This is a genomic window from Billgrantia aerodenitrificans (genome assembly GCF_021404405.1).
Classification (GTDB): Bacteria; Pseudomonadota; Gammaproteobacteria; order Pseudomonadales; family Halomonadaceae; genus Halomonas; species Halomonas aerodenitrificans.
The window spans coordinates 223794-279865 of sequence record NZ_JABFTV010000003.1; the positions used below are offsets into that span (position 1 = coordinate 223794).

Genomic DNA, 56072 nt, shown 5'->3' on the forward strand with positions numbered 1-56072 from the left:
GTGGGAAAGCCGGAGCGTAGGTGGATGTCGGCGATCACGTAGCGGCCCTCGTAGGCCTCGCCGTGCAGCGCCAGGCCGAACGCCTTGCGCACCACGCTACGCGCACCGTCGGCGGCCAGCAGGTAATCGCACTCGAGGCGATAATCGCCCTCCGGGGTGGACACCTCGAGGGTCACGCCGCTCTCGTCCTGACTCACGTCGGTCACCGCGCTCTGCCAGCGCAGCTCGACAAGCTCGCTCTCGCCGGCCTTGTCGATCAGGAACTGCTCGATGTACTGCTGCTGCAGGTTGATCATCGGCAGGAAGCGCTCCTGCTCGGAGTGGGGCATCTCGAAGCGGAAGATCTCGCGGTCGCGAAAGTAGGTACGGCCCCGGGTCCAGCCCAGGCCCTTCGCCACGAAGGGGGTGTCGACGCCGAGCTGCTGCAGGATCTCCAGGCTGTGACGGGAGATGCAGATCGCCCGCGAGCCGTCGTTGACAGTGGCCTTGTCGTCGAGCACCACGCTCTCGATGCCGTGGCGCGCCAACTCCAGCGCCGCGGTGACGCCCACCGGACCGGCACCGACGATGGCCACCCGATGGCGCACCGCCCGGCCATCCAGCTCGGCGGGACGAACGAAGGGAAAGTGGGGATAATCGAAATAGAGCGAGTCGGTCTCGGCGCGTCCGGCGGGTCGCATGGGCGGCTCCTGTTGGCGTTGTGGCTAATGACAGCCTACCCCGGGAGCGACCCGGCTGGTGTCCCGCAAAAGCCGGGACAGCCGTTACATGCACCGGTGAGCGGCATAAGCGGCGGAAAGCCTCGTGGCAGCTCGACGAAGCCCTCTTGAAAGCACCGCTTCGTCGACGTCTTGAGCGCCGGAGAAGTAGACCAGGCTGAGGCAGGCCGATACTTCGCTCCCCACACGGATGGGCACTGCAATGGCGTCGTGGGCGGCCTCCCGCCCCGAGGCCATGAATCGCTCCCCCGGGACACGGCGCGAATGACCAAGCCCATCCGCTTCGGCCAGCAGCCCCCTCAGAAAACTCCGGTTACTGGCCAGTTCGGCCACGGGCCCGCCCAGGGCAAGCAGCTTTCTCAGTAGACGTTCGCGCTGCGCCTCATCACAGCTCGCCAGGTAAGCGCGACCCACTGCAGAACGCAGCAGGCATGGCGTGAAGTCCAACACGTTGCAGTGCATTACACGCCCACCGAGAGAGCGTGAGCTTTCGATCACCCGCATGGCCGCCCCCTCTTGGATGCACAGGTCAGAGGGCCAGCCGAAGACATCATGCAGCTCCCGTAGGGTGGGCAGGGCCAGCTCGGCCATCAGCTCCACCGTCGTCTGACGCTCCCCTAGCGCCGTCATGCGACGGGCCAAGCGGTAGCGTCTATCCGCCAGACCCTGAGTGACCCAGCCCCGTTCGCTCAGGGTCGCCAGTATCCGCAGCAGGGTACTCTTCTCGAGTCCGGTCATTTGGTGCAGCGCTGCGAGACCAAGCGGTTCATCTGCCTGACCGATGGCGGTCAACACCCTGAGTCCTCGGTCTAGGGCACGGATCGTCTTGGGCATACCATCCTCATCTGCGCGAAACAGTTTGTATGAATAACTGAAGCGAAATAACTGGGGCGGAATAAAAAAGTGCCAATGTACCCATTGGCACTAAGCATGCGAGCTAGTGATAAGAGCGAGCTATGTCGTTTCCATTCAAGAGTCGTTCAGAACTGGAATTGCACGCTGGCCTGGATACGACTGGCATCATCGGATTCGCCGTTGACCCGCTTGATATCGGAGTGCTGATATTCGATACCGGTGGAGAGGCGCTGATTGACGTCCCAGATCAGATTGACGAAGGAGTACTGGATGCGATCCGCATGACCTTGGAAGCCGGCAATGTCGTCGGGCAGGCTCTGGCTGACCCGTGAGGTGCCGATACCGCTGGACCAGTTGCTGGTCCAGTTGTGCTCCAGGGAGACCCCGAAAGCACGCAGGTCCACGGTCTCCAGAGAGCCGTTGGCATCGAGATAAGCGTCCGGAGTGCGCGCAGCGACCGGTGCCGCCGGCGCCATGCTGAGATAGCGACCCAGCCCGCTGCCAACGGTGGCATTGGCCTTGAAGCTGGTGGCGCTGCCCAGCGGTAGGGCCAACTGGGCGGCCACGCCATAGCCGGTGGCGCTCTCATCTACGCCGGTAGTGGCCTCATTGGTGGAGAACTGACGCACCACCCCGGAAATGCCGAAGGTCTGACCGTACTGGTAGCGTGCGGTCAGGTGCGGCAGCTCGGTCTCGGACTCCACTCCACCGATCGGCGAGATCAGGCTCGAGGGCTCCTCAAGGGAAATCGAGAAGGCATTGGGCCCGGCGCGGTGAGTGTAGCGCACTTGGTTGACCAAGCCAGTTGCGTAGCCAATGGGCCCGCCCAGCTTGAGAATCCGCGGCGTGCCGTGGAAGTGCATGAAGTTGGTCCAGCTCTTGCCGGCCAGCACACCCATGTACTCACCGTAGGCATGCCGCAGGTTGAAAGAGCCCCCCGGCAGGAAGTGTCCCTCGACGAAAGTGGTCACAGTACCACGGTCGGTACGGGTATGGGTGCGGAAGTTGAGCCGCGACTCGTTAGCGGTGAAGCTGGTCCGCCCATCGGTCTCGTTGGCCGGATTGAGCAGATTGAGCGGCTCGGTCACCTCCCCGAGGTCCGCATCGAAGTCGTAGAAGGCATCGAACTTCGCATAGCCGCCGAAGGCCAAGTCGGTATTGGTACCGGGAATATTGAAGGTCGAGCGGTGGTTCCAAGGCGGACCCACACGGCTCGGTTCGCCGGTGACGACCGGCTGTCCGGCAGGCACCACATCGAAAGCCTGGGAAGTTGCGACAGCAGTCAGCCCCACCGGCAGCATCGCCGCCAGTGCAATTACCTTGTTATATTTCATTTTTTAGTTCCTCTTGGATAAGAACAAAGCGTTTTTATAATTCGGGACAAGTCGATGTTTGCGGGCTGGACACCTCCTGTTAGTCGAGTTCAAGACACGATCTCCCCAACCCACCGAGCCAGTGGTCGGTGAGTGGCGTCACGCTGTTACGGCAAGACGAATCAGGTCGTCAGTAGAGCTTCTTCTGGGGCGGTCCCGAGAACTTGAGTTCGCCGACACTGAGCATGTCCACCTCCACCAATGCCGGGCCGGGATGACCCACCGCCTCGGTCAGCACCGCGCCGAAGTCATCGCCGTGGCTTACCTTCCAGCGCCGGATGCCCATGGCATCGGCCAGCTGCTGAAAATCGGGGGTGTGCAGCTCGTTGTAGTACTGGCGCCCCTCGAAGTACTTCTCTTGGATGCCGCGCATCACCCCGTAGCCGCCGTCGTTCATCACGACCAAGGTCATGTCGAGCTTTTCCTGAGCCATGGTTGCCAGCTCGCCGAGCCCCAGCGCCAGGCCGCCATCGCCGACCAGAGTGACTACCTTGCGCTGGGGCTGGGCCACGGCGCAGCCGATGCCGTGGGCCAGGCCCAGGCCGATGGCTCCCGCCAGGGAGTGGATATTGGTCAGCGGACGCTGGATGGGCAGCAGCCGACTGCCCCAGGTGCTGCCGGAGACAGTGATGTCACGTACGAAGATGCCGTCCTCGGGCAGGGCGGCACGCACCGCGTCGCTGAGCTTGGCGTACTCGCCCACCTGGTCACGCAGGGCCTGCTCGGCCTCGGTCACCGCCTTGACCACCGTCGTGTCGTAAGTGGCGTCCGGCTCGCGGCCCGCCAGGCGGTCAGCGAGACGGCTCAGCACGTCGGCACAGTCGCCGCACAGGAAATCATCGGCCCGGTAGTTGCGATGGGCGGCGGCGGGATCGATATCGATCTGCACCAGAGGGCGCGGCAGTTCGACTGAGTAGGTCTTGGTCTCGTTGCTGCGCAGCCTTGAGCCGGCAACGATCATGAGGTCACTCTCGGCGAACAGCGCCTCCACCGAGGCAGCATTGTGGAAGGCGCGCAGGCTGCGCGGGTGACCGTCGGGCAGCACTCCCCGGGCATGAGTGCTGGAAACCACAGGGATGCCCGCATCCGCCAAGCGCTTCACCGCCTTGCCCGCCTCCAGGGTGCCGCCACCGATCCACAGCATGGGGCGCTTGGCTGCCTCGACCCGTGCGGCCAGGGCATCGATCTCAGCATCGCTCACCGCCGCCGGGGTGGGCGGCGCTACCGGAGCGGTTTCCACCCACGCTACCTGAGCGGCCTGGATGTCGATGGGAATCTCTAGGCTCACCGGCCCCCGCGGCAGGGTCAGCGCCTCGCGGATGGCACGGTGCAGCAGGGGCACCGCCTGCTCGGGGGTACAGACCCGGTAGGCAGCCTTGCCACTGGCCTTGAGGAAGGTGAGCTGATCCTTGGTCTCGTGGATGAAACCGGCATCCCGATCCAGGTAGGCCTTCTCCACCTGACCGGTGATGTGAAGCATGGGCGTGCCGGCGTTGAGAGCCTCGAGCAGAGCACCAATAGCGTTGCCGGCGCCAGCTCCGGTGCTGGTCAGCGCCACGCCCAGGCTGCCCACCCGGGTATGAGCATCGGCCATGGTCACCGAACCGGCTTCGCCGCGGGCGGGCACGAAGCGGATCTTGTCGCGGCGGCCAATGGCGTCGGCAATCGGCAGGTTGTGGATGGAAATGACGCCATAGACGGCGGAGACCGCATAAGCTTCGAGGGTACGGGCGATCGCTTCGCCGACGGTAATGGTACTCATGGTGAATTCCTTTGTTGTGATTGCCGGCGCGGCGTCAGTTGGCCCAGCTCATGGGCTCGCTTTCCAGCCCCAGATAGAGGCTCTTCTGCTGCATGTAGGCCTGGATGCCCTGACGGCCCTTCTCGCGTCCCAGGCCGCTCTCCTTGTAGCCACCGAAGGGGGTGGAGATGGCGAACTTCTTGTAGGTGTTGATCCACACCGTGCCCGCCTCCAATCGCGCGGCCAGGCGCAGGGCGCGGCGGTAGTCGGCAGTCCAGATACCGGCGGCCAGACCGAAGACGTTGTCGTTGGCCAGTCCCACCAATTGCTCCTCGTCGTCGTAGGGCAGTGCCACCAGCACCGGGCCGAAGATCTCCTCCTGACACACCGCGCTGTCATGAGGTAACCCCTCGATGATGGTGGGCAGGTAGTAGCTGCCCCGAGCCAGCTCGGCATTCTGTGGCGCCTCGCCACCGCACAGTATCCGCCCCCCCTCGGCACAGGCCTGGTCGACGTAGGCGGCCACGCTGTCGCGGTGGGCCTCGTTGATCAGCGGCCCAAGATGGGTGCCCACAGCCTCGGGATGACCCACGCGCAAGCCGCGGGTGATCTCGAGCAGGCGGCTCATCACCTCGTCGTAGCGGCCACGCGGTACGAAGAGCCGCGAGCCGGCGATGCAGGCCTGGCCGGCAGAGCTGAAGATGCCATAGGCGATGCCCTGGGCGGCCTCCTCCAGGTCGGCGTCCTCACAGACGATGGTGGGCGACTTGCCCCCCAGCTCCAGCGAGGTGCCAATCAGCTTGTCGGCGGCGATATGGGCCAAGTGACGACCGGTTCGCGTGCCACCGGTGAAAGAGATCTTGCGCACTTTGGGGTGGCGCACGAGGGCCTCTCCGATCACGCTGCCACGCCCCGGCAGCACGCTGAGCAGCCCCTTTGGCAGGCCTGCTTCCTCGAACAGTTCGGCTAGCTTCAGCGCCATCAGCGGCGTGGCCTCGGCGGGCTTGAGCACCACAGCGTTGCCGGCGGCCAGTGCCGGGGCGACCTTCTGCATCTCACTGGCGATGGGCGAATTCCAGGGGGTTATCGCTGCGATCACGCCGAGCGGTTCATAGGTACTCAGCGTCATCAGATCGGCGCTGCGCGGCGTGGGCAGCTCGCCCTCCAGGGTCTCGCAGGCCGCCGCGAAGTAGCGGGCGGTGCCGGCGGCGCTTGTCACCAGGGCACGGGTCTCGGCCAGGGGCTTGCCGTTGTCGCGAGTCTGCAGGGCCGCCAGCTCTTCGAGACGCGACTCGATCAGTTGGCTAACCCGGTAGAGGATGGTGGCCCGCTGGTGAGGCACCAGGTCGCGCCATTCGGGGCGGCGCCAGGCAGCGTCGGCCGCCTCGATGGCCTCTTCCACATCCTCCAGGCTGGCAGCCTTGAGCCGGGCGTTCACCGAGCCGTCGGCGGGAAAGATCGAGGCCAGGGGGTCGCCGCGGCCGACACGCCACTCACCGGCAATGAAGATCGGTTGCGTCATCGTCTTGCTCCTTTCACTCACACCGTCACCGGGTCCAGCACCTGGCGACAGGCGCGAACCACCGACAGGGCGGCGAGCATCGAAGTCTTGGGGTTGTGTTCCAGGGGGCGGCCGTTGAGCTCGATGCGAAACTCGCCGAAGCGCCCCTTGACGTGGATACGGTGGGTATTGCGGGTCGCCGCCGGGTCGGCGGTGAGACGTACGGTAGTGGCCTGCATGCCGATGCCGGCCAGGGCGATGGTCGCCGCCACGTTTGCGTTGGCCGGGAAGAGGCGCGCCGCCTCGCCGGCAGTACCCTCGTAGAAGACCGTCGCCTCGCGGAGGGCGTCGAGGTCCACCAGTTGCTCGGCGTGGCTGCCTTTCCAACTGCGCGGTGCCTTGCAGGCCTCATAGGTGACGCTCTCCAGCCCGCCCTCACGGGCGGCGGCCAGGCCGTCCATACCTGCCACGGCACCGGAGAGCACCAGCATGCGCCCGCTGCCCGCCTCGGCGGCCTGACGCAGGCGGCCGTAGAGCCCCTCGTCGGCCAAGGCACCAGTGGCCACGATGGCCAGGGTCAAGCCGCGGGCAAGCACCGCTTCACCGTGCTCGGCGAGGCCTGGCTGGCCGGCGCACTCCACCACCAGCTCGGGGCGCTCCTCGCACTGGGCAACCGAGGTCAACACCTCGACACCTGCATCCAGCCGCTCGCGAGTGAGGGTCACCTGGGACTCGGGCACCACCACCCAGGCCAGCTCCAGGCCCGCCGGCAGCAGGCGGTGCACTTCCTGGGCCATGGCCCCATAGCCGATGATCATCAAGCGTTTGGTCGTCATTGCGGAGGTGTCCTCGGGGGTCAGAGGTGGTGATTGAAGCCGCCGGACACATCCAGAGCGGCGCCGGTGGTGAAAGAAGCCATGGGCGAGGCCAGGAACACCAGCGCACGGGCCGGCTCCTCGGGGCGCCCCAGGCGCTTCATCGGTATGCCGCGCTTGACGGCAATACCGGCGACCCACTCCTCCCAGCCCAGCGACTTGTCGTCGCGAGCCTCGAAGCGCCGCCGCCACTGACCCGACTCCACCATGCCGAGCAAAATGGAGTTGACCCGGATGCCCTCGTCGATCAGCTCGTGGGCGAGCGAATGGGTCATGTTGAGCAGGGCCGCGCGTGCCGCCGAGGTGGCGATCATGTGGGGCTCCGGCTGCAGCGCCAGCAAGGAGTTGACGCAGGTCAGCGAGCCGATATCGGAGGCGGCGAGCTGGGTACGGAATGCGTTCAGCGGATTGATCACCCCGAACAGCTTGAGGTTGGCTTCGGCCAGCCAGGCCTCTCGGGGGGTGTCGTCGTAGTGCGCCACGTAGCCCTGACCAGCGTTGGCGATGAGCATGTCGGCGCCACCGAAGCGCTCGGCCACCGCGACGGCGAAGTCAGCGCAGGAAGCCTCGTCGAGCACGTCGCACGCTTTGGTCAGCAGCTCGGCTGCGGGAAACGCTTCTCGCAGCTCAGCCTCGGCGGCGGCCAGGCGCTCGCCATTGCGACCGCAGAAGGCCACCCGTGCCCCTTCGGCCAGCAGCAGGCGCACGGTCTCCAGGCCGATGCCCGAGGAACCGCCGGTGACGACGGCGACACGTCGTTCGATCAGAAAGCTCATGGCAATCTCCTAAGGGGTCTCTGACGCGTCGGCGGCGCCGAGCAACGAGCGAGAGAAGTCGTCCAGGGCCCGGGCGAAGGCCTCGGGGGCGTCGATATAGCTGGCGTGACCGGCCCGCGGGATGCCGCCATAGGGCGCCCCCAAGCGGACGGCCAGGGCGTGGGCATCCTCGGGCGGAGTGATACGATCCTCGTCGCCACATACCACCAGGGTCGGTACCTCCGGTGTCGCCGGCAGGTAGCGGGCCAGGGTGTCATTGGCAAGCATCCAGCCGGCCTGGGCGAAGCCCGCCACATGGAGCTTTTGCATCTCCGCCTCGACCCGGGCGATGTCCGTCGTGTCGGCGCCCTCGCGCAGCAGCCGCGGCGCCCTGGCCCGGGCGTAGGCGGCATGGCCCTGAGCCTCAAGCTGGGTCCAGCGGCTGCGATAGACCTCGTCGCGCTTGGCCGCCTCGGCATCGCCGTAGCCCTGGGCCGGATCGGCCAGCACCACCCCGGCCAAGCGCCCCGGATGGGCAGCCAGGTAGGCGGAGGCCATCATGGCGCCCAGGGAGTGACCCACCAGCACGCAACGCTCGATGCCAAGCGCTGCCAGCCAGGTTTCCAGGCGTGCGGCATAGTCGGCAGCGGTGGGAGCCTCACCCGCCAGGGGCTGGCTGTCGCCATAGCCCGGGGCATCCCAGGCCAGCAGACGATAGCCAGGCAGCTGCTCGGCGAGCTTCGCCCAGGAGCCGGCGCCGGAGCTGATACCGTGCAGCAGCACCAGCGTCGGGGCCTTGCCCGACGCCCCATGGCTCCGCTCCAGGTAGCACTGCACAGCGCCGTCCAACTGCAGGCGTTTGGCATCCACGGCCGACCTCCTTAGTTGCGTTTGACCTTGGACAGAGGATGATCCTCCGGGTAGGTGGGGATCTGCGGCTTGTGCGTACCCAGCATCACGCACATCAGCGCCTCTTCCTCACCATGATTGAACAAGCCCCGGTAGATGCGCGGCGGAATGGAAATCACATCGCGCTCCTCGAGCACGGTTTCCATATAGTCGTCGCCATCCTTGAGAAAGAGAGTGATGGTGCCCTTGAGCACGAAGAAGACTTCTTCCACGTCGTCGTGCACGTGTAGAGGCCCTTCGCACTTGGCGGGCAATACCATGGTCGAGAAGGTAAAGTGCTCGGCGGGAATGGTATTGGTATCATCCTTGACCCCGGTGGCACCGGTGCCGATATAGCGCATCTGGGCACGGCGATACTTGGGGTCGTAATCGGCCTGGAACTTCAGTGCATCCCAGTCGTACTTGCGCCCTTTGAAACGCGCAATACGCGTCTGCATCCACTCTTCGAAAGTGGTGCCTTCAGGCTTTTTCCATGTTTCCAGCATGACGTTCATCGTGATTTCCTCTCTTCTTGGTCGCATTCCAGCTGCATCACAAGCGCTTTAAACTGCGCTTTCTGGGCAAATCGAGACAAGGCGATCCCTGGACGCCGGTTTTGGGCATCTCGTGGGCACTTTTCCTTCGGTATCGAACTCGCTTAAACGAACTCGTTAAACGGGAGGTGTCGTCGCGTTTATCTCAGACTTTATTATCTCTGTTTTCCTCTTGGCGATCGTTCAGGCGATGTTTTATCGCCCCGGGTCATGCCTCGGCTTTCTTTTGCCGACGAGTCTCGGCATCGATTCCACCTTCCACGGCCCACTCGGTGAAAGATTCCAGCGAGTGCTGCATCTCACGCGGCTCCCAAGCTTCGGTGAGGTAGTCCTCATTGGTGTAGTACTCGAAGGCTCCACCCAGGGGGCTATTGACGTACCAGAAATAGGCCGAGGAGATCGGGTGCCGCCCCGGCCCCAGGAACGTGCTCCACTGCTTGCGGTTCATGGCCAGACCGCCGCCGATCACCTCGTGAATGTCGCGCACGGTGAAGGCCACATGATTGAGGCCGGCGCCACGGTGGGGCAGCTTGAGCAGGAAGAGATTGTGATGCCCGCCGCGGGCCTGCATACGCAGAAAGACGGCACGGTCGGTGTAGCGATCGGAGACGGCGAAGCCCAACCTGTCACGGTAGAACGCCTCAGTGGCCTCGAGATCGTCGACGAAGAACACCGCATGACCGATGCCAACCGGGGTCGCCCGCTCGTAGACCGGACTCGGTTGGTCGACACGGCGCATGTCGCCGTACTGGTTGATCGGGGTAACGTCGAGCTCGACCTCACGCAGGGAGTCGACGCGGATGGCCACTGTCATTCCATTGGGATCCTGACACTCGATATGATCGCCGCGATCCACGAAGCCGGGCTGGTCGGCGAGCCGTGTCTTCAGTGCCTCCAAGGCCGCAGAGTCGGCGGCTCCCCAGGTCATGCGGCGCAGGGTCGATCCCGACTCGAAGGCCGGCGGCAGCGCAGGGTCGTCAATCGGCGCCAGGTTCAGGCGTGCGCCATTGAGGGTTTCAAAAGCCGTATCGCTCACCTGCGACAATCCGAAATCGGTCACGAACCGCTTGCCGACCTCCAGATCCTCGACGCCGAAATCCAGGGCTTCGATACCAACGATGCTCATGTCTCACTCCTGCGTCTACGGGACGCCGTTGTCTGCTGCTGGGCCCACACAGAAAGGCGGGGGCATGCCTGCCGGCAGTGCCGGCTTTAACCAGGGCTAGGTGCCCTGGCGCTCGGTGGTGCTGCGGTAGCCAAGCAGCCCGGAGATCGTCTCTGCCGCGCCCTCCACCGAACTGCGTAACCGTTCACGCTCATCGGCCGGGATCTCATGCACCGGCACCATGATGCTCACTACCGCATCGATATCCCCATCGGCGTTGTAGATGGGGTACACGATGGAGGAGATGCCAAGCTGGAAGAAGGATTCGGCGATCACATAGCCACGGCTACGATCCTCCTGAACCAGTCTCCACAATGCCTCCCGGCTGGCCGGTGCCCCCGGTTGGGTATCGGGCAACGCCTCGTCGGGATAGAGCTCCTCGAACTCCGCTCGGCTCAGGCCGGTCAGCAGCATGCGCCCCAGGGAGGTACGGTGCACCGGCAGTCGGGTGCCGACGCTGACGCGTCGAATGGTGGCGTTGGCGGCACTGACCCTGGCCACATAGATGACGTCCTGGCCATCGCGAATGGCGATATGGCTAGAGCAGCCGGTGGCATCGCGCAGCGACTCGATCACCGGCTGGCCCACCTGGACTACGTCCAGGGAGGCGACGTACTCGAAACCCAAACGCAACACGTTGACCCCCAGGGAGTAGAGCCCCGTGGTGGGATGACGCCGCAGAAACCCCATGTACTCGAGGGTCTGGATCGCCCGGTAGGCAGTGGCCTTGGGAATGTCCACTCGCTTGGCGATCTCGGCGAAGCTCATCTCGCGATGGCTACGGCTCAGCTCCATCAAGATGGTCAGGCCGCGCTCCAGGCCGGGAATCAGATATTTACGTGCATCTTTGTCATTCATAGGGCGTCCTCTCCGGTGTGGGTCGTTCCAGGCTTCAGCATACCCCTGCCTATGCCCATCAGCATTCCATCGCGATTGTCAGGGCTCGACCCTGGGAGAGCAATGCTTCTCTTTTAATATATGAAACTAGATTTCTTATTTGATACGATCAAGATAGGCACTCCTCCAGAGCTTGTCAAGGACCTATTTCTCTCTGAAGAAACAAACCTAACTTACTGATATTTAATAATTAAAAAGTAAGGAAAATGCGATGAGTCCGGCACCATTCAAGCGCGTGCGGTCGCCACCAGGCTGCGGTCGCGCAGGGCAACGAGCCGTTGTCCCAGGCGATGCTGCAACTCGAGTCTGGTCTCGCGGCAAACCGGGTCGTCCCAACGGTTGTCGAGTTCGTCGGGATCGGTCTCGAGATCGTAGAGCTCGCCACCCTCATGCCCCTCGAAGAGGCTCAGCCGCCAGCGCTCGGTGACTAGGCTGACGATGCTGGAACACGCCTCGCTATCGCGAAATACCTGAATGCCGGGGTCTTCCACCAGAACGTCCGCCGCCGGCATCGTGCCGAACAGGTCCTGGCCTTGCATGCCGATCGGGACACGCAAACCAGCCCGCTGCAGCAACGTCGGCGCCAGATCGATGGCACTGCCCAGACGCGTGGAGACACCCCGCCTCTTCGCATCCTGTGGGTCGTGCCAGATCAACGGCACCCGCAGCACGCTCTGAAAGTGAAGGCCCATCTTCAGCATGTAGCCGTGATCGCCCATGTAATCGCCGTGATCGGAAGTGAAGGCCACCACGGTGTCGTCGGCGAGGCCCTGTGCCGCCAGAGCGGCCAGCACCTCACCCACGGCATCGTCGACCATGCTGATGCTGCCGTAGTTCAGGGCGATGATCTCCCGCGCCTGGCGCTCGCTCACCGCGAAAGGCCAGTGGCTCTCGGGATCCTCACTGCCCCAGCGATAAGCCTCCAGGGCCGGAGCGGGGATGCCTCGTATCGCCTTCACCGGATGATGGAAGGAATTCGGCAGCTCGACTTCGTCGGGGTCGTACAAGGACCAGTAACGCCCCGGCGGGGTAAAGGGGTGATGGGGGTCGGGAAAGGAGACCACCAGCACGAAGGGGGTCTGGGCGTCCTGCGCGGCCAGGAAGTCGCAAGCCTGCACTTTCACGTATGTGGTCGGATAGAGCGCCTCGGGCACTGCCGTGCGCCAGCACTGGGGCGCCGTAACGCTAGACGGCAGAGCATTGGCAGGCCCTCGCAGCGACGCTGGGTCAGGATGTCGCTCGCGAAGCCAGGCGGTGTAGTGACCGTCCACCAGATCACCATGGCCGATACACAACCGCACGTGCTCGAAGCCATAGTAGGGCGTCGGGAGAGATAGGCCGGGCTGCTCAACCCAGCGGCGACGCACCTCCCAGCCATAGTCGGGTCCTTCGCGCTGGTGGCGTCGAGCCAGGGTCGTTTCCGCCGGCGGTGCCTCGCCCACTCCTCCCAGGGTACGGGGCGGCGCCGGGATGTCCGTGACGTTCTGGAAGTGAGCCTTGCCGACATAACCGGTACGGTAACCGGCCTGACGCAGCACCTCGGCGAAGGTGAGGCTGTCGAGCCCCAGGGGGATGCCGTTCTGGCGCACCCCGTTGACCGAAGGCATCTGCCCGGTGACCAGCGCCGCCCGGTTGGGCTGGCATATTGGCGTGGCCACGTGGAAGCGGGTGAAGTGCACCCCACGTGACGACAGGGCGTCGAGATGCGGCGTTCGCAGCGTCGGGTTACCGTAGCAGCCTAGATGGTCGGCACGCTGCTGGTCGGTGATGAAGAGCACGAAATTGGGACGTCGCATGACAATTCCTCTCCTGGGCATTTAGCCGAACATCCAGCTCACCGGCCCGGTGACGATCTGCGGGAAGGCGAAGATGATGCCGATTGCCAGGAAGTCGCAAATCAGGAAGGGAATGGCGGCCTTGTAGATGCTGCCCATGGTGGTGCCCTCCGGCGCCACCGCCTTCATCACGAACAGCGCCGCGCCCAGCGGAGGCGAGGTGGAGCCGGTCTCGATGGCGAGCAGGAAGAGCACTGCGAACCAGATTGTGTCGAAGCCGAGTTGATCCACTACCGGCACGAAGATCGGCAGCGTAATCAGCATGATCGGCAGCGGCCCCATGAACATGCCGAGCAGCACCACGGTGAAGACCATGGCCAGCACGATCATGTGGTCGTTGACCGGCAGGTTCATCACCGCATCCATCAACCCGAAGGTGGTACCGGTAAAGGCCAGCAGTTGGCTGAAAGCCACCGCGCCGGCAACGATCAGCAGTACCATCACCGAGATGTTGGCGCTCTCGAACATCGAGCGGGAGAAGTTATCCACCGTCAGGCGGCGCTTGAACAGGGCCAGCAGGATGGTGGCCACCGCCCCGGAGGCGGCTGCCTCGGTGGGCGTGGCCAGGCCGAGGAAGATCACCCCGACCACGGCAAAGACGATGAACCCGATGGGCAAGATATTACGGATACCCGCGGTGACCTTGGCCTTGAGAGGCGTAGGCGCCACGTCGAAGGAGGGCGCCACGTCGGGCTGGAGGGTGCAGCGCGCCCAGATATAGACAGCATAGAGCACTGCCATCAGCAGCCCGGGAACGATGATGGCGATCAGCAGTCGGCCGATCGATATCTCCGCCACCACGCCCAAGACCACCGCCAGCGCGCTGGGTGGAATCATGATGGCCAGCCCCGCAGAGCCAATGATGGGTCCCAGTGACATGGCCTTCTTGTAGCCGCGCTTTTCCATTTCCGGGGTCAGGCTAGAGCCCAGCAGCGCGATGGAACCCATGCTGTTGCCGGTGAGGGTGGAGAAGAGCACGCCGCCACCCACCGCCATGTAGGCCAGCCGACCGCGCAGCCGACCGAACCACTTGTCAAGGGTATCCATCAGGTCGTTGGCGATGCCGGAGCGAAACATCACTTCACCCATGATCATGAACATGGCGATGGGGACCAGGGTGAAGCTGGTCAGCGCATCGGTGGTATTGATCACCAGCTGTTCTATACCCGAAGTGCCGCCGAGAAACAGATAGGCCCCCACCAGGTTGACCGCCAAGAAGGAAAAGGCCACCGGCAAGCCCAGCATCATCAACGTCAGCAGGGCACCGAGAATGAGCGATAGCGTCAGCCACCATTCCATAACTATCTCCAGAGTGGGGCGAGGTCAGCGCTTCAGGCAGGCCAGCGCCTGGGCCACGAACTGAATGGCGACCAGGAACATGCCGAGCGGAAAGACCCAGGTGAGCAGATAACTGTGGGGCGCCAGAACGGTGGTCTCGCGGGTACCGAACTGATACTGGTCGAGCGTCACTGCCAGTCCGTACCAAGTCGCGTAGAAGCAGACCGCTGCACCCAACAGCGACATCGCGCACCCGAGCGGTACCCGCCAGCGCGGGTGCAGGTTCTCGGTGACGATGTCGATGGCCACATGGCGGTTCTTCTCCAGCAGGTAGGGCGCCCCGAGGAAGGTCATGTAGAGCAGCGCATAGCCACTTAGCTCCACCACCCAGAGCAACGACTTGCCGAACAACAGGCGCGACATGATCTCGGCGAAGACGGCGCCGGTAGCAGCCACCAGCACCACTGCGCTGATGACCGCCAGCAGGAAGTTCAGGCGGCTCAGGCCCCGCATCAGAAGGATAAGCAGGGACTTGCCGAGAGAATGTGGTTGGCGCATATCGAACCACCTGAGAGTAAGGAAGTGCGTTGGATACGGCTTGTCTTGGGGATATGACCGTTGCATGGCGTATCGTCCGGAGGGGAGAGGCTCGATGCGCCCCGGCCCCGGGGCGCACTACCATGGAGAACGGTTCAGTCGACCAGCATGGCCCGCAGTTCGGCGGTCAGCTCATCGTTACCGATCTGGCCTGCCATATGCTCCCAGGCGGTGTCGATGGCCAGTTGCAGATAGCGGTCGGCTTCTTCGCTCTCCAGAGCGATCTCCTCGAAGCCGGCAGCTTCCACCTCGGCATAACCGGCGGCGATGACATCGCCCCAACTGCGATCAAGCTCGGGGCCAAGGGTATGGCGCACGTAATCGGACAGCTCTTCACGCAGATCATCGGAAAGGCGCCCCAGGGCGCGGTCGCTGACCAGGATGCTGAAGCCGGCACGGTAGAAGGACGGGGTGAGGTAATAGTTGACCACGTCTTCGTACTGCTCGGCCCAGCCGAGGTTGCCCTGCATGAAACCGTCGATGGCGCCGCGCTCAATGGCGGTATAGATCTCCCCGATGGGCAGTACCAGGCCATTGGCACCCAGTGCCTCGATAAACGGCAGGCCGGTGGGGAAGACCCGGATGCGCTTGCCGCGCAGATCATCCAGGCCATCGATACGGTTCTTGAAGAACAGGAAGAACTGCACGTCGGAGGCGGGAATCTCACCCAAATAGTTGAGGCCGCGCTCGGCGTGGATCTCAGTCATGCGGTCATAGAAGCCGCTCTCGAGAATCTCTTCGTAGTTCTTGAACGACAGGTTGGAGGTGGTGGAAGACGGTACCAGCCCGGAATAGTAGCTGGGGCTGAGCAGCGCCATGTCGATGGAGTTGTTGCGCACCGCATCGGCCAGACGGAATGGCGGCATCACTTCGGGGCCACCGCGCCAGTCAAGGAAGAGCCGCCCCTCGAATTCCTCGTTGACCGCGGCGATGAACTTCTCGAAGCCGGCGGAGACCGCCGCGGTCTTGGGAGTGAAAGTCACCACGTTGAAGCGAACTTCATCGGCAGCAACGGAGAGAGAGAGACCGGCCAGCATCAGGCCAGCGGCAAGCTTCGTCAGGGTAAAGGTTTTCATGGCTGTTAAGCTCTTGTGGTTGTGATGGAGATCATTGATGGCGAAGGAAGGGTCAGTCCAGGGCTACGCCCCAGGCATCGTAGCCGTAGACCCAGTCGGCATTGCCTTCGCCCTTCAGCCAGTCGTTGGCACGGGAGCCGCGCTGCACCTTGGCGGTACGCTCCTTGCGGGCATTTTCGTAGCGGGTCAGGGCCACCGGTATCCGCTCGGGATCGGCGTCGGCCAAGCAGCGCGACAGCACCACGGCATCCTCGATGGCCATACAGGCCCCTTGGGCCATGAAAGGCACCATGGGGTGGGCGGCATCGCCGAGGATGGTCACTTGTCCCTGGGACCACTGCGTCATGGGCTCACGTACGTAGAGCGCCGACTTGGTGACGCTATCGCAGGCGGCCAGCAGCGCACGGACGTCGGGATGGAAGCCCTTGTAGACCTCGCGCAGCTCCTCGACATCGCCGGGCAGGGTCCAGGACTCCTCACGCCAACCTTCCTGGGGCGTGGTGGCGAAGATGAAAACCTCCTCGCCGCGGGTCAGGGGGAAGACCACCACCTGGCTGTCGGCAGTGGCACCCCACCATTTGGTGAAGGCATCGAGGTTCTCCACCTCGGGTACCGCCGAGCGCGGCACCACCGCCCGGTAGGAGACCAGGCCGGTGAACTCGGGGCGGTCCTCGCCGAACAGCGAGCGTCGCACTGCGGAATGAATGCCATCGGCACCGATCACCACGTCGACGCTCTCCTGGCTACCGTCCTCGAAATGAATGACAGGGCGCTTCCCCTCGGCTTCCACACGGGCCACCTTGCTGCCCAGGCGAATTGCCGCTTCCGGCAGCTTCGCTTCCAGGGCCTTGAGCAGATCGCCGCGGTGAATGGTCAGTTGGGGCGCGCCATAGCGGGCCTCGGCGGCATCGCTCATGGGCAGCTTCGAGGTGACTTCACCGCTGTCCCAGGTCCGACTCAGGCGATGCGTGGGGCGCGCTGCCGTCTCGCGCAGGACGTCGCCCACGCCCAGCCGGTCAAGGGCCCGCACCGCGTTGGGCGTCAGATTGACGTCAGCCCCGATACGTAGAAATTGCCGGGCCTGCTCGAAGACGATCGCCTCATGGCCGGCCTCGCGCAACGCGATGGCGGCACACAGGCCACCGACGCCACCACCACAGATACCTATCGTTAGTTTTGTCATACCCCACCCGACTCTTGGCTCTTGCTGTTTTAACATATGAAACAGAGTTTATTATTTGATATCTAGACTCTAGGCCCACCTTTTCAGTTTGTCAAACCCAACGTGAGTCCAACGTTCACTCCTCCTTTCTGCGGCAAGAAGAGGCTTGGGCCATCCGTGAGCGACAAAGCCGGATGCCGTGGAGACGGCCGCAATCTTCAGTGACGAATCAACTTCTCGGCCAGGCGCAGCACCAGCGGTCGACCAATGGTGATGAGGGAGAAAGCGATGGGCCATGAAATCAGGAAGGCCTTGGCCCAGCGCACGAGAAAGCCGCTGTCGAAACCGGTATTGACCAAGGTTATGGCCAGCGTCATCAGGCCTGCCATGTAGGTGGTCATCAGTACCGAGACCACCAGGGAAGAGTAGCGGGATGGAAACAGCATGAGCGGCTCCAAGCGGGCTGCAGACCCCGAGGTTACGCTAGTGAAGCCCCGCAGCTTGACCACGAAGGGGCGATGCCGGGCATCGCCCCTGCCTCAACGCAGCGTCATCAGGTTGAAGGCGGGATCGGCCAGCTGAGCCGGCTCCAACGCCCGCTGGGTAGCGATCCAGCGCTTGCCCAGCTTGATCGCCCGGGGCTGGTCGAAGGCCACCATCTGCACCAGCCGGCTCGCCTCGTCCAGATAACAGAACACCGGCCCCTGCTGCTCGTGGCGAACCACTGCCTGCAGCCCGGGGCGCGGAACGCCGAGGATCTGAATATTCACGCCGTGCTGATCGGACCACAGCCAGGCGGGCTCGTCGTAGTGAGCTTCCAGGCCCAGCATCGTCTCAGCGACCACCCGTGCCTGATTCTGGGCATAGGACCAAGACTGCAAACAGAGCCCCAGCTGAGGGTGCTGGGCCACATCACCGGCGGCGAAGATATAGGGGTCGGAGGTACGACCGCCGGCATCCACCACGATGCCCTGCTCGATGGCCAGACCGGCCTCCCGTGCCAGCTCCAGATTGAAGCTCACCCCGGTGCCCACCACTACCAGATCGAACGGCTCGAAGGCGTTGCCGTCGGCCTCTATCGCCACCCGGCCATCGGTCTGCTCGAATAGCGCCAGCTGCTGGCAACCCAGCTGCAAGTCGACACCATGGCCGTGATGCAGCTCGGCCAGACCGGTCGAAACCTCGGCACCCACACTGCGCTCGCAGAGCCGCTGCTGACGCTCGAAGACCACCACCTCGAGACCCAGCTTGCGGGCGCTTGAGGCGACCTCCAGACCGATCCACCCACCACCGATCACTCCCAGGCGGCGACTCGTCTCGAGCCTGGCCTTGAGCCGCTGGGCGTCCTCCCAGGAGCGCAGCGTCATGACCCCGGGGATTTCGCCCCACTCGGGCACCGGCAGTCGTGGCCGGCTGCCGGTGGCGATCAGCAAGCGGTCATAGGGCAGACGCTGGTCGTCGCTGAGCAGCACTTCACGGGCCTGACGGTCGATGGCCGTGGCCCGCTTGGGGCGTTGCCACTCGATCGCCATGGCGGCCAGGCTCTCCTCGGAGAAGAGCCGCGGCAGCGGCTCACCTCCGGTGACCACCCCCTTGGACAGCGGCGGTCGTTCGTAGAAGTCGTGGGGTTCGTCGGCCACTACCGTCAGGCGTCCGCTATAGCCTTCGCTGCGCAGCGCCTTGCAGGCATAACCGCCGGCCTGACCACCGCCGATCACCACAATATGGGAGATCTCCTCGCTGGACATGATGACTCCCCCTAGTTGAAGACAAAACCGCCGTTGACCGGGATCAGTTGACCGGTGACGAAGTTCGACCAGTCCGAGAGCAGGTAGAGCACGGTGCCATCGACATCCTCTGGCTGCTGCTCCTCCTTGAGGGCACGACCTGCCGCATAGTGGGCGTAACGCTCCTTGGGCACGTACTCGGTGGCCTCACCGCGGGTCAGGCCCGGTGCGATGACGTTGACGCAAACGCCACGTTCGCCCAGCTCACGCGCCATGGCCCGGGTCATCGCGATCACGGCCCCTTTGCTGGCCACATAGGCCATCAGTCGAGGAGCGCCCCACAGAGCGGTGTCGGAGGCCACGTTGACCACCTTGCCGCGGCGTGAGCGCTCGAGAAGCGGCAAGGCCGCTCGAGTCATCTGCCACACGCCGCGCACGTTGACCGCCATTACCCGGTCCCACAGGGCGGGGTCGTACTCGTCCAGCGTCTTGCCCCCCACATTGGTGGCTATGGCAGCGTTGTTGACCAGACCATCGAGGGCACCTCCCTTGGCGACCCGAGCCATCCCCGCCTCGATGGAAGTGGCATCGCCCTGATCGATGACCAGTGCCTCCACCTCGGTACCGGTATCACGCAGCGCCGCAGCGGTCTGCTCCAGCTCTGCCTCGAGGATGTCGCTGATCACCAGGCGAGCCCCTTCGGCAGCCGCCGCCTCGGCGATGCTACGACCCAGACCGCGGGCAGCCCCGGTGATCATCAGCCGCTTGCCGGCCAGACCATGAGTGGCCATTTCAGGCCGCCTCCTGGCGCTTGGCCAACTGCGTCTTGGCCATCTTCAACATCACCCGGCGCAGCCGCGAGAGACCGACATCGTGCTGGTAGAGGTTCTCGTGGTGGCGGGCATCGGGAGCCAGATTCTCGAGAATGATGCGATCCTGCTCGAGCACGTCCCAGTGCAGCCCCTCGAGCTTGGTGCGGTAGAAGAAGCGCCACACCTGGCGCTGCCAGCCGTCCACCTTGCGCACCCGCCAGAAGAAGACACGGCAGTTGTCCTGATCCTCAGGCACCACCATGCCGACGATCCAGAACGGACCACCGGGCCCGAAACGCTTCTGATAGGGAATCGACAGGCGCAGCCAGAGTGCACCGCTGTTGCCGTACTCCACCCAATCGAAATTGACCCCGGCCTGGCCGGTCTTCTTGAAGATGAAACCGGTCTGGGTGGGCTCCAACACCATCTCCGCTTGCCGGTCGCCTTCGGCCATGGAGTGGGAATCCGCATGCAGGTACGTGCCGTGCATGGGGTCCATGACGTTGTCCACCGCATACTGGTAATTGCACTTCCAGGTGGCGGTGCACAGGAAGTGGCCATAGCTGGCCTCATCGGTAAGCTGCTCGGGCAGCTCGAGGGCCGGCGGTGCTTCGTCGGGAGTGGTGCCGAAGAAGACGAAGATGGCGCCCTGGGCCTCCTGCACCGGGTAATGGCGCACACAGGCGGTACCCACCATGGGGCTGTTGCCGATCGCCGGTACGTCGCAAACCGTGCCCTCTCCATTTACCTCGACCCCGTGATACCAGCAGGCCAAGCGGTCGCCCAGATTCCAGCCCTTGGAGAGGCGGGCGCCGCGATGCGGGCAGCGGTCTTCGATGGCGTGCACCATACCGTCGTGATCACGCCACAGGGCCAGATTTTCGCCCAGCCGGGTGATGCCCACGGGATTGCTGCCCACCTCCCAACTGGCCAGCACGGGATACCACAGGGAGCGCAGGCCGGTGTCCAGATAGTCCTGCACGCGAGCGTCTACGGAAGCTGCTGTCGTCATCTCTCTCGACCTCATCGTTGTTCGTTCATGCGAGCAGGCCTTACTGGCCCAGAACCGCCATCTCCTGGAGGAAGCTCGCTTCGCTCCAGGGTTGTCCGTGACGGTCCTGACTATGGCGAGCGTTGAGCCCGGCGATAACATCGCTCAGCTGCTCGGCACCGGTCTCGAAGACCGCTTCCAGATCGGCCACCAGGGCCAGTTCGAAGGGCTCCGGGGCGCGCTGACGGTTCTGCCAGACCCGGTTGTCGAAGCCGCCGGGGCGCTCGATGCGCCCTTGCCCGGGCTCGGTAGCAGGGATGATGCGGGCCCAGGTCTTGAGTTCGGGGTTGTGTTCGAGAGTTGCGGACATGGATTCAAGCCTCCTCGACGACTTGCAGCTGAATGGTGTGGTCGATGATGCGTACCGGGTAGACGTGCAGGTCGCGGTCGGCGGGTTCGCGCAGGCATTTGCCGGTACGGATGTCGAAGACCGCCTCGTGAAGCGGGCACTCCACCTGGCCGTCTTCGACGAAGCCTTGAGACAGCAGAGCGTAGGCGTGGGGGCAGACGTCCTCGAGGGCGTAGTACTCGCCATCCAGCAGATAGACGCCGATTTCCTTGTCGCCCAGCTTGGCGGAGAAGGGGAAGTCCTCCTGAACCTGATCGGTCGTGCAGACGGTGGTCCAACTCATGGGATGGTCCTCATTGTCGTAGGGTCTCTCGTGCATCAATTCAAATATGAAACACGATTTATTATTTGATCCGTCGCAATGAGTATAGCCATACCGCCTGACCTGTCAATACTATATAGTATTCGCCAGAGCAGCCAGAGTCTTCACCACCAATCGGGACCCGCTGCGCGCTCTTCAGGTATCCAGCGGTTTCAGCTGAGTGGTCAGGGTGAGCCGGTAATCGCTGGGGGGGATGTACATTACCTGCCACGCCAGTACCCGCCCCGTTTCGTCCTGGTAGCGAGTCTCCAGACGTAGCCCGGGGGGTGGGGCCTCGGCCAGCTCCGGTGCGATGGCGCGAGCCACCGACTTGGGCAGCCGGATATGGCTGATGCGGTTCTCAGCCGTGCTCGGTGAGTGCCCCTGAGCCATCAGCAGCGGCAGCACGCTCTCATGTTCCAGGGCCTCGGTGGGCAGGGTCGCAAGCTCGCCGGCCACATCGCCACGCAGATAGATCTCGGTGTAGCAGTCGAAGGCTCCGTCGATGCGGTCCTGACGCACCAGATGCAGATAGCCGCCCGCACAGTCGCCCAGCACCTCCACCCAGGCACCATGCCGTTGCAGCACCTCACGCCGAAGCAGGCGAATCAGCACCATCCTGACCGGAGCGCCCTCGGGCCGCAGGAAGGTGAAAGCGGGCGTGGTAATGCGGCGGCGCTGCTCGCCGCCGGCCACGAAGGTGCCCAGCCGGCGCCGGCGATAGAGCTCACCGCTCTCCACCAGATCGCGCAACGCCTTCTGCACCGTGCCCAGGCTGACCGGCAAGGCCGCAGCCAGCTCCTGCTCGGTGGGCAGGCGGCTCCCCTCGGCAAGCTTGCCTTCCTCGATCAGCTCGACCAGGGCATCGCGCAGACAGAGGTACTTGGGGGTGCGGGAGGATTTCTCGAGGTGTCGGGCGACACGCTCAGCAAGCAGGGGCAGCACAGCAACACCTTCACCAGAAGACGGGAGGCCAGTCTACCCGGAATTCAGAAGGGTTTCGCAAGCAGTTCAGCCTTGGCACAGGGAGCATTACTCTCTACTTGGTAGCAACCTGGCGTGTCCCGCAAAAGCCGGGACACCACGCAACGAGAGGCAGCAACGAATGCGCGAAACCAGCCGCGAGCAAGCCATCGATTGGCCGGGGCTGATGCCGGCCATGGCCGAGTGCGTGGCACAGCTGGGCGAGGCAGGCTTCGACGAGGCGCTACTGGCGTTGCTGCGTCAGGCGGTGGGTATCGAGCAGTGCATGGTGTTCGCCTTTGACGGTCGCGACGAGGTCGACTGTCTGCTGGCCGCCAACCAGCGCACGCCGCGGATGGCTGGTCGCTTGGCGGAGCTCTACACCGGCGGCCTGTTCCGCCAGGACCCCAACTACCAGCGCCTGCGCCAGTTGATGACCAGCGAAAAAACCGACGCCGAAGTGACGCCGATGCAGGCCGACGCCATGCCAGAAGCCTATCGCAGCCACCTGTTCGCCTTTCCCGACCTGGTCGACAAGGTCTCGCTGACCTTCCCCGGCGAGCGGAGCGTCTATTATCTCAACCTCTACCGTGGCAGCGAGGCCGGCCCCTTCGCACCCCACGACCTGGCGCGGCTGGACGCCCTGGCACCGCTGCTGGCCAGTCTGATGCGTCGCCACTACGCCCAGGCTCGTCCCATCTCACAACGCCCCAGCGCCGAGGAGACTGCCGTGCTAGCCCCGCTTTCCGAGCGCGAGCGCCAACTCTGCCTGTATCTGCTGCGCGGCCATACCCTCAAGACCGCCGCCGCCGAACTCGACATCGCCCTCTCTACCGCCGAGACCTACCGCAAGCGTGCCTATGCCAAGCTCGGCGTGCCCTCCAAGGCACGGCTGGTGGCGCTGTGTCGGCGAAGCTGAACGCAGCTCACCACGGCATGCCGGGGTTGCCAATGTCTGACAGGAATCAAGAAGCGCAGTCGGCCAGCCTCTCGAAGGCTGCCGCGTTGGGGCAGAAGGCGCGGCACTCGTCAGACCCGGCGTCGCGGCGCATGGCACCCCAGCAGTAACCGGCCACCGGGCAGGCATTGCAGTTGCCGCGCAGGCTGGGATAGCTGACGTGGCGTTCGACGCTGGCCTGCTCGAGGCCGAAACGCTGCAGCATGGCCGGCATCAGGGTATCGGCCGGTACGAATGCGCGATAGCCGCCGCGGTCCAGATGGCGTGCCACTTCACGCTCGAAGACGGGCTCCAGCGGGGTGTCGAGGTCCTGCAACATCTCGCTGTAGACGCCGGGAGATTCCGCCTCGATCTCACGGACCAGTCGCCTTGTGGAGGCGCGATAGCTGCCTTCGCAGAGGCGGTTCCACCAGGAGGTGTGCGGTGTCTTACTCATGATGCTTCTCCCCAAGGGTACGTTTGCCTCAGTATCGGCCCCCGGCCTTCTGCCAGCATTGACCGGGATCAAAATAGTTTCATTTGAAACTCAAGGCAGACATCCCATAACGCAGCGAGCACGGCCGGGGCCGTGCTCGCAAGCGTGGGTCAGCGTGAGTGATAGGGCGCGGTTTACGCCTCGGGATCAATGACATCCTCGGCAGAAAGGCCCTCCTCGCCCTGGGCGGCATCGAGCTGCTCAAAGAAGTAGGTGTGAGCGGCCTCGCCGTCGACGCCCTTGGCCCCGGCCGCTTCCATCCACTCGCCGGGCAGGTCGGCGGCCATCTGCTGGAAGCGTTCGATCTCCTCGGCGGGCAGCTCGACGAAGGTGTTGCCGCGCTGCTCGGCGAACTCGATGCCGCGCACGTCGACCACGTCCATCATGTAGCCGAACAGACGTGAGAGCTTCTCCCCGGAGACGCTCTCGATCGCCTCACGGTCCTCTTCGGAGAGCGAGGCCCAGGTATCGGGGTTCATCACCAGCGAGAAGCTGCCGCGATAGAAGCCACCCGGCATCTGTACGGTGTAGGGCAGCACCTCGGCCAGGCGGAAGCTCCTGAGGCCCTCGAGCGTGAGCATGGCGCCATCGATGACGCCCTGGGTCGCCGCCTCATAGGTGCTGGCTGGCGGCAGCGCCACGCCCGTCAGCGCCAGCGCACTGGAGATATCGCCCATCACGCCGCCGCCGATACGCACGCGCTTGCCACGCAAATCGTCGAGGCTGCCGATAGACTGGTTGAGGAACATCGAACCCGGGCCATGCACGCCCACGCCGATCACTTCGACCCCGCGATGCTCACCGGCATCGGCGAAGTACTCATTGTGCGTGCGCCAGTAGGCCACCGAGGCGGCTTCCGAGGAGAAGTCCTCGAAGGTGGGCAGCTCGGGCAGCTTGGTCAACTCGAAGCGCCCCGGCATCAGGCCGTGAAACAGCCAGGTGACGTCGGCCACGCCATCGGCGATCAGCTCCATCTGGGCGTTGGGTGGGCCCATGTCGTGTACCACGTTAACGCTCACGCGCCCTTCGGTGGCCTCCTCGACCCAACTGGCCCAGGTCGGCCAGACGATGGTATTGACCCCGTGGTTGGGGCCCGCCCAGGTGCTCACCGTGAGTTCGGTGGCCGCGGCGCTGTGGAAGACTCCCAGGGAGAGCGCGGTCAGCGTGGTCAGTGTCGCGAGCTTGTGCATTTTCATTGTCGTTCCTCGTGAGTCCCGGTTGTCAGGGTTGGCGTAGGTCTTGCGTGTTGTGGTTGTGTTGGGATTAGAGGGCCAGCACCAGTTTCTTGCCCTTGGCACGTGAGCAGCAGCTCATCAGCCGATCCTGGCCGGCACGCTCGGCGGCGGTGAGCACCTTGTCGCGATGATCGATCTCGCCCTCGATCACTTCGACCTGGCAGGAACCACACAGCCCCTCTTCGCAGTCGCTGGGCACGTCGACACCGGCGGCGCGCAGCGTCTGCAGCAGGGTGCGGTCCGCCGCCACCTCGACCACCAGCTCGGAGTCGGCGAGCTCGACTTCGAAGGCGTGCTCGTTCTGCGGATCCAGCAGCGCGCCTTCGGCGGTGAAATGCTCCACATGCAGGCTGCCTTCCGGCCAGTGAGCGGTGCCGGCCTCCAGTGCCGCGAGCAGGCGCTCGGGGCCGCAGGCATAGAGCAGCGTGCCTGCGTCAGGCTCGGCAAGCAGCGAGGCGAGGTCGAGCCGCGCACCTTCATTCTTGGGATAGAGCCGCAGTGCCTCGCCGTGGTCGCGCTCGAGCCGCTCGACGAAGGCCATGCTGGAGCGCGAGCGGCCGGCATAGTGCAGTTCAAAGGACTTCCCCAGCCGCTTGAGGCGGTCGGCCATGGCGATGATCGGCGTGATGCCGATGCCGCCGGCGATCAGCACGTAGCGGTCGGCCGTCTCGTCGAGGCGGAAGTGGTTCTTCGGTCCGCGCACGCGCAGCTCGATACCCTCTCGCACCGTGTCGTGGACCCAGCGCGAGCCGCCACGGCCGGCTTCCTCGCGCAGCACGGCCACCTGCCAGTCACCCGATGTCGCCGGGCCACACAGCGAGTACTTGCGTGACTCGCCGCTGGGCAGCACGACGTCGAGGTGTGAGCCCGGTGTCCAGGCGGGCAGAGCACGCCCGGCGGGGTCGACCAGGGACACGCCGAGCACCCCCTCGGCCTCGGGCTCGGCGCGGGCCACGCGGACGCGCCGCACGATGGTGCGCGCCTCCGGCGCCCCTACCGGGAAGTCGCGCTGGGCGCTGCGCACCGCGGGGTCGCGGCGCTCCGGATTCTGCGCCGGGTCCCAGCGCACCCACAGTGCCTCGGGGCCACGGAAGGAGGTATTGGGCAGAAAGGTGAACTCCTGCTCCTCGAGCTCCAGGTGCGGCAGGCGGCGGGTGAACTCCTCGAGGAAGATACGCATCTCCATGCGTCCCAGGTTCTTGCCCATGCACTGGTGGCTGCCGTAGCCGAAAGTGAGGTGGTCGACGGCGTTGTCGCGGTAGATGTCGAGCTCGTCGGGGTTCTCGAAGTGGGCCGGGTCGTGGTTGCCCGAGGCCGTGACCATCAAGATCTTGCCGCCCTCGGGGATGGTCACGCCGCCCACTTCCACCTCGCGGGTGGCGATGCGCCGCCAGGCCACCACCGAGCCGGAGTGGCGCAGGCACTCCTCGGCCGCGGCGGGGATCAGCTCGGGGTTGGCGCACAGCTCGGCCCACACCGCGGGGCGCGAGAGCAGCTGGCGGAAGGCATTGGCGGTGGCCAGCGCCGTGGTCTCGTGGGCGGCGACGATGATCGCCATCATCATCGAGTGCAGGTAGTTGTCGGTGACGACATCCGGCTTCTGCCGGTTCTTCTCGATCATATCGTACATCCAGCCGTGGCCATGCGGCTGGTCCTGCATCTTCTTGAGCACCTGCCCGGAGTACTGCCAGAACTTGCCGACCCCCTCGGCCACCTCGACCTGCTGCTCCGGCGAGGGTCGACCCCAGGTGTTGAGCGTATGGGCCACCGAGAAGCGGCGCAGCTGCTCCATGTCCTCCTCGGGCACGCCGAGGAAGTGCAGCGCCACGGTGAGCGGCACTTCCCAGAACATCTCGGCCACCAGGTCGGCGCGGCCGCGCTCGACGATGGCATCGAGCTTCTCGCGCACCAGACGGCGCACCATCGGCGCATGGGCTTCCAGCGCCTCGGGAGTGAAGGCCTCCAGCAGCTCGCGGCGCCGCGCCATGTGGGCCGGCTCGTCCTCGTTCACCAGGGTACGGTTCATGCCGTAGTCGTAGCGCTCCAGCACCGCCTGGGCCTCGCGGCTGGCCGGGGTGATCTTCTCCAGCGCGATCGACGGCGAGAAGGTGAGGTTGTCGCGGAAGATCGTCTTGATGTCGGCATAGCGGCTCACCACCCAATAGCCGAGCCTGGGGCTGTAGAACACCGGCTCCTGCTCGCGGGACCAGCGCAGCGCCTCGGCGGGATCGAGCTGGTAGGGCGAGTCGAAGGGATCGAAGGCCGCCGCCTGCGCTGACACGGGGCAGCCGTTGGGCGCCATCGGCGATTCAGCGGCGGCGTGGAAGGGGCAGCCGCCTGCACCGTTGGTGGTCCGCTGTGTTGCTGATGTCATCAGGCCTCCCCAGGCTGTCGTCCGAGTCGTTCGAAGTCATTGCTGTGTTCGAAGTCATTGCTGGCATGCATGGTGGCGCTTTGCCATTCATTATTTACTTTTATCGCACACTTGATATCGTTTAACGAACACATGAAGGAACATAGGCAGTTTGTGTGGGGGCGTCAATCCCCGCCGGCTGCGCTACCATGCTCTGCCACCAACCACCAAGGAACGTCGTTCGATGGCCACTACGTTGCAAACCCTGGATCGCGGCCTGCGCGCGCTCGAGATCGTCGCCGAGCACGCCGAGGGCATCAGCGTTGCCGAGCTGGCCGAGCGGCTCGACGTGCATCGCGCCATCGCCTATCGCATCGTCACCACCCTGGAACAGCACGGGCTGGTGGCACGCTCCGCCGAGGGTCCGCTGCGCCTGGGGGCGGGTATTTCCCTGCTGGCGGCACGCTTCGAGCCGCAGCTGCGCGCGGTGGCCCAGCCGCTGCTGCAGGCGCTGGCCAAGGCCACCCGGGCCACCGCTTTCGTCTCGGTGGCCCAGGGCGAGGAGTGCGTGGTGATCCTGGTGGCGGAGCCCGACGAGGGGCTGCTGCGGGTGGGCTACCGGGTCGGCAGCCGCCATCCGCTGTCGCTGGGGGCGGCGGGTATCGCCATTCTGGCCGGACGCCCGCCGCGCGCAGACGACAGCGAGGCGGTGCGTCAGGCCCGTAGCGACGGCTACAGCCTGACCCGCGGCCAGCTGCAACTCGGCGCAGTGGGAGTGGCCAGCCCCGTGGCCACGCCGCAGTTCCGCCCCGGGGTGGAGGCCTGCGTGGGCGTGGTGGCAATGGACGATCTCGACACCGAGCGGGCCATACGCGAAGTGAAGGCTCACGCCCACCAGCTGGCCGAGCTGCTCGGTCGCTGAGCGGCACGCCGTCGCGGCCCGTGAAGCCCGGCCCCGGTAGCGTTACACTACGCACCATCCTCCGCCGCCACCTTCGAGGCCCTCGATGAGTCGCCACCTGCTCTCCGTCGATTCCCTGACCCGCGATAGCGTCAACCACCTGATGCATGTCGCCGCCCGCATGGAACCCATCGCCCAGCGCCGCCAGGTCACCCGGGTGCTGGAGGGCGCCGTGCTCGGCAACCTCTTCTTCGAGGCCAGCACCCGTACCCGGGTCAGCTTTCACGCCGCCTTCTGTCGCCTGGGCGGCAGCGTGTGCGACACCACCGGCTTCACCTTCTCCTCAATGGCCAAGGGCGAGTCGCTCTACGACACCAGCCGGGTGATGAGCGGCTACTGCGACGCCATCGTCATGCGCCACCCCGACCAGGGTTCGGTGGCCGAGTTCGCCGCCGCCACCCACGTGCCGGTGATCAACGGCGGCGACGGCCCCGGCGAGCACCCCAGTCAGGCCCTGCTCGACTTCTACACCATCGACAAGGAGTTCACCCGGCTGGGCAAGAAGCTCGCCGACGCCCATGTGCTGCTCACCGGCGATCTCAAGTACGGGCGTACCGTGCACTCGCTGATCAAGCTGCTGTCGCTCTACGACCCCATGCGCATCACCCTGGTGGCGCCGCCGGGGCTGGAGATGCCCGACTACCTGATCGACCTGGTCGCCTCCCGCGGCCACCGCGTCGAACAGCGCACCAGCCTGGCCGACGACTACGCGGACGTCGACGTGGTCTACACCACGCGCATCCAGAAGGAGCGCTTCACCGCCGAGATGAGCGAGGGTTTCAGCCTGTCGCGTGACTTCACCGTCGACCGCGCCTTCATGGACAAGCGCTGCGGTCGCGATACCATCGTCATGCACCCGCTGCCCCGCGACAGCCGGCCGGAGGCCAATGACCTCGACGTGGATCTCAACGGCGACCCGCGCCTGGCGATCTTCCGCCAGACCGACAACGGCATCCCGGTGCGCATGGCGATCTTCGCCACCTTGCTTCAGGTGGACGAGCTGATCGAGAAGGACCTGCGTCCGGTACGCTGGTTCGTGCCCGAGCGGGTGGGGGTGGACGACAGCCCACTCTGACGATGCTGCAACCAACGCTGGGCATCGCTATGCTGTTCAGTAACGAGTAATGTAAGAGCACGAATAACAACGGCGTTGTCGCCCACGGCAACCGTAGAGAGGAGATGTGACGCATGACTCTGGAACGCGCTTACATATTGCTGGCGGTCTTCTATAGCGCCCTGGTGGCGATCGGCGCCATCGCCCTGCTGGTGGGTGGCGGCCCGGTCTGGGGGGTGGCGATACTGCTGCTCGGCGCCCTGGTGGCCGCCGGCCTGTGGGGCCAGACCCTGGGCAAGCCGGTGATGAACCCACGCATGTGGCGCCCGCTGGCGGGTATTCTGGTCGTCGGTTTCGTGCTGCAGCTGTTCGCCGTGTTCTCGCTCTCGCTCTCCGGGGCCGAGCTCACCTGGCTGCTCACTGGCGCCATCTTCTCCGTGCTGCCGGCCATCATGCTGTTCCAGTACGGCAAGCGGGACCAGGAAGTATGGGCCACGCCCGAGGAGTGCGAGGGCGGCAAGATGCTGCGTGAGCTGCTGGCCAGGCAGCGCGAGCTGGTGCTGGAAAAGCAGGAGGCCGACCGCCAGGCCACGGTCAAGTTGACCAAGGAGGGCGACACCTACCGCGCCAGCGTCACTCGCGGCAACGGCGCCGAGGTGGAGCGCTTCGAAGAGCGGTTCGCCTGCCCCGCCACCCTGGCCTTCTTCGTCATCAAGTACACCTGCATCTCGGTCAACGATATCGCCGCCCAGTATGCCGAGGAGCGCGCGCTGACGACCTGAACGGCTCGTGCGCCCACATGGATTCGTCTCGTTTCGAACGGACCCCGACGGGGTCCGTTCTGCGTTTTTTCGTCACCCACCCCAGCTTCTCGGCCACAGGGCACTTGTGGTTTTTGGATATCCACACGTGTTCTGCGACCATGGCGCCGCTCTCTCCCCGGGTCAACACTGAAGCGGACGGGTTGACGACGAGACGCCCGTCGCCTCGATACCGACAACAACAATCGCGGAGCGCACGATGGCGGAGGCAATCATCGAGACCCGGCAGCTGACCAAGAGCTTCCGGGGCTTCAAGGCGGTCAATGACATCTCCATCCGGGTCGAGCCCGGTACCATTCACGCCCTGATCGGTGCCAACGGCGCCGGCAAGACCACCTGTTTCAACCTGCTCACCAAATTCCTCGAGCCCAGCGCGGGCAGCATCTTCTTCAAGGGCCGTGACATCACCCGACTCAAGCCGGACCAGGTGGCACGCCTGGGCATGGTGCGCTCGTTCCAGATCTCGGCGGTCTTCGGCCAGCTGACGGTGCTCGAAAACGTCAAGCTGGCGTTGCAACGCCGGCGCGGCGAGTCCTACGACTTCTGGGCCACCCAGCGCCGGCTCGACGAATATCGCGAGCGCGCCATGGGCCTGCTGGAGGAGGTGGGTTTGAGCGAGTGGGCCGATACCCCGGCCGCCGAGCTGCCCTACGGCCGCAAGCGCGCCCTGGAGCTCGCCACCACCCTGGCCCTGGACCCCGAGCTGATGCTGCTCGACGAGCCGCTGGCCGGCATGGGCACCGAGGACGTGGGCCGTACCGCCGAGCTGATCCGGCGTGTCGCCGCCCAGCGCACGGTGCTGATGGTGGAACACAACCTGGGGGTGGTGGCCGAGCTCTGCGACCGCATTACCGTGCTGGCACGGGGCGAGGTGCTGGTGGAGGGCGATTACGCCACCGTATCGCGGGACGAGAGGGTGATCGAATCCTATATCGGGGGAGCGCAGCATGCCTGAAGCCGCTATCGCACACAGCGTCGAGCCGATGCTGGCCATTCGCGACCTTCACGCCTGGTACGGTGAGAGCCACGTGCTGCACGGCATCGACCTGGAGGTGCTGCCGGGCCAGGTGGTGACCCTGCTGGGACGTAATGGCGCCGGCAAGTCCACCACGCTGAAATCGATCATGGGCATCGTGCCACGGCGCCAGGGCTACATTCGCCTCCAGGGCAGCGAAACCATCGCCATGCGCCCTTTTCAGATCGCTCGCCACGGCGTGGCTTACTGCCCGGAGGATCGCGGCATCTACGCCACGCTCGATGTCCGCGAGCACCTCGAGCTGCCGCCCTTGGTCGACGACAGCGGCCTGAGCACCGAGCAGGTGCTGAGCCTGTTTCCCAACCTGCGCGAGCGGCTGCACAGCCCCGGCAGCAAGCTTTCCGGGGGCGAGCAGCAGATGCTGGCCATCGGTCGCACCCTGCGCACCGGCGCCAGGCTGCTGCTGCTCGATGAGCCCACCGAAGGGCTCGCGCCGAGCATCGTGGAGCAGATCGGCCGCACCATCCATCAGCTCAAGGAGCAGGGGTACACGATCCTGCTGGTGGAACAGAACCTGCGTTTTGCCATGAGCGTGGCCGACCATTTCTACCTCATCGATCACGGTCAGGTGGCCGCCCGCTACGACCGCAAGGGCATCGAGCAGGATGCCGACGAGCTGCTGTCCCGGCTTGGCGTCTAGCCACCGGCTCAGCTACGGGAACGATGGCGAAAGTGCGAGGGCGAGATGCCGTTCATGCGCTTGAAGGTCTTGGAGAAGGCGAAGGCGCTGCGATAGCCCACCCGCTCGGCGATCTCCTCGATCGGCAGGTCGCTGGTGGCCAGCAGGTGCGTGGCATGCTGCATGCGCAGCTGGGTGAGCTGCTGCATCGGGCTGCGCCCGAAGACCTTGCGGCTGATGCGTCGCAGGTGTTCGGTGCTGACATGGGCGATCTCGGCCATCTCCTCGATGGTCCAGTGCCGCTCCAGCGTCGGGATCACGGCATCGAAGACCGCCACGATGCGGGCATCCCGACGCCAGGGGTCGGCAAAGCGCGCGATGTAGTTCTCGATGGTATCGATCCACATCACGCAGCTGGCCGGATCCGCCTGACCGTGGAACACCTCGCTGTAGAGCCCCATCACGGCGTGCTTCATCGGCTCGGGGTCGAAGTGCTGCATGATCGGGGCGATGGTGCCGACCACCGAGCGCGGGGCGCTGGGCAGGTAGCGCAGCCAGCAATACTGCCAGCGCTTCCCGGGTACGGCATGAAAGGCATGCAGCGCATGAGCCGGAGCGAAGGACATCATGCTGCCGCGCATGGTGCACCAGCGCCCGTCGAGCAGCATGCGCCCCTCGCCGCCGAGGGAGCCGTGGATGTAGGCGCCGCTCAGCCGGGTACGCACGATGCGATAGGGCACCGCGGCATCCCCCACGCCAACGTGGGAGATATGCCGCTGCTCGAGCGCGGCGCAATCCTCGGCGCGCACGATCCACTGCCGGGTATCGTCGCCGACGATGTGGGTTTCGGATAGCTGTTCGTGTTCTGCAGCCATGGCGCGTTCGCCCATGTTGGCTCTAACTGATAAAGGCCCAACGGTACCTACCGTTCGAATCAACGCAAAACCAAAACAATAGCGAGTCGAGAAACAGGAGACATAACAATGCCAGCCAAACACTCCTTCAAGACCCTGGTCCTTTCCACCGCGGTGCTGAGCCTCGGCGGTTTCACCAGCGCCATGGCCAGCGACGCCTACTCCGACGGCGTAGTGCGAATCGGCGTGCTGACGGACATGTCGGGGATCTACACCGACCTGTCCGGCGAGGCGGCGGTGGAAGCCGTGCGCATGGCCGTCGAAGACTTCGGCGGAGAGGTCAACGGCGTGCCCATCGAGGTCATCCACGGCGACCACCGCAATCGCGCCGACACCGGCGCCAGCCGTGCCCGGGAATGGTACAACAACGACGGCGTCGACATGATCAACGATCTGTCCAACTCCGGCGTCGCCTTGGCGGTGGCCGCCGTGGCCGCCGAGCAGCAGCGCCACGCCATCGTCAACTCATCGTCCAACATCGGCCTGACCAACGACTACTGCTCGCCCTACGTGACCCACTACACCTACGACGCCTACTCGCTGGCACAGGGCACCGGTCAGTCGATCGTCGAGGATGGCGGCGACACCTGGTTCTTCCTCACGGTGGACTTCGCCTTCGGCATCGGGCTCGAGGAGCAGGTGTCCCAGGTGGTACGCGACGCCGGTGGCCAAGTCGTCGGGGCGGCCCGCCACCCGCTCAACACCACCGACTTCTCCTCCTACGCGCTGCAGGCCCAGGCCTCGGGCGCAGAGATCATCGGCATCGCCTCCACCGGCGCCGATGCCATTAACGCCATCAATGCCCTGGCCGAGTTCGGCGTCACGCCCGACCAGCGCCCGGCCGCCCTGCTGCTGTGGTACGACGACATCGTCAGCCTGGGGCTGGAAACCGCCCAGGGACTGATGCTGACCAACGCCTTCTACTGGGACGCCAACGAAGGGACGCGCGAGTTCTCGCAGCGTTTCTACGAGCGCACCGGCCGCATGCCCAACATGGCGCACGCCGGCAACTACTCTTCCACCATGCACTACCTGAACGCCGTCGAAGCCGCCGGCACCGACGACGCGACGGCCGTCTCCGAGAAGATGCGGGAGCTGGAGATCAACGACTTCTTCGCCACGGGCGGCTATATCCGTCCCAATGGGCGCATGGTCCACGACCAGTATCTGTGGGAGGTGAAGTCGCCCGAGGAGTCGGAGTACGACTACGACTTCCTGCGCCTGCTGGCCACCATTCCCGGCGAAGACGCCTTCCAGCCCCTCGAAGAGAGCACCTGTCACCTGCTCAACAGCAACTGATGACTTACCGCGCATGCCGGTCCACGGCCCGGCATGCGCCCCTACTTCGTTGATCTTGTGAGCAAGTGATCATGGACATTTTCGGCATTCCCATTCAGGCCCTGCTGGGACAGCTCATGCTGGGCATCGTCAACGGCTCCTTCTACGCGGTGCTCAGCCTCGGGCTGGCGATCATCTTCGGGGTACTCAAGATCGTCAATTTCGCCCATGGCGCCTTCTTCATGCTGGGGGCTTTCACCGCCTTTCTGCTCGCCCAGTACATGGGGCTCGACTACTGGGTCACGCTGCTGGTGGCCCCGCTGCTGGTAGCCGTCTTCGGCATGCTGTTCGAGTTCCTGTTCCTGCGCCGGCTCTACGGGCTCGACCCGATCTACGGCCTGCTGCTGACCTTCAGCCTGGTACTGGTGCTGGAGGGTGGCTTCCGCGTCGCCTTCGGCTCCTCCGGCCAGCCCTTCGCCACCCCGGAACTGCTGCGCGGCACCATCAACCTGGGCTTCATGATCCTGCCGCTCTATCGCGGCTTCGTGATCCTCTCGGCGCTGCTGCTGTGCCTGCTCACCTGGTTCGTCATCGAGCGCACCTCGCTGGGCGCCAGCCTGCGCGCCGCCACGGAGCGCTCGGAGCTAACCCAGGCCTTCGGCATCAACGTGCCGCGCCTGATCACCCTGACCTACGGCGTCGGCGTCGGCCTGGCGGCCTTCGCCGGGGTGCTGGCCGCGCCCATCTTCCACGTCAATCCCTCCATGGGCTCCAGCCTGGTCATCATCATCTTCGCCGTGGTGGTGATCGGCGGGCTAGGCTCGATCATGGGTGCCATCGTCACCGGGCTGGGCCTGGGCGTGGTGGAAGGCTTCACCCGGGTGTTCTACTCGGAGTTCTCCTCCACCATCGTCTTCCTGGTCATGGTGCTGGTGCTGCTGCTGCGCCCGGCCGGTCTGTTCGGCAGGGAGGAGGGCTGACATGCGCACTCTGTCCTACACGGCCCTCGCCCTGCTGGTGCTGGCACTGCTGGTCGTTCCGTTCGTGCCTCAGCTGATCTACATCGTCTTCGTCATGAAGACGCTGTGCTTCGTGCTCTTCGCCTGCTCCTTCAATCTGCTGCTGGGGCATACCGGCATCCTCTCCTTCGGTCACGCCGCCTTCTTCGGCACGGGAGCCTACGTGACCGGACAGCTGGTCAAGGCGTACGGCGTCCCTACCGATCTGGGCATCCTGGCCGGCGGCCTGGTGGCGGCCGTCCTGGGGGCGATAGTCGGAAGTCTGGCCATCCGCCGCAGCGGCATCTACCTGGCCATGATCACCCTGGCGCTGTCGCAGCTGGTCTATTTCTTCTTCCTTCAGGCGCCGTTCACCGGCGCCGAGGACGGCCTGCAGCGGATCCCCCGCGGCACCTTCCTGGGAGTGATCGACCTGCGCAGCGACACGGCGCTCTACTACGTGGTGCTGGGTATCGTCGCGGCCGGGCTGTGGCTGGTATGGCGTACCGTCAATTCGCCGTTCGGCAACGTGCTGCGGGCCATCCGCGAGCATGAGCCGAGAGCGATCTCGCTGGGCTACCCCGTGGCGCGCTACAAGATCCTGGTGTTCACCATCTCTGCCGGCCTGGCCGGTATCGCCGGCTCGCTCAAGGCCATCGTGTTCCAGCTGGCCGCCCTCTACGACGTGCACTGGCACACCTCGGGCGACGTGATCCTGATGACCTTGCTGGGCGGCATGAACACGGTATTCGGCCCGGCGGTAGGCGCTGCCCTGGTCTCCGCACTCAACCACTACATGGACCCTTTCGGCGCCTGGGTCACGGTCATCACCGGGCTGGTCTTCATGACCTGCGTGCTGACCTTCCGCCAAGGCGTGGTCGGCCAGCTCGGCCAATGGCTCCGCTCACGCCGCACCCCGACACCTTCCGCCAAGGTTCAGCACCGCTCACACGTTCAGCAGCACTGACTAGGAGTACTGACATGCCCGTTTTCGACCGCAACACCCTCATGGCCCGCTTCCAGGAGATGGTCGCCCGCGGCCAGCCGATCATCGGCGGCGGCGCCGGTACCGGCATCTCGGCCAAGTGCGAGGAGGCCGGCGGCATCGATTTGATCGTGATCTACAACTCCGGCCGCTACCGCATGGCGGGCCGCGCCTCCTCCGCCGGCCTGCTGGCCTACGGCAATGCCAACCAGATCGTGCAGGAGATGGCGCTGGAGGTGCTGCCGGTGGTCAAGCGCACCCCGGTGCTGGCCGGGGTCAACGGCACCGATCCCTTCGTGATCATGCCCAAGCTGTTGCGGGAGCTGAAGGAGCTGGGCTTCTCCGGGGTGCAGAACTTTCCCACCGTGGGCCTGATCGACGGCACCTTCCGCATCAGCCTGGAGGAGACGGGGATCTCCTACGGCAGCGAAGTGGACATGATTCGCCTGGCCCATGAGATGGACATGCTCACCACGCCCTACGTGTTTTCGGCCGACGAGGCCGTGGCTATGGCGGAGGCGGGCGCCGATATCATCGTGGCGCACATGGGCGTCACCGTGGGCGGCACCATCGGCGCAGAGTCGGCCAAAAGCCTCGACGAGTCGGTACGCCTCATCGATGACTGGGCCGAAGCGGCCAGGCGGGTGCGGCGGGACGTGATCATCCTGTGCCACGGCGGCCCCATCGCCACCCCGGAAGATGCCGCCTACGTGATGCGCGAGAGCGAGCACTGCAACGGCTTCTACGGTGCCAGCAGCATGGAGCGGCTGCCCACGGAGATCGCCCTCACCGAGCAGATTCGCCGCTTCAAGGCCATCAGCGACTATCAGGAGACCGCCTCATGACCCGTGTCTACGTCAGCGCAGTGATGCCCATTTCCCTGGCCCAGGCCTGGAGCGTGCTGCGCGATTTCAACGGCCTGCCGAACTACCATCCCTTCTTCGCCAGGAGCGAGATCGAGGGGGGCAAGCCAGCCGACCAGGTCGGCTGTGTGCGCCACTTCCACGACCACGACGGCAACTTCATCCGCGAGGAGCTGCTCACCCTCTCGGACCGCGAGCACCGCTGCTGCTACCGCATCCTCGAGGCTCCGGCGCTGCCGGTTCAGGACTACGTGGCGGAAATGCGCCTCAAGCCGATCACCACCAGCGGGCAGTGCTTCGGCGAATGGTGGGCGGAGTTCGAGGTGGCCGAGGCCGACCGAGAAGACGTCGTGCAGCGGGTCTCGGATACCTTCCGGCTCGCCTTCGAATGCGCCGCCGAGAGCCTGGCCAAGGCCTGACGGTATCGATCAAGGCGCTCATTCACAACAACGAGGCCGGCGCGACGAACGCCGGCCGGGAGGCATCATGGCAAAGACAGCCTTCGTCATCGGCACCTGCGACACCAAGGCCGAGGAGTTGCGCTACCTTCACGAGCTGCTGCGCTCTGCCGGGGTCGACGCCCGGATCGTCGACGTGGGAACCAGCGGCAACGCTGCGCAGGCGGCAGACATCACCTCCCACCAGGTGGCCGCCTGCCATCCCCAGGGCAGCCAGGCGGTGTTCGTCGACGATCGGGGCAAGGCGGTGGCGAACATGGCCGAGGCGTTGCGCCAGCTGCTGGCAGGCCGCGACGACGTGGCCGGCGTCATCGGCATTGGCGGCTCCGGCGGCACCGCGCTGATCACCCCGGCCATGCGCGACCTGGACATCGGCGTGCCCAAGGTGATGGTCTCGACCATCGCCTCGGGCAACGTGGCGCCTTATGTCGGCGCCAGCGACATCGCCATGATCTACTCCGTCACCGACGTGGCGGGACTCAACCGAATATCGCGCCGGGTGCTGGGCAATGCCGCCCATGCACTGCTCGGCATGCTCGCGCGGCAGGTGCCCGAGGCCGCCGACGACAAGCCGGCCATCGGCTTGAGCATGTTCGGCGTGACCACCGCCTGCGTCAACGGGATCACCGGTGCGCTGGGCGCAGACTACGACTGCCTGGTGTTCCACGCCACCGGCACGGGCGGCGTCTCGATGGAGAAGCTGGCAACCAGCGGTATGCTCAAGGGTCTGCTGGACATCACCACCACCGAGATCTGCGATCTGCTGATGGGCGGCATCTTCAGCGCCGGTGACACACGGCTGGACGTTCTGGCGCATACCGAACTGCCCTACGTGGGCTCCTGTGGCGCCCTCGACATGGTCAATTTCGCCGGGCGGGAAACCCTGCCGGCGCACTATCGGCAGCGCCTCGTCTACGAGCACAACCCCCAGATCACGCTGATGCGCACCACCGCCGAGGAGAACGCGAGGATGGGGCAGTGGATCGGGGAGAAGTTGAATCGCAGCCGGGGGCCGGTGCGCTTCCTGCTGCCCGAAGGCGGGGTCTCGGCGCTGGATGCCGCCGGCCAGCCCTTCCATGACCCGGCGGCCGACGCGGCGCTGTTCGCCGCCCTGGAGGCGACGGTGCGGCAAACGTCCGAGCGGCAGCTGATCCGCTGCCCCTGGCATATCAACGACCCGGAATTCGCGGCGGCGGCCGTGGCGGAGTTCCACGAACTGATGAGCACCGGCCAGCCTCGCTGAGAGAGACCGGGGGTCGGGCGACGCTCAACGCTCCGGCAGCCCCTCCTGGCGAGCGAACCAGCTCTCGAGGATCAACACGGCGGCAATGCCGTCAACGCCGTCGTCGCGGTAGCTCTTGGCGGGATTGCGCAGCAGCCCGGACTCCCGCGCGATGGCCTTGGCCTCACGGGTGGAGCCGCGCTCGTCGACCATCTCGCAGGATTTGCCGTAGCGCCCGTAGAGCCGCTTGCCGAACTTGCGCGCCCTGGCGCTCATCTCCGATTCGCTGCCGTCCATGTTGAGTGGCAGCCCGACCACGAACAGGTCCGGCTGCCACTCCTCGACCAGTCGCGTGACGACGTTCCAGTCGGGGATGCCGTCGCGGGCCGGCAGCGGCTCGAGCTGGCGGGCGCTGGCCAGCAGCTCGTTGCCCACCGCCACGCCGATACGACGGGTGCCGAAGTCGAACGCCAGGATCAGACGCTTTCCCGCAGCGGTCATCACGAATGCCCGGCTTCCCGCGACATCAGATTGAGATCCACGCCGAGGATGCCGGCGGCGGCACTCAGGCGCTGCTCCGCCGGTACCTTGAACAGGATGTCGCCCTCCGCCTCGACGGTGAGCCAGGCGTTGTCCTTCAGCTCCTGCTCGAGCTGCCCCGCCTCCCAGCCGGCGCAGCCCAGGCACACCAGGAACTCCTCGGGACCGCGGCCGGCGGCCAGCGCCAGCAGGATGTCCATGGAGGTGGTCAGGGCGATGTCGTCCTCCACCTGAATGCTGGAATCCCACGGGGTGCTGGAGCCGCGATGCAGGATGAAGCCGCGGTCCTTGTGGGTCGGGCCGCCGTAGTAGACCGGCGCGTTGCGATGCGGGCTCTCCTCGCCGTCGAGTTCGAGCTGCTCGAACAGCGCGTCCAGGGTGATCTCCAGCGGGCGGTTGACGATCACGCCCATGGTGCCGTTCTCATCGTGGTCGCACAGATAGCTGAGGCTGCCGGCGAAGTTGGGATCTTCCAGATGCGGCATCGCCAGCAGGAAATGACCTCTCAAGCCTAGGTTTTGCACGGATTGCATGGGACTCCCGGGCGGTGGGCAGTCGTCCTAGCGCACGCCACCGAAATGATTGCCTTGCCCGAACCGCCAGACGCGGGTGATGGAGAGACTGTCTAGCTCCCCCATGGTGCCGTCGAAGGGCCGATAGGGCCCGGCACCGTGCACGGTATCCAGTGCCGCCTGATCGAGTTCGGTATGTCCTGAGGATTGTACCACCTCCGCCTGGCGAAGCTGACCATCTCGTCCAATCACCACGCGTATGCGTAGTTGGCCGTGCAGGTGGCTCGGTGCGGGATGCACCCGGTTGCCGTAGTCCTCGACGCGGCGGGTCCAGTCGTCGACGTAGCGCGCCTCGGCGGCCCGCTGTGCCGCGCTGCGGGGCGTGTCGTCGGCCGGCCCGGCAAGGTGCTGGTCGAGCCCCTGCTGACGAATGCTGCTGGTAGCCTGGGCCAGCAGGTCGCGTCCCGAGGCCGAAGGCGCCGCAACGGCCGGCTCCGACGGCAACTCCGCGGCCTGGGGCGCGCTCTCGCGCGGCTCCGCCGCAGGCTGGGCCGGGCGTTCCTGCGCGGCGTCGGCAGGCGCCTCGTCGAGAGCCTCGGGCTCGGTGGCGGGGCGCTCCTCCGGCTCGGCCTCTGTCGGGGTGGTGGGGTCCACGGCGCTCTCCGCCGCCTCGAGTACCGGCAGCTCGTCGAGCGGTGCGGCACGCTGCTCGGCAGGTGCCTCCTCGGCCTGCTCGCCGGCGGCTTGCTGGTCCGCCTCGGCAATGGCCTGTGCTTCCTCGGGCGCCTCGGCCGGTCGGGTCACCAGCACCACGTCCAGGCTGGTGCGCTCTGCCGGTGCCGGGGCGAACTGCCAGCTCGCTACCAGCCCGATCAGCAACAGATGCAGCAGCAGCGCGACCGACAGCGCCAGCCAGCGGCGATAGGGCCGCGTAACCGGGGCATAGTGGATCGGGTCGCTGATCGGGGCCACCATGGGTAGGCTGGGTCCTCCGGTATTTCGCTCGTCGCTTCGTTCAGCGCTGGGCCAGGCGCCGCTCGATGGCGTCCATCAGCAGGCCAGCGATGTCGGTGCCGCGCTGGTCGTCGATCTCGCGCACGCAGGTGGGGCTCGTCACGTTGATCTCGGTGATGTAATCGCCGATCACGTCGAGGCCGACGAACATCAGCCCCTTCTCGCGAATCATCGGCTGCACCTGCTCGATCAGCCAGTGATCGCGGGCGGTCAGCTCGCGGCTGACTCCGGTACCGCCGGCCGCCAGGTTGCCGCGGGTCTCGCCGGCCATGGGCACCCGGGCCAGGCCGTAGGGCACCGGCTCGCCGTCCACCAGCAGAATGCGCGTGTCGCCATCCTTGATCTCGGGGATGTAGCGCTGGGCCATGATCTGCCGCTGGCCACGTTCGGTGAGCGTCTCGATGATGGCGCCCAGATTGCGCCCCTCGGGCTGCACGTGGAAGATCCCGCTGCCGCCCATGCCGTCCAACGGCTTGAAGATCACGTCACGGTGCTCGGCGTGGAAGGCGCGCAGTACCGCTTCGCTGCACGACACCACGGTGGGCGTGCAGCACTGCGGGAACTGCTGGGCGAACAGCTTCTCGTTGCACTCCAGCAGCGCCCGTGTGGGGTTGACCACCAGCACGCCCTCGCGTTCCGCAAAGCCCAGCAGGTGCACGGCATTGAGGAAGTGTGCATCGACCGGCGGGTCCTTGCGCATCAGGATTACGTCGAGTTCGGCCAGCGGGCGCTCCTCCGGAGCCCCCAGCGCATACCAGTCGTCCGGATTGCGGAAGGCAGCGAGGTCGCGCATACGCGCGTGGGCGCGGCCATCGCGCAGGTAGAGGTCCTCCTGCTCCATGTAGTGCAGCGACCAGCCACGCTGCTGGGCCGCCCACAGCATGGCCAGGGTGGTGTCCTTCTTGTAGGTGAGATGGGCGATGGAGTCCATCACCACCCCCACCCGCAGGGATCGTGCGTTCGTCTGTCGGCTCATCGGCAGCGTTCCATCATGACCGGGGAAATGAGCGCAGTATGACGCAGGCTTCCCGGCAACACCAAGGCGGCTTGACACGGCACGGCGGCGCCTCTATTTTTAGTTTCAAATGAAACTAAAAATAGCAGAACAGGCCCTGACGCTCCCCAGCCCACCACCGCGAGCCCCGTCATGATCCAGATCCAGCAGATTCACCACGTCGCCTATCGCTGCCGCGACGCCAAGGAAACCGTCGAGTGGTACCAGGACAAGCTCGACATGGAGTTCCTGGTCGCCATCGCCGAGGACCGCGTGCCCTCCACCAAGGCGCCCGACCCCTACATGCACCTGTTCCTGGATGCCGGCAACGGCAACATCCTGGCCTTCTTCGAGCTGCCCAACTCCCCCGAGATGGGCCGCGACCCCAACACCCCAGAGTGGGTGCAGCACATCGCCTTCCGCGTGGCCGACGAAGCGGCTCTGCTGTCAGCCAAGGAGCAACTGGAGAGCAAGGGAGTGGAGGTGGTCGGCCCTACCGAACACGGCATCATCCGCTCGATCTACTTCTTCGACCCCAACGGCCATCGCCTGGAGCTGACCTACGTGAAGGGCACGCCGGAGCAGATGCGTCAGCTCAAGGAGGTGGCACCGGCAATGATCGAGGAGTGGTCGAAGACCAAGCGCGCACCCAAGCACGCCGCCTGGCTGCACGAGGAGGAGTTCAAGGCGCTCGACTGAGCGCCTCATTCAAGCCGAACTCAGGTCGGATCTGCCGTGGCCCCCGGCACCAGGCGGATGCCGTGGGCCTCGATGACGATCAGGCGCTGCTTGTAGAGCCGCCCGATGGCCTGCTTGAAGGCGTTCTTGCTCACCCCCAGGCGAGCCTTGATCGCGGCGGCATCGCTGCTGTCGGAGAGCGGCAGATAGCCGCCGCTCTCGCGCAGCGCCTTGAGTATCTGTTCGCCCACCACGTCGAGGCGCGCTGGCCCCGGCGGCAGCAGCGAGAGGTCCAGGCGCCCATCGTCGCGCACCCGTTTGACGTAGCCCTGGGTGCGCTGCCCACGCCGCAGCGGCCGGGTGACGTCGTCGCGATAGAGCAGCCCCCAGTAACGGTGGTTGACCACCACCTTGTAGCCGAGATCAGTGGCGTCGGCGACGATCAGCTCGACCTCCTCGCCCGGCGCCAACCCCGTCGCCTCGTCCTGCACGAAGCGGTCGAGCTTCTGCGAAGCCACCGGCCGCCCCTGCTGATCCTCGTAGAGCCGCACCAGCACCCGCTTGCCCGGCGTGGGTCGGAAGCGCTGCTCGCCGAAGGGCAGCAGCACGTCGCGCGGGTGCCCCCAGTCGAGAAAGGCGCCGGTCTCGTTGACCGTGACCACCTCCAGATAGGCCACCTCGCCGAGCTGAGCCTTGGGCACGCGTGAGGCGCGTTCCCGCGAGCCGGACGCGGGGGGCCGAGAAGAGGTCGGGCGACCCTGGCGGCGATCGTTGGAGGAAGAGGCCATGCACAGCTCCACAGGTGGGTAGGGAGCCATTATGGCAAATACGAGGAAAAAAGGCGGCCCGAAGGCCGCCAAAGGTTCCAGGGAGATAGGGGAGAGGGAAACGCTAGATTTCTCGCTTGCCGTCGACTAACCGGCTCACGCCCCAGGGATTGCCGTCACGCAGCGGCTCGGGCAAGAGCCCCTGTGGCAACGCCTGATAGCACACCGGGCGCAGGAAGCGATGAATGGCCGCGCTGCCCACCGAGGTGGTGCGCGCGTCCGAGGTGGCCGGGAAGGGCCCGCCGTGGACCATGGCGTGGCACACCTCGACCCCGGTGGGCCAGCCGTTGGCCAGGATACGCCCCGCCTTGCGTTCGAGGATCGGCAGCAGCGGCTTGGCTGCGTCCAGGTCGCCGTCGTCCATCTGCAGGGTGGCAGTGAGCTGGCCTTCGAGCCGGCTTGCCACACGTTTTACTTCTTCCAGGTCGGCGCACTCGATCACCAGCGAGGTGGCGCCGAACACTTCTTCCTGCAGCTCGGGTTCGGCGAGGAAGTCCTGGGCGGTGGTGACGAACAGCCCCGCCTGACAGGCATGGGCGGTCTCGCCCACCTGACCGCGGGCCGCTTCCCTGACTTTTATGTTCGATGCCAGTCGGTCCACGCCCTGTTCGTACGCCGCGTGGATGCCCGGGGTGAGCATGGTCTGACCGGCGCTCTGTTTGACGGCGGCGCTTGCGGCCTCGACGAAGGCGGCCAGCTCAGGCCCCTTCACGCCGATCACCAGCCCGGGGTTGGTGCAGAACTGCCCGGCGCCCATGTTGAGCGAGGCGACGAAGCCTTCGGCGAGCTGGGCACCGCGTGCCTTGAGCGCCTCGGGCAGCAGGAACACCGGGTTGATCGAACTCATCTCGGCGTAGACCGGGATCGGCTGGGGGCGAGACTGGGCGGTCGTCATCAAGGCGGTACCGCCGGCGCGGGAGCCGGTGAAGCCGACGGCTTGAATGCGTGGGTCGGCCACCAGGGCCTGGCCCACCTCGCGGCCCGAGCCGAACAGCAGCGAGAACACCCCTTCCGGTAGCCCGCTCTTCTCCACCGCCCGCTGCACGGCGCGGCCCACCAGCTCGGAAGTGCCGGGGTGGGCGGAGTGCGCCTTGACGATCACCGGGCAGCCGGCGGCCAGCGCCGAGGCGGTATCGCCGCCGGCCACGGAAAAGGCCAGCGGGAAGTTCGAGGCGCCGAACACGGCGACGGGGCCGAGTGGAATATGGCGCTGGCGCAAGTCGGCGCGGGGCAGCGGCTCACGCTCCGGCAGTGCCGGATCGAGGCGCAGGTCGAGCCACTCGCCGGCGCGTACCACCGACGCGAACAGGCGCAGCTGGCCGCAGGTACGGCCGCGCTCGCCCTCGAGGCGGGCGCGGGGCAGGCCGGTCTCGTCCATGGCGCGCTCGATCAGTTCGTCGCCGATGGCCTCGATCTCGCCGGCCACGCTTTCGAGGAACGCCGCACGCGCGTCGAGGGTGGTCTCGCGATAGACGCCGAATGCCGCTTCGGCGAGCTGGCAGGCGCGCTCCACCTCGGCCTGGGTGCCACCGGCGTAGGCGGGTGCCAGCCGCTCACCGGTGGCGGGGTCGACGGCGTGGATGGGCGTGGAACTGCCGCTGACGGCCTCGCGGCCGATCAGCATCTTGCCTAGCAAGGTCATGATGGCTCCTAATTTCGTACTAGTTAATTGCGATAGCTCAATCCGCTTCAGGTTTCCTGATACTTAGCGTACATATTCCTCGCGCGGTTAAGGTGCTGGAACATCGTTTCACGAGCGGCTTCCGCATCTCTCGACAGAATCGCCTCAAGAATATAGGCGTGCTCCTCCTGTACACGTGCCAGGTAGCGCTCCGAGGTCACGGGATTGATTTCTATGCTGAGTAGCTTGGCGCGAGGGATCACACTCTGGCTAAGCTGCTCGTAGAATTGGTTGAAAAAAGGGTTCTTGGTTGCCTGGACGATCGCGTGATGGAATTCGTAATCCTCCACGCGCGCCTGCGATTTATCCGCATGTGCCTTGACGAAGGCTTCGTGGCGAATATGCAGGACTCGACGGTCCTCTTCGTCATGCCGCAATGCTGCCAGCTCTGCTGCCGCTGGCTCCAATGTCAAACGCAACTCAAGCACGTGAAGGATATCCTTCACCGTTGTCGGATTGATGCGCTTGGCAGGCCTTGCCTCAATGGTGGTCGAACGCAAGACGGTCGTACCGACGCCGCGACGTGTCTCGACCAGTCCGAGCGACTTGAGGTGGGTAATGGCTTCACGGATTACCGTGCGGCTGACGCCAAAGGAATCGCACAAGCTGCTCTCAGGCGGCAACTTGTCCCCAACCGCGATCTTGCCTTCAGTGATCAGGACTTCAAGCTGGTCCGCCACGTGCACAGAGAGGCTTCCCTGCTGGCCGACCCTGCGCACATTGAGCTGCCCTAATTCAGCTGGCATATCAACTTCCTCGGCATGAATGTATCTCTCACAAACATACGCCTATTTATCCAGGCTGGCTCGGCCGGGAACTAACGGACGAGAGCCGGCCGTTTGGGGTCGAACTCCCAGCCGGGAATCAGGTACTGCATGGCCATGGCATCGTTGCGCTGTGTCACGTCGAGGCTCTGATACAGACGATTCGCCTCCATCAGCTTCTCCTCGTCCAGCTCGACTCCTAAACCCGGCACCTTCGGCACGCTTAGCTTGCCATCGCGGATCGCGAACGGATTCTTGGTGATCCGCTGGCCATCTTGCCAGATCCAATGAGTATCGATGGCCGTGATCTCGCCGGGGCAAGCCGCGGCCACATGGGTCATCATTGCAAGTGAAATATCGAAGTGGTTGTTGCTGTGAGAGCCCCATGTCATGCCCCACTCATTGCACAGCTCGCCCACCGCCACAGCGCCCTGCATGGTCCAGAAATGGCAGTCTGCCAGAGGGATATCCACCGAATTGAGCTGAACGGCATACTGCAACTGCTTGAAATCGGTGGCGATCATATTGGTCGCGGTAGGCAATCCGGTGCGCTTCTTGAACTCGGCCATGGTCTCGCGACCGGAGTAGCTCTCCTCTTGGCCGCAGGGATCCTCGGCATAACTGAGCAGGTGCTTGATAGGATCGAGCACCCGTACTGCCTCGTCGAGCTTCCAGGCGCCGTTGGGGTCGAGCGTCAGTCGTGCCTCGGGGAAGGCGTCGTGCAGTGCACGGATGCACTCCGCTTCCTCCTCACCACGTAGCACACCACCCTTGAGCTTGAAGTCCTTGAAGCCATAGCGTTCATAGGCCGCCTTGGCCAAGTTGGCCACCGCCTCGGGCGTCAGCGCCTCGCGATAGCGCACCTCATCCCAGGCGTCCTGCGGATTTTCCGTCTTGGGATAGGGCAGATCCGTCTTGGCGGGGTCTCCGAGAAGGAACAGGTAGCCCAAGGCTTCGACCTCATCGCGCTGGCGACCGTACTGGCCTAGCAAGTCAGCTACCGGCATCTGCAGCGCCTGGCCATAGAGGTCGAACAGGGCCGACTCGATACCGGTGATCACATGCACCGCCACACGCAGATCAAAGGTTTGGCGACCCCGCTCCTCGCGACCGTTTTGCGCCAGCAACAAACGCACCCGATGCAAGGTCTGCTTGATCTCGTTAACCCTAGAGCCCTCCACAAGGGAGCGGCACTGCTCCAGCCCCTTGAGGATGCCGGCACTGGACGGAATCTCTCCAACTCCTTGATTGCCGGCATCATCTTCCAGAATGACGACGCAGCGAATGAACCATGGCGCATGGCCACCACTGAGGTTCAACAGGAAGCCGTCGTAGCCGGCCACCGGGACCACACGCATGCTCTTGATCGAAGGAAACATGGACCACCTCTCGTTAGGTCAATAAAGTCTTGTGGCGGGTGTTCTGCCAATAGGTAAAGACCAGGAAGATCAGCGCGACCGCAAGGAAAGTTAAACTAATGGGCCGCATGACGAATACCGACCAATCCCCCCCCGACTGCAGCAGAGCACGGCGTAGATTGGACTCTGCAATGGGGCCGAGTATTAGCCCAAGGATGACCGGCGCCGTCCCGAAGCCATACTTATTGAGGAAGTAGCCGAGCACGCCGAAGCCGAGCATCAGATAGACATTGAAGATATCGGAATCAACGGCGTAAACACCGATCACACAGAACACTAGGATCATTGCCATCAGTAGCTTACGCGGAATCTGCAGCACTTTGACGAAGAGCCGGATACCAAACCATTGGAACATCAGCATGAAGATATTGGCGACGAAGAAAGCAATGAATATTCCGTAGATGATCGCGCCCTGCTCAGCGAAGAGCATCGGTCCGGGACGAATCCCCTGAATCATCAACCCGCCCATTAAAACAGCTGTTGCAGCCTCACCAGGCACACCCAGAGTCAACATGGGTATCAGCGAGCCCCCCACCAGCGAATTGTTGGATGACTCGGAGGCCACTATGCCCTCCGGGTGCCCGGTTCCGAACTTCTCGGGCGTCTTGGACATCTTCTTGGCTTGGTCGTAGGAGAGGAAGGAGGCGATGCTCCCACCCGCACCGGGGATCGCACCTACAATGGTTCCGATAACGGAACTAGAGAAGAGCACTTTCCAACTTCTTATCACCTCCAGCCAACGTGGCGCCGCCTTGTCCAGCTTGGTCTTGGATGTGTCAGCTTTCTCCGTCTTGAAGTAGTCGACGACATCGGCCAGTACTTGGGAGACGGCGAAGAGGCCTATCAGAGCCGGCAACAGATTAATACCGGTCAATAACGAGTAGTTGCCATAGGTAAAGCGAGTGACCCCGGCGATGGGGTCGGTACCCACCGTGGCCAGTAGCAAGCCGATCAGGCCAGCGACCAACCCCTTGATTAGGCTCTTGGCCACCGAGGCGATAATCACAAGCCCGAAGATACTGAGTGCGAAATACTCAGGAGCACCAAAGCGCAACGCAAATTCCGCGATAGGGGGGGCCAACACACACAGTACCACGGCACTGAAGATGCCCCCAAGGAAGGAAGCAACGATGGCAATGCCCAGGGCACGACCCGCCTGCCCCTTGCGTGCCATGGGGAAGGCATCCAGGGTCGTCGCCACCGAAGACGGCGTACCGGGGATATTGAGCAGCGTCGCCGATACGGAGCCCCCGGCGATGGCACCACAGAGGGTGCCCAGCAGCATGCCGATGCCCATCACAGGCGGCATGCCGAAGGTCAGAGGCAGCAGTAGCGCAATAGCCATGGCCGCCGTCAGGCCAGGCAAGGCCCCCATGATGAGTCCGAGCAGGGTGCCACCGGCGATGGCCAGCAGAACATAACCCTGAAACACCAGCCCGAAGGCGTCTAGATAATCCGCCATGTTATACCCCCATCACGCCAAGGGTGGGCAGAATGATGCCGAACCCTTGGCTAAATAGGAAAAAGATCAATAGGGAAACTATCATCGAAAAAGCACCTAGCTTGGCGATACCCTTGGCCGATATCCCGCTTTCATCGCCGGGGCTCAACATCACCAGGGTACCCACTACACTAAATACCAGCAGTGCTGTCGACACCACATAACCCAGAGGTTCCAGCACCACTGCATAAAGGACTAACAGCAAGAAGACTACGAGCCAGCTGACAACAGGGATGACCGAGCCTCGAGAGAAACTCGCCTCCTGGCAACCTTCATTATGCTTGGCCGTTGCATAAATAAGCTTGAGCAGAGAAACACTCAAAAGCACTAGGAGAAGCGTGCATATCGCCTTGGGGAAAAACGCCGGTGGCAAACTGCCACCGGCGGCACTTCCTCTAATCGAGAAAGACTCCATCAGGAAGTATCCTGCAAGGCCTATCAACACAAGATGAACGACGGCTTCTGTTATAGACCGTTTCATTATCTTACCTCACTGCCGAAGCTTTGCTGCCTCATCAATCATCAGACGCGCTGTCCTTTCTACGAACTCGTCTAACTCATCACCATAGAGAGGCATGATATCAGACCCCATCATTTCGGCAGCTCGCTGAAACTCCGGACTCTCGACGGCGGACTGAATGGCTTCAACCCACCTGTCCTCGACCTCTTGACTGATTCCTTTAGGCGCAGCCACACCTCGCCATTGACTGACAGAGAAGTCGTAACCTTCTTCCAACATCGTCGGCGCTTGGGAAATGGCCCCACTTCTCTCGTCACCAGTAGTCACCAGCGCCGTCAATCGGCCAGACTCAATACCTGAAACCACTTCCGATGGATTGAGAACGACAGCATCGATATGACCTCCCATAGCTGCCGTAACTGCATTCGCACCACTATCGTAAGGAACTACGTCAAATTCGACACCGAGCTCCTCGGCTAAAGCAACCGCCATGACGTGTGTCGAGGAACCAACACCGGAAGCCCCAACCATCAAGCGCGCGTCATTCTCTTGAAGATGGTCAACTAGATCTTCAAGGGTTTCCCACCCCTTACCACTATTGACTGCAAGGACGTAGGGCTCAACCAGCACTCTGGCAATATACTCGAAATCGGTATAGGTAAAGTCGACATTACCCAGCCCTTCCAAGGTGAAAGTGGCATTGGTCGGAATGGTTACAACATAGCCATCCGGCTTTGCAGATAGGGCCCTAGAGAAACCAACAGCACCACCACCGCCAGAGAGGTTTCTGACAACGATATTGGTGCCCAACACTTCCTCAACAGGGTTTTGTAGCGCTCGAACTACGTTATCCGCGCCCCCACCAGCATTCCATGGAACGATGAATTCGATGTTTCGCTCTGGATAATTGCTATCAGCCAGAGACTGTAGTGTAAAACCAGCGGCGCCCACGGCAAGGGAGAGTGCAATCATTGTCTTTTTCATATTTATACCTCGTGATGCTATGCGTGTTGTTGCAGCGTTGTGTCTTTATTACTGCTTCGCAATATTCACCAGCCTCTCGAGCTGCTGGCGCTCTTCGGAAGTCGGCATGGTCAACGGTGCCCGCACCTCGCCGGCCGGACGCCCGATGATCTCGGCGCCTGCCTTGATCAGGCTAACCGCATAACCTGCTTTCCGGTCCCTGAGATCCACGAAAGGAATGAAGAAGTCGCTGGTGATGCGCTTCACGACCTCGGCATTGCCCGCGCGGAGTTCCCGGTAGAACTTCACCGCCATGTCAGGCACGAAGTTGAACACGGCGGATGAGTAGGTATTCACGCCGATGGCGAGGTAAGCCTCGGCGAAGATCTCGGCGGTGGGCACGCCGCCCACGTAGACCAGGCGATCGCCGATGGTCTTGATGATCTTGTTCAGCGCCTGGATGTCGCCCTTGCCGTCCTTGAGGCCGATCAGGTTGGGACAGCTGGCGGCCAACGCCTGTACCGAGCCGGCATTGAGCACGCCGTTGCCGCGGTTGTAGTAGATGACGTTGAGCTCGGTCGAGTCGCAGATCTCGCGGGCGTACTCGACCAGCCCCTCCTGGGGGCACTCGGTCAGGTAGGGCGGCATCAGCAGGATGCCGTCGGCGCCCGCCTCTTCGGCCGCCTTGGCAAAGGCTCTGCCACTGGCGACGCTCAGGCCCGAGCTGGCTATTACCGGCAGCCTGCCAGCGACGGTTTCCACGGCCACACGAACCACATCGCGGTACTCGTCGAGCGAGAGATTGAAGAACTCCCCCGTGCCGCCCGCGACGAACACGGCCGAGATATCGTGGCTGATGAACCACTCCAGACGACGACGGTAACTGTCCGCATCGAACCGCCCCTCCTTATCGAAGTCGGTAATGGGGAAAGACAGCAATCCATCGCCCAATGCTTCCTTTACGGCTGCTCTGGAAAACTTCACGAAGACATCCTCTTGTTCATGCGTCGGCCCGTTGGAAGGCAACCCCTGTTGTTCAGGAGATAACCTATCTCACCAGTTGTCATACATCATACAACTTAAATGGGAACGCAGAAACGCACAAGCCGCCTCTCGGCCACTAGCGACTAAAGTTCAATGCGTGTTGTGGAGTGGAGGATCAGCGCAGATCGCCGAAGCGATACTGCAACAGCGACAGCGCCACCACCGGCGCGGTTTCGGTGCGCAGAATGCGCGGACCGAGAGTGAGCGGGGCGAAGCCGGCGGCCTTGGCGCTTTCGACTTCGGCCTCGGCGAGCCCGCCTTCGGGGCCGATCAGCAGCGCGGCATCGACGGGCGTGTCGACCTGTTCGAGCGCCCTTTCCGTGCCCGGATGCAGCACCAGCCGCAGCGCCTCGTGGCGCTGGTCGAGCCATTCGGCCAGCGGCCTCGGCGGATGCACGGCGGGCACCACGGCACGACCGCACTGCTCGCAGGCGCTCACGGCCACCGCCTGCCAGTGGGCCAGCTTCTTCGCTTCGCGCTCGCCCTTGAGGCGCACGTCGCCGTGCTCGGTGTAGAGCGGCGTGATGGCGGCCACGCCCAGCTCGACGGCCTTCTGCACGGCGTAGTCCATGCGGTCGCCCTTGGAGATCGCCTGGCCCAGGTGCACCGCCAGCGGCGACTCGCCGCGGCCCGCCTCAACGGCCTCCACGCGGGCCACCACGCGCTTGCGCCCGGCCTCGACGAGCACCGCCCGGGCCTCCAGGCCGGCACCGTCGAACAGGCGCACCGGCGCGCCCTCACTCAGGCGCAGCACCCGAGCCAGGTGGTGTGCCGGTCCTTCGGGCAGAACGACGTCGCCGCCGACGGTAAAGTCGGCGGCGACGTGAATGCGTGGCGCTGAGGACACGGCGAGCCTGCCCTTACTGGGTGGTCTGCTCGCCCTGCTGCTGGGCCTGCTCGGCCTCGCGCTTCTTCTTCTGAGCGAAGATCGCCTCGAAGTTGACCGGCGCCAGCATCAGGGGCGGGAAACCGCCGCGGTTGACCAGATTGTCGATGCACTCGCGGGCGTAGGGGAACAGCACGTTGGGGCAGAAGGCACCCAGGGTGTGCTCGAGCTGGGCACCCTCGATGCCACTGATGCGGAACAGGCCGGCCTGCTCGATCTCGGCCAGGAAGGAGGTGGTGCCTTCCTCGCTGTGACGCACCTGAGCGGTCACCTTGATCGAGACCTCGTAGAGATCCTCGCCGACCTTGCGGCTGCTGGTGTTCAGATCCAGACCGACCTTGGGCTTGAACGGCTGCTGAAAGACCGCCGGCGAGTTGGGCGCCTCGAAGGAGATGTCCTTGACGTAGATGCGCTGCACGGCGAACTGAAGCTGCTGCTTCTGCTGGTCGGCGGCGGCCTGGTTGCCGCCGGCGGCGTTCTGGCTGTTCTCTTCGGCCATGGGAAGATTCCTTTTGCGTTCTCTTGCGTCTTGTGTGTTGGCTATTTCTTGACCATCGGCAGGCCGTCGGCCTGCCACTGCATCATGCCCCCCCTGAGCTTGAAGACCCGGGTGAAGCCGGCCTTGGCCAGCTTGGCCACGGTGATGCCGGAAGACTGACCGCTCTTGCACACCACGATGATCGGCTTGTCCTTGAGCTTTTCCAGCTCCTTCATGCGCTCGTCGACCTTGCTCTGGGGAATGTTGCGCGCCCCGGCGATATGGCCGGCCTTGAAGTCGCCCGCCTCGCGGGTATCGACCACGACGGCATCCTCACGGTTGATCAGTTGGGTCGCCTGGGTGGACGTCACGCCGCTGGCGGCACTGTTGCGGACCTCGTAGATGATCCAGGCGGTCAGCACCATGAGGAAGGCGCCCACCAGAAGCGGGTGATTCTGCACGAATTCGAACAGCTGATCGATCATGGGTCCGGCACACTCTTTGTCGGAAATAGCGAGAATATCGGTAGGGTAGGGCACCCGGAAGGCGAGAGTATACACCATGCGGCAATGCCCCGCGGCAACGCCGCCGCCAACGTGTCGGGGTCATGACGCTCGCCTGACCGTGCGTTATGATGCCGCAAGCCGACTCAAGTCGCGACCCCCGTCGTCCAGGAGCCTGTCTCGCCGCGCTCTTCACTACCTAGCCCGACCGGCGCGGACAGCCTCCCGGACGGCCCGCTGTCGCGCCCACCACGCTCAAGAGGCTCATTACCCCGATGACGACTCAGACCGCCCCACGCCCCGTTGCGCTGATCATTCTCGATGGCTACGGCCACAACCCCGACCCCACCGACAACGCCGTGGCCGCCGCGCACACGCCCAACATGGACCGCCTGTGGCAGCAGCAGCCCCACGCGCTGCTGCATACCGACGGCAAGTACGTGGGCCTGCCCGAGGGGCAGATGGGCAACTCCGAGGTGGGGCACATGAACCTGGGCGCAGGGCGAGTCGTTTATCAGGAACTCACCCGCATCTCCAAGGCGATCGAGGATGGCGATCTCGACCTCATTCCCGCCCTGACCGACGCCATCGATGCCGCGGTGAGCGCCGGTCGCGCCGTGCACCTGCTGGGCCTGCTCTCGCCGGGCGGCGTGCACAGCCACGAGGATCACATCCTGGCCATGGCCGAGCTGGCCGCCCGCCGCGGTGCCCAGCGCATCTACGTGCACGGCTTCCTCGACGGCCGCGATACCGCGCCGCGCAGCGCCCTGGCCTCCATCGAGCGCACCAACGCGCGCCTCTCCGAGCTGATCGGCGCCGACAACGGCTTCGTCGCCTCCATCGTCGGCCGCTACTTCGCCATGGACCGCGACAACCGCTGGGACCGCGTCGAGAAGGCCTACCGGCTGCTCACCGAGGGCGTCGGTGAATTCGAGACCTCCAGCGCCGAGCAGGGGCTGCGCGACGCCTACGAGCGCGGCGAGAACGACGAGTTCGTCTCGGCTACCGTGATCCACACCGAGCAGGGTCCGGCCAGCATCGCCGACGGCGATGCCGCCATCTTCATGAACTTCCGCGCCGACCGCGCCCGCGAGCTGACCCGTGCCTTCGTCGAGGACGGCTTCAGCGGCTTCGAGCGCCGCGTGTGCCCGCGGCTTGCCGGCGGCAGCCTGGTCACCCTGACCCAGTACGCCGCCGACATTCCCGCCCCGGCCGCCTTCCCGCCCGCGGACCTGCACAACACCCTGGGCGAAGTGATGGAGCAGCGCGGCCTGACCCAGCTGCGCATCGCCGAGACCGAGAAGTACGCCCACGTCACCTTCTTCTTCTCCGGCGGCCGCGAGGCCGAGTTCGAAGGCGAGACCCGCGTGCTGGTGCCCTCGCCCCAGGACGTCAAGACCTACGACGAGAAGCCCGAGATGAGCGCCGTGGAAGTGACCGACCGCCTGGTGGAGGCGATCGACTCGGGCCGCTACGACCTGATCGTGTGCAACTACGCCAACGGCGACATGGTCGGCCATACCGGCGACTTCGACGCCGCGGTGAAAGCCATCGAGGCGGTGGACGCCTGCGTCGGCCGGGTGGTGGAAGCCATCGAGCGCGCCGGCGGCGCCGGCCTGATCACCGCCGACCACGGCAACGCCGAGCAGATGGTCAACCCCGCCACCGGCGTGGCCCAGACCGCCCACACCACCTTCGAGGTGCCGCTGATCTACGTCGGCCCCGACGCCGTGACGCTGCTCGACGACGGCCGCCTGTGCGACATCGCGCCGACGCTGCTGACCATGATGCGCCAGCCGATTCCCGAGGAGATGAGCGGTCGGGTGCTGATCGAGCCGGCATGATCATCGTCTGCGAGCACCACCGGCCATGAGGCGAGCCCGACGGCAACCGCGACGGGCCTTGACCGCCATCCTGCTCCTGCTGTCGGGCCTGGCCTGGCTCGGGCCGGGGCTGGCCGGCGCACAGGCCCAGCCCAGCGAACGTGAGGCCCAGGAGCGTCTCGACGCCATCGGCAGCGAGATCCAGGCGCTAAGTCGGCGCCTGGGCCAGACCCGTGAGGCCCAGGACGAGGCCAGCCGCGAATTGCGCCAGGTGGAGACGGCGCTCGGCGAGACCCACCGCCGGCTGGACGGCATCCAGGCCGACCGTCGCAGCCTCGCCGACGAGCTTGCCGCGCTGGAGTCCGCCCGCGACGAGCTGCAAGTCGAGCGGGCCGAACAGGTCGAGATGCTCAATGCCCAGCTCGATGCCCTCTATCGCCTGGGGCTCACACCGCAGCTGAAACTGCTGCTCAACCAGGATGATCCGGCCCGCCTCGACCGCCTGCAGACCTACCTCAACCATCTGGCCCGGGCGCGCAACGAGCGCCTCGACGAGATCGCCCGCCTCGATGCCGAACTGGCCGAGAACCGACGCGAGCGGGAGGCCCGCGGTCGGCAGCTCGACGCCCTGGCCGACGAGCTGGAAACCCGCAGCAGCGAGCTGGCCGAGCGCATGGCAGATCGTGAGCGTCTGGTGGCGGAGTTGGGCGAGCGCTACAGCGACGAGCAGTCGCGCATGGCACGCCTCGACCGTGACCGCGGCGAGGCGGAGCGGGTGCTCGAACGGGTGCGCGAGGAACTCGCCCGCATGCAGCGCCCACCGCCCTCCACCGCCATCGAGCGCACCCGCGGCGACCTGCCCTGGCCGGTGCAGGGCAACGTGACCTCTAACTACCGGCGCGGCGACGGCGTGCACTACAACGGCATCCTGATCGAAGCCCGCGAGGGCACGCCGGTGGCAGCCGTGCATGCCGGTCGAGTGGTCTTCGCCGATTGGATGCGCGGCTTCGGCAACCTGCTGATCATCGACCACGGCGACAACGTGATGACGCTGTATGCCCATCTGCAGCGCTTCGACGCCCAAGTCGGCCGAGCCGTCTCACGCGGCGACACGCTCGGCGCGGTGGGCAACAGTGGCGGCCACACCTCGCCGGCCCTCTACTTCGAAGTCCGCCGCAACGGCGACCCCATCGACCCCCAGGCCTGGATGGCACGAAGATGACCCGTGGTGTTTCACAAGCTCCTGGCCACGGGCTATGCTGGACAGCCTCGCCTCGTAACA

At 64.8% G+C, this 56072-nt stretch carries 57 protein-coding genes (1 of these 57 only partly in view); 15 read left to right on the plus strand and 42 right to left on the minus strand.

Annotated features, from left to right (window positions below):
- From HOP59_RS07205 to HOP59_RS07315, 23 genes are all read right to left on the minus strand, one after another.
- Positions 1 to 680, minus strand: partial view of an FAD-dependent monooxygenase gene (locus HOP59_RS07205; protein WP_234253350.1) — the start only. The gene continues 1000 nt to the left of window position 1, outside the view; the window shows 680 of its 1680 coding nt (coding positions 1-680); its start codon is at positions 678 to 680; its stop codon lies off the left edge, out of view.
- A gap of 84 nt (positions 681 to 764) precedes the next feature.
- Entirely contained in the window at positions 765 to 1553 is a 789-nt protein-coding gene (locus HOP59_RS07210; RefSeq protein WP_234253351.1) for a helix-turn-helix domain-containing protein, read from the minus strand.
- Positions 1554 to 1699: 146 nt separating this feature from the next.
- Complete coding sequence (locus HOP59_RS07215) at positions 1700 to 2908, minus strand: DcaP family trimeric outer membrane transporter (RefSeq protein ID WP_010626121.1); 1209 nt, start codon at positions 2906 to 2908, stop codon at positions 1700 to 1702.
- A gap of 169 nt (positions 2909 to 3077) precedes the next feature.
- Positions 3078 to 4709 (minus strand): thiamine pyrophosphate-binding protein, encoded by a 1632-nt coding sequence (locus HOP59_RS07220; RefSeq protein ID WP_234253352.1) that lies wholly within the window; start codon positions 4707 to 4709, stop codon positions 3078 to 3080.
- A gap of 34 nt (positions 4710 to 4743) precedes the next feature.
- Entirely contained in the window at positions 4744 to 6210 is a 1467-nt protein-coding gene (locus HOP59_RS07225; RefSeq protein WP_234253353.1) for an aldehyde dehydrogenase, read from the minus strand.
- A 17-nt stretch (positions 6211 to 6227) separates the two neighbouring features.
- Complete coding sequence (locus HOP59_RS07230; RefSeq protein WP_010626118.1) at positions 6228 to 7025, minus strand: aspartate dehydrogenase; 798 nt, start codon at positions 7023 to 7025, stop codon at positions 6228 to 6230.
- 20 nt (positions 7026 to 7045) lie between these two features.
- Complete coding sequence (locus tag HOP59_RS07235; RefSeq protein WP_010626117.1) at positions 7046 to 7840, minus strand: SDR family oxidoreductase; 795 nt, start codon at positions 7838 to 7840, stop codon at positions 7046 to 7048.
- A 9-nt stretch (positions 7841 to 7849) separates the two neighbouring features.
- Positions 7850 to 8689 (minus strand): alpha/beta fold hydrolase, encoded by an 840-nt coding sequence (locus tag HOP59_RS07240; RefSeq protein WP_234253354.1) that lies wholly within the window; start codon positions 8687 to 8689, stop codon positions 7850 to 7852.
- Between the two features lie 11 nt (positions 8690 to 8700).
- A complete protein-coding gene (locus HOP59_RS07245) occupies positions 8701 to 9222 on the minus strand; it encodes a cupin domain-containing protein (protein WP_010626115.1) in 522 nt (173 codons plus the stop codon).
- A gap of 247 nt (positions 9223 to 9469) precedes the next feature.
- Positions 9470 to 10387: a VOC family protein gene (locus HOP59_RS07250; RefSeq protein WP_010626114.1), complete on the minus strand. Its 918-nt coding sequence runs from the start codon at positions 10385 to 10387 to the stop codon at positions 9470 to 9472.
- A 96-nt stretch (positions 10388 to 10483) separates the two neighbouring features.
- Positions 10484 to 11284, minus strand: coding sequence for an IclR family transcriptional regulator (locus HOP59_RS07255; RefSeq protein WP_010626113.1), 801 nt, complete (start codon positions 11282 to 11284; stop codon positions 10484 to 10486).
- A 266-nt stretch (positions 11285 to 11550) separates the two neighbouring features.
- A complete protein-coding gene (locus HOP59_RS07260; protein ID WP_234253355.1) occupies positions 11551 to 13119 on the minus strand; it encodes a sulfatase family protein in 1569 nt (522 codons plus the stop codon).
- A 21-nt stretch (positions 13120 to 13140) separates the two neighbouring features.
- On the minus strand, positions 13141 to 14457 hold the full coding sequence (locus tag HOP59_RS07265; RefSeq protein WP_010626111.1) for a TRAP transporter large permease: 1317 nt from the start codon (positions 14455 to 14457) through the stop codon (positions 13141 to 13143).
- Between the two features lie 24 nt (positions 14458 to 14481).
- Entirely contained in the window at positions 14482 to 14994 is a 513-nt protein-coding gene (locus tag HOP59_RS07270; protein WP_010626110.1) for a TRAP transporter small permease, read from the minus strand.
- Between the two features lie 134 nt (positions 14995 to 15128).
- Entirely contained in the window at positions 15129 to 16109 is a 981-nt protein-coding gene (gene dctP / locus HOP59_RS07275; RefSeq protein ID WP_010626109.1) for a TRAP transporter substrate-binding protein DctP, read from the minus strand.
- A 52-nt stretch (positions 16110 to 16161) separates the two neighbouring features.
- Positions 16162 to 17292 carry an FAD-dependent monooxygenase gene (locus tag HOP59_RS07280; RefSeq protein ID WP_010626108.1) on the minus strand — a complete coding sequence of 377 codons (1131 nt, stop codon included), beginning with the start codon at positions 17290 to 17292 and terminating at the stop codon, positions 16162 to 16164.
- A gap of 197 nt (positions 17293 to 17489) precedes the next feature.
- Entirely contained in the window at positions 17490 to 17717 is a 228-nt protein-coding gene (locus HOP59_RS07285; protein ID WP_010626107.1) for a DUF2798 domain-containing protein, read from the minus strand.
- Between the two features lie 93 nt (positions 17718 to 17810).
- Positions 17811 to 19019, minus strand: a complete 1209-nt coding sequence (locus tag HOP59_RS07290) for an NAD(P)/FAD-dependent oxidoreductase (protein WP_234253356.1) — start codon at positions 19017 to 19019, stop codon at positions 17811 to 17813.
- An 11-nt stretch (positions 19020 to 19030) separates the two neighbouring features.
- Complete coding sequence (locus HOP59_RS07295; protein ID WP_010626105.1) at positions 19031 to 19789, minus strand: SDR family oxidoreductase; 759 nt, start codon at positions 19787 to 19789, stop codon at positions 19031 to 19033.
- Between the two features lies 1 nt (position 19790).
- A complete protein-coding gene (locus tag HOP59_RS07300) occupies positions 19791 to 20822 on the minus strand; it encodes an aromatic ring-hydroxylating oxygenase subunit alpha (protein WP_010626104.1) in 1032 nt (343 codons plus the stop codon).
- A 40-nt stretch (positions 20823 to 20862) separates the two neighbouring features.
- Complete coding sequence (locus HOP59_RS07305) at positions 20863 to 21171, minus strand: recombinase-like helix-turn-helix domain-containing protein (RefSeq protein ID WP_010626103.1); 309 nt, start codon at positions 21169 to 21171, stop codon at positions 20863 to 20865.
- Between the two features lie 4 nt (positions 21172 to 21175).
- A complete protein-coding gene (locus HOP59_RS07310) occupies positions 21176 to 21493 on the minus strand; it encodes a non-heme iron oxygenase ferredoxin subunit (protein ID WP_010626102.1) in 318 nt (105 codons plus the stop codon).
- Between the two features lie 174 nt (positions 21494 to 21667).
- Complete coding sequence (locus HOP59_RS07315; RefSeq protein ID WP_010626101.1) at positions 21668 to 22456, minus strand: GntR family transcriptional regulator; 789 nt, start codon at positions 22454 to 22456, stop codon at positions 21668 to 21670.
- A 160-nt stretch (positions 22457 to 22616) separates the two neighbouring features.
- On the opposite strand from HOP59_RS07315, the gene HOP59_RS07320 reads away from it, so the two are divergent.
- Positions 22617 to 23393: a helix-turn-helix transcriptional regulator gene (locus HOP59_RS07320; protein ID WP_234253357.1), complete on the plus strand. Its 777-nt coding sequence runs from the start codon at positions 22617 to 22619 to the stop codon at positions 23391 to 23393.
- Positions 23394 to 23439: 46 nt separating this feature from the next.
- Here the strand turns inward: HOP59_RS07320 and HOP59_RS07325 are convergent, their stop codons facing one another.
- From HOP59_RS07325 to HOP59_RS07335, 3 genes are all read right to left on the minus strand, one after another.
- On the minus strand, positions 23440 to 23868 hold the full coding sequence (locus tag HOP59_RS07325) for a hypothetical protein (protein ID WP_234253358.1): 429 nt from the start codon (positions 23866 to 23868) through the stop codon (positions 23440 to 23442).
- A gap of 173 nt (positions 23869 to 24041) precedes the next feature.
- Entirely contained in the window at positions 24042 to 25097 is a 1056-nt protein-coding gene (locus HOP59_RS07330; protein ID WP_234253492.1) for a TRAP transporter substrate-binding protein, read from the minus strand.
- Positions 25098 to 25170: 73 nt separating this feature from the next.
- Positions 25171 to 27516: a cytochrome P450/oxidoreductase gene (locus HOP59_RS07335; RefSeq protein ID WP_234253359.1), complete on the minus strand. Its 2346-nt coding sequence runs from the start codon at positions 27514 to 27516 to the stop codon at positions 25171 to 25173.
- Between the two features lie 223 nt (positions 27517 to 27739).
- Here HOP59_RS07335 and HOP59_RS07340 point away from each other — a divergent pair, with 223 nt between their 5' ends.
- The 5 genes from HOP59_RS07340 to HOP59_RS07360 all read left to right on the plus strand — a co-directional run bounded on the left by HOP59_RS07340 (position 27740) and on the right by HOP59_RS07360 (position 32007).
- A complete protein-coding gene (locus HOP59_RS07340) occupies positions 27740 to 28417 on the plus strand; it encodes an IclR family transcriptional regulator (protein ID WP_086510655.1) in 678 nt (225 codons plus the stop codon).
- 85 nt (positions 28418 to 28502) lie between these two features.
- Entirely contained in the window at positions 28503 to 29531 is a 1029-nt protein-coding gene (gene pyrB, locus HOP59_RS07345) for an aspartate carbamoyltransferase (RefSeq protein WP_234253360.1), read from the plus strand.
- Between the two features lie 113 nt (positions 29532 to 29644).
- The gene (locus HOP59_RS07350; protein ID WP_234253361.1) at positions 29645 to 30292 is read left to right on the plus strand and encodes a hypothetical protein; all 648 of its coding nucleotides are present in this window, start codon (positions 29645 to 29647) and stop codon (positions 30290 to 30292) included.
- A 238-nt stretch (positions 30293 to 30530) separates the two neighbouring features.
- The gene (locus HOP59_RS07355; protein WP_234253362.1) at positions 30531 to 31286 is read left to right on the plus strand and encodes an ABC transporter ATP-binding protein; all 756 of its coding nucleotides are present in this window, start codon (positions 30531 to 30533) and stop codon (positions 31284 to 31286) included.
- The gene (locus tag HOP59_RS07360; protein WP_234253363.1) at positions 31279 to 32007 is read left to right on the plus strand and encodes an ABC transporter ATP-binding protein; all 729 of its coding nucleotides are present in this window, start codon (positions 31279 to 31281) and stop codon (positions 32005 to 32007) included. The genes HOP59_RS07355 and HOP59_RS07360 overlap by 8 nt, the downstream gene beginning before the upstream one ends.
- Positions 32008 to 32015: 8 nt before the next feature.
- On the opposite strand, the gene HOP59_RS07365 is transcribed toward HOP59_RS07360, so the two are convergent.
- The gene (locus tag HOP59_RS07365) at positions 32016 to 32861 is read right to left on the minus strand and encodes a helix-turn-helix transcriptional regulator (protein ID WP_234253364.1); all 846 of its coding nucleotides are present in this window, start codon (positions 32859 to 32861) and stop codon (positions 32016 to 32018) included.
- A gap of 108 nt (positions 32862 to 32969) precedes the next feature.
- Here HOP59_RS07365 and HOP59_RS07370 point away from each other — a divergent pair, with 108 nt between their 5' ends.
- The 6 genes from HOP59_RS07370 (at position 32970) to HOP59_RS07395 (ending at position 38725) form a co-directional block, all read left to right on the plus strand.
- A complete protein-coding gene (locus HOP59_RS07370; protein WP_234253365.1) occupies positions 32970 to 34199 on the plus strand; it encodes an ABC transporter substrate-binding protein in 1230 nt (409 codons plus the stop codon).
- Positions 34200 to 34270: 71 nt separating this feature from the next.
- Entirely contained in the window at positions 34271 to 35158 is an 888-nt protein-coding gene (locus HOP59_RS07375; protein ID WP_234253366.1) for a branched-chain amino acid ABC transporter permease, read from the plus strand.
- A 1-nt stretch (position 35159) separates the two neighbouring features.
- Positions 35160 to 36143, plus strand: coding sequence for a branched-chain amino acid ABC transporter permease (locus HOP59_RS07380; RefSeq protein WP_234253367.1), 984 nt, complete (start codon positions 35160 to 35162; stop codon positions 36141 to 36143).
- Positions 36144 to 36157: 14 nt separating this feature from the next.
- Complete coding sequence (locus HOP59_RS07385) at positions 36158 to 37006, plus strand: phosphoenolpyruvate hydrolase family protein (RefSeq protein ID WP_234253368.1); 849 nt, start codon at positions 36158 to 36160, stop codon at positions 37004 to 37006.
- Complete coding sequence (locus HOP59_RS07390) at positions 37003 to 37443, plus strand: SRPBCC family protein (protein ID WP_234253369.1); 441 nt, start codon at positions 37003 to 37005, stop codon at positions 37441 to 37443. Before HOP59_RS07385 ends, HOP59_RS07390 begins: the two co-directional genes overlap by 4 nt.
- A 67-nt stretch (positions 37444 to 37510) precedes the next feature.
- A complete protein-coding gene (locus HOP59_RS07395) occupies positions 37511 to 38725 on the plus strand; it encodes a Tm-1-like ATP-binding domain-containing protein (protein ID WP_234253370.1) in 1215 nt (404 codons plus the stop codon).
- A gap of 24 nt (positions 38726 to 38749) precedes the next feature.
- On the opposite strand, the gene ruvX is transcribed toward HOP59_RS07395, so the two are convergent.
- From ruvX to gshB, 4 genes are read right to left on the minus strand one after another with little or no spacing between them, the layout of a single operon-like run.
- On the minus strand, positions 38750 to 39205 hold the full coding sequence (gene ruvX, locus HOP59_RS07400; RefSeq protein ID WP_234253371.1) for a Holliday junction resolvase RuvX: 456 nt from the start codon (positions 39203 to 39205) through the stop codon (positions 38750 to 38752).
- Positions 39205 to 39777, minus strand: coding sequence for a YqgE/AlgH family protein (locus tag HOP59_RS07405; protein WP_010626050.1), 573 nt, complete (start codon positions 39775 to 39777; stop codon positions 39205 to 39207). The genes ruvX and HOP59_RS07405 overlap by 1 nt, the downstream gene beginning before the upstream one ends.
- A gap of 27 nt (positions 39778 to 39804) precedes the next feature.
- Positions 39805 to 40731, minus strand: coding sequence for an energy transducer TonB (locus HOP59_RS07410; RefSeq protein ID WP_234253372.1), 927 nt, complete (start codon positions 40729 to 40731; stop codon positions 39805 to 39807).
- A 40-nt stretch (positions 40732 to 40771) separates the two neighbouring features.
- Positions 40772 to 41746, minus strand: a complete 975-nt coding sequence (gene gshB / locus HOP59_RS07415; protein ID WP_234253373.1) for a glutathione synthase — start codon at positions 41744 to 41746, stop codon at positions 40772 to 40774.
- A 171-nt stretch (positions 41747 to 41917) separates the two neighbouring features.
- Between gshB and HOP59_RS07420 the strand changes: the two genes are divergently transcribed.
- The gene (locus HOP59_RS07420) at positions 41918 to 42463 is read left to right on the plus strand and encodes a VOC family protein (protein ID WP_010626047.1); all 546 of its coding nucleotides are present in this window, start codon (positions 41918 to 41920) and stop codon (positions 42461 to 42463) included.
- Positions 42464 to 42483: 20 nt separating this feature from the next.
- Here HOP59_RS07420 and HOP59_RS07425 read toward each other — a convergent pair whose 3' ends face one another.
- The 11 genes from HOP59_RS07425 to HOP59_RS07475 form a co-directional block, all read right to left on the minus strand.
- Positions 42484 to 43230 (minus strand): CvfB family protein, encoded by a 747-nt coding sequence (locus HOP59_RS07425; RefSeq protein WP_234253374.1) that lies wholly within the window; start codon positions 43228 to 43230, stop codon positions 42484 to 42486.
- Between the two features lie 103 nt (positions 43231 to 43333).
- Complete coding sequence (locus HOP59_RS07430) at positions 43334 to 44911, minus strand: aldehyde dehydrogenase (NADP(+)) (protein WP_234253375.1); 1578 nt, start codon at positions 44909 to 44911, stop codon at positions 43334 to 43336.
- Positions 44912 to 44958: 47 nt separating this feature from the next.
- Complete coding sequence (locus HOP59_RS07435; RefSeq protein ID WP_103968844.1) at positions 44959 to 45696, minus strand: FadR/GntR family transcriptional regulator; 738 nt, start codon at positions 45694 to 45696, stop codon at positions 44959 to 44961.
- Positions 45697 to 45767: 71 nt separating this feature from the next.
- A complete protein-coding gene (locus tag HOP59_RS07440; protein WP_103968843.1) occupies positions 45768 to 47093 on the minus strand; it encodes an enolase C-terminal domain-like protein in 1326 nt (441 codons plus the stop codon).
- 13 nt (positions 47094 to 47106) lie between these two features.
- The gene (locus tag HOP59_RS07445; RefSeq protein ID WP_234253376.1) at positions 47107 to 48594 is read right to left on the minus strand and encodes a tripartite tricarboxylate transporter permease; all 1488 of its coding nucleotides are present in this window, start codon (positions 48592 to 48594) and stop codon (positions 47107 to 47109) included.
- Between the two features lies 1 nt (position 48595).
- On the minus strand, positions 48596 to 49114 hold the full coding sequence (locus HOP59_RS07450) for a tripartite tricarboxylate transporter TctB family protein (RefSeq protein ID WP_103968841.1): 519 nt from the start codon (positions 49112 to 49114) through the stop codon (positions 48596 to 48598).
- A gap of 9 nt (positions 49115 to 49123) precedes the next feature.
- On the minus strand, positions 49124 to 50077 hold the full coding sequence (locus tag HOP59_RS07455) for a Bug family tripartite tricarboxylate transporter substrate binding protein (RefSeq protein WP_234253377.1): 954 nt from the start codon (positions 50075 to 50077) through the stop codon (positions 49124 to 49126).
- 48 nt (positions 50078 to 50125) lie between these two features.
- A complete protein-coding gene (gene kdgD, locus HOP59_RS07460; RefSeq protein WP_234253378.1) occupies positions 50126 to 51040 on the minus strand; it encodes a 5-dehydro-4-deoxyglucarate dehydratase in 915 nt (304 codons plus the stop codon).
- A gap of 175 nt (positions 51041 to 51215) precedes the next feature.
- Positions 51216 to 51947, minus strand: coding sequence for a 16S rRNA (uracil(1498)-N(3))-methyltransferase (locus tag HOP59_RS07465; protein ID WP_010626036.1), 732 nt, complete (start codon positions 51945 to 51947; stop codon positions 51216 to 51218).
- A 13-nt stretch (positions 51948 to 51960) separates the two neighbouring features.
- Entirely contained in the window at positions 51961 to 52485 is a 525-nt protein-coding gene (gene secB, locus HOP59_RS07470) for a protein-export chaperone SecB (RefSeq protein ID WP_010626035.1), read from the minus strand.
- Positions 52486 to 52526: 41 nt separating this feature from the next.
- Positions 52527 to 52949 carry a rhodanese-like domain-containing protein gene (locus tag HOP59_RS07475; RefSeq protein WP_010626034.1) on the minus strand — a complete coding sequence of 141 codons (423 nt, stop codon included), beginning with the start codon at positions 52947 to 52949 and terminating at the stop codon, positions 52527 to 52529.
- A gap of 293 nt (positions 52950 to 53242) precedes the next feature.
- Here HOP59_RS07475 and gpmI point away from each other — a divergent pair, with 293 nt between their 5' ends.
- Entirely contained in the window at positions 53243 to 54811 is a 1569-nt protein-coding gene (gpmI, locus tag HOP59_RS07480) for a 2,3-bisphosphoglycerate-independent phosphoglycerate mutase (protein ID WP_234253379.1), read from the plus strand.
- Positions 54812 to 54869: 58 nt separating this feature from the next.
- Positions 54870 to 56012 (plus strand): murein hydrolase activator EnvC family protein, encoded by a 1143-nt coding sequence (locus HOP59_RS07485; RefSeq protein ID WP_010626032.1) that lies wholly within the window; start codon positions 54870 to 54872, stop codon positions 56010 to 56012.
- Positions 56013 to 56072 lie beyond the last annotated feature (60 nt).

Bases quoted from the DNA above. Each gene is read 5' to 3' on its own strand.
- HOP59_RS07255 (WP_010626113.1), bottom strand. From the start codon at position 11,284: ATGAATGACAAAGATGCACGTAAATATCTGATTCCCGGCCTGGAGCGC.
- HOP59_RS07350 (WP_234253361.1), top strand. From the start codon at position 29,645: ATGACTCTGGAACGCGCTTACATATTGCTGGCGGTCTTCTATAGCGCC.
- HOP59_RS07340 (WP_086510655.1), top strand. From the start codon at position 27,740: ATGGCCACTACGTTGCAAACCCTGGATCGCGGCCTGCGCGCGCTCGAG.
- HOP59_RS07365 (WP_234253364.1), bottom strand. From the start codon at position 32,861: ATGGCTGCAGAACACGAACAGCTATCCGAAACCCACATCGTCGGCGAC.
- HOP59_RS07380 (WP_234253367.1), top strand. From the start codon at position 35,160: ATGCGCACTCTGTCCTACACGGCCCTCGCCCTGCTGGTGCTGGCACTG.
- HOP59_RS07265 (WP_010626111.1), bottom strand. From the start codon at position 14,457: ATGGAATGGTGGCTGACGCTATCGCTCATTCTCGGTGCCCTGCTGACG.
- HOP59_RS07435 (WP_103968844.1), bottom strand. From the start codon at position 45,696: ATGCCAGCTGAATTAGGGCAGCTCAATGTGCGCAGGGTCGGCCAGCAG.
- gshB (WP_234253373.1), bottom strand. From the start codon at position 41,746: ATGAGCCGACAGACGAACGCACGATCCCTGCGGGTGGGGGTGGTGATG.
- HOP59_RS07420 (WP_010626047.1), top strand. From the start codon at position 41,918: ATGATCCAGATCCAGCAGATTCACCACGTCGCCTATCGCTGCCGCGAC.
- HOP59_RS07385 (WP_234253368.1), top strand. From the start codon at position 36,158: ATGCCCGTTTTCGACCGCAACACCCTCATGGCCCGCTTCCAGGAGATG.
- pyrB (WP_234253360.1), top strand. From the start codon at position 28,503: ATGAGTCGCCACCTGCTCTCCGTCGATTCCCTGACCCGCGATAGCGTC.
- HOP59_RS07310 (WP_010626102.1), bottom strand. From the start codon at position 21,493: ATGAGTTGGACCACCGTCTGCACGACCGATCAGGTTCAGGAGGACTTC.
- HOP59_RS07440 (WP_103968843.1), bottom strand. From the start codon at position 47,093: ATGTTTCCTTCGATCAAGAGCATGCGTGTGGTCCCGGTGGCCGGCTAC.
- HOP59_RS07445 (WP_234253376.1), bottom strand. From the start codon at position 48,594: ATGGCGGATTATCTAGACGCCTTCGGGCTGGTGTTTCAGGGTTATGTT.
- gpmI (WP_234253379.1), top strand. From the start codon at position 53,243: ATGACGACTCAGACCGCCCCACGCCCCGTTGCGCTGATCATTCTCGAT.
- HOP59_RS07230 (WP_010626118.1), bottom strand. From the start codon at position 7,025: ATGACGACCAAACGCTTGATGATCATCGGCTATGGGGCCATGGCCCAG.
- HOP59_RS07210 (WP_234253351.1), bottom strand. From the start codon at position 1,553: ATGCCCAAGACGATCCGTGCCCTAGACCGAGGACTCAGGGTGTTGACC.
- HOP59_RS07335 (WP_234253359.1), bottom strand. From the start codon at position 27,516: ATGACATCAGCAACACAGCGGACCACCAACGGTGCAGGCGGCTGCCCC.
- HOP59_RS07390 (WP_234253369.1), top strand. From the start codon at position 37,003: ATGACCCGTGTCTACGTCAGCGCAGTGATGCCCATTTCCCTGGCCCAG.
- HOP59_RS07430 (WP_234253375.1), bottom strand. From the start codon at position 44,911: ATGACCTTGCTAGGCAAGATGCTGATCGGCCGCGAGGCCGTCAGCGGC.
- HOP59_RS07260 (WP_234253355.1), bottom strand. From the start codon at position 13,119: ATGCGACGTCCCAATTTCGTGCTCTTCATCACCGACCAGCAGCGTGCC.
- HOP59_RS07425 (WP_234253374.1), bottom strand. From the start codon at position 43,230: ATGGCCTCTTCCTCCAACGATCGCCGCCAGGGTCGCCCGACCTCTTCT.
- HOP59_RS07320 (WP_234253357.1), top strand. From the start codon at position 22,617: ATGCGCGAAACCAGCCGCGAGCAAGCCATCGATTGGCCGGGGCTGATG.
- HOP59_RS07250 (WP_010626114.1), bottom strand. From the start codon at position 10,387: ATGAGCATCGTTGGTATCGAAGCCCTGGATTTCGGCGTCGAGGATCTG.
- HOP59_RS07355 (WP_234253362.1), top strand. From the start codon at position 30,531: ATGGCGGAGGCAATCATCGAGACCCGGCAGCTGACCAAGAGCTTCCGG.
- HOP59_RS07300 (WP_010626104.1), bottom strand. From the start codon at position 20,822: ATGACGACAGCAGCTTCCGTAGACGCTCGCGTGCAGGACTATCTGGAC.
- HOP59_RS07370 (WP_234253365.1), top strand. From the start codon at position 32,970: ATGCCAGCCAAACACTCCTTCAAGACCCTGGTCCTTTCCACCGCGGTG.
- HOP59_RS07290 (WP_234253356.1), bottom strand. From the start codon at position 19,019: ATGTCCAGCGAGGAGATCTCCCATATTGTGGTGATCGGCGGTGGTCAG.
- HOP59_RS07325 (WP_234253358.1), bottom strand. From the start codon at position 23,868: ATGAGTAAGACACCGCACACCTCCTGGTGGAACCGCCTCTGCGAAGGC.
- HOP59_RS07245 (WP_010626115.1), bottom strand. From the start codon at position 9,222: ATGAACGTCATGCTGGAAACATGGAAAAAGCCTGAAGGCACCACTTTC.
- HOP59_RS07280 (WP_010626108.1), bottom strand. From the start codon at position 17,292: ATGACAAAACTAACGATAGGTATCTGTGGTGGTGGCGTCGGTGGCCTG.
- HOP59_RS07475 (WP_010626034.1), bottom strand. From the start codon at position 52,949: ATGATCGATCAGCTGTTCGAATTCGTGCAGAATCACCCGCTTCTGGTG.
- HOP59_RS07285 (WP_010626107.1), bottom strand. From the start codon at position 17,717: ATGCTGTTTCCATCCCGCTACTCTTCCCTGGTGGTCTCGGTACTGATG.
- HOP59_RS07305 (WP_010626103.1), bottom strand. From the start codon at position 21,171: ATGTCCGCAACTCTCGAACACAACCCCGAACTCAAGACCTGGGCCCGC.
- HOP59_RS07360 (WP_234253363.1), top strand. From the start codon at position 31,279: ATGCCTGAAGCCGCTATCGCACACAGCGTCGAGCCGATGCTGGCCATT.
- HOP59_RS07395 (WP_234253370.1), top strand. From the start codon at position 37,511: ATGGCAAAGACAGCCTTCGTCATCGGCACCTGCGACACCAAGGCCGAG.
- secB (WP_010626035.1), bottom strand. From the start codon at position 52,485: ATGGCCGAAGAGAACAGCCAGAACGCCGCCGGCGGCAACCAGGCCGCC.
- HOP59_RS07225 (WP_234253353.1), bottom strand. From the start codon at position 6,210: ATGACGCAACCGATCTTCATTGCCGGTGAGTGGCGTGTCGGCCGCGGC.
- ruvX (WP_234253371.1), bottom strand. From the start codon at position 39,205: ATGACCGCTGCGGGAAAGCGTCTGATCCTGGCGTTCGACTTCGGCACC.
- HOP59_RS07330 (WP_234253492.1), bottom strand. From the start codon at position 25,097: ATGCACAAGCTCGCGACACTGACCACGCTGACCGCGCTCTCCCTGGGA.
- HOP59_RS07455 (WP_234253377.1), bottom strand. From the start codon at position 50,077: ATGAAAAAGACAATGATTGCACTCTCCCTTGCCGTGGGCGCCGCTGGT.
- HOP59_RS07220 (WP_234253352.1), bottom strand. From the start codon at position 4,709: ATGAGTACCATTACCGTCGGCGAAGCGATCGCCCGTACCCTCGAAGCT.
- HOP59_RS07410 (WP_234253372.1), bottom strand. From the start codon at position 40,731: ATGGTGGCCCCGATCAGCGACCCGATCCACTATGCCCCGGTTACGCGG.
- dctP (WP_010626109.1), bottom strand. From the start codon at position 16,109: ATGAAAACCTTTACCCTGACGAAGCTTGCCGCTGGCCTGATGCTGGCC.
- HOP59_RS07295 (WP_010626105.1), bottom strand. From the start codon at position 19,789: ATGGCCACTCATGGTCTGGCCGGCAAGCGGCTGATGATCACCGGGGCT.
- HOP59_RS07235 (WP_010626117.1), bottom strand. From the start codon at position 7,840: ATGAGCTTTCTGATCGAACGACGTGTCGCCGTCGTCACCGGCGGTTCC.
- HOP59_RS07405 (WP_010626050.1), bottom strand. From the start codon at position 39,777: ATGCAATCCGTGCAAAACCTAGGCTTGAGAGGTCATTTCCTGCTGGCG.
- HOP59_RS07215 (WP_010626121.1), bottom strand. From the start codon at position 2,908: ATGAAATATAACAAGGTAATTGCACTGGCGGCGATGCTGCCGGTGGGG.
- HOP59_RS07375 (WP_234253366.1), top strand. From the start codon at position 34,271: ATGGACATTTTCGGCATTCCCATTCAGGCCCTGCTGGGACAGCTCATG.
- HOP59_RS07270 (WP_010626110.1), bottom strand. From the start codon at position 14,994: ATGCGCCAACCACATTCTCTCGGCAAGTCCCTGCTTATCCTTCTGATG.
- HOP59_RS07450 (WP_103968841.1), bottom strand. From the start codon at position 49,114: ATGAAACGGTCTATAACAGAAGCCGTCGTTCATCTTGTGTTGATAGGC.